General features: G+C 45.4%; 53 protein-coding genes and 3 tRNA genes (1 of these 56 running past the window's edge). 9 read left to right on the top strand and 47 right to left on the bottom strand.

Annotated features, from left to right (window positions below):
• The 35 genes from BT127_RS14490 to BT127_RS14320 all read right to left on the bottom strand — a co-directional run.
• Nucleotides 1-11, bottom strand: partial view of an aldose 1-epimerase gene (locus tag BT127_RS14490; RefSeq protein ID WP_075425687.1) — the beginning only. 1,000 nt of this gene lie to the left of the window's left edge; 11 of the gene's 1,011 nt are visible here — the first part of the coding sequence; its start codon is at nt 9-11; its stop codon lies beyond the left edge, outside the window.
• Nucleotides 12-40: 29 nt separating this feature from the next.
• On the bottom strand, nt 41-868 hold the full coding sequence (locus BT127_RS14485; RefSeq protein WP_075425686.1) for a DUF805 domain-containing protein: 828 nt from the start codon (nt 866-868) through the stop codon (nt 41-43).
• Nucleotides 869-923: 55 nt separating this feature from the next.
• Nucleotides 924-2,291, bottom strand: coding sequence for a citrate/2-methylcitrate synthase (locus BT127_RS14480; RefSeq protein ID WP_075425685.1), 1,368 nt, complete (start codon nt 2,289-2,291; stop codon nt 924-926).
• A gap of 254 nt (nt 2,292-2,545) precedes the next feature.
• The gene (locus BT127_RS14475) at nt 2,546-3,253 is read right to left on the bottom strand and encodes a hypothetical protein (protein ID WP_075425684.1); all 708 of its coding nucleotides are present in this window, start codon (nt 3,251-3,253) and stop codon (nt 2,546-2,548) included.
• 12 nt (nt 3,254-3,265) lie between these two features.
• Nucleotides 3,266-3,976 (bottom strand): hypothetical protein, encoded by a 711-nt coding sequence (locus BT127_RS14470; protein ID WP_075425683.1) that lies wholly within the window; start codon nt 3,974-3,976, stop codon nt 3,266-3,268.
• A gap of 15 nt (nt 3,977-3,991) precedes the next feature.
• Nucleotides 3,992-4,702: a leucine-rich repeat domain-containing protein gene (locus BT127_RS14465; RefSeq protein ID WP_075425682.1), complete on the bottom strand. Its 711-nt coding sequence runs from the start codon at nt 4,700-4,702 to the stop codon at nt 3,992-3,994.
• A 72-nt stretch (nt 4,703-4,774) separates the two neighbouring features.
• Entirely contained in the window at nt 4,775-6,595 is a 1,821-nt protein-coding gene (typA, locus tag BT127_RS14460) for a translational GTPase TypA (protein WP_075425681.1), read from the bottom strand.
• A 217-nt stretch (nt 6,596-6,812) separates the two neighbouring features.
• Complete coding sequence (locus tag BT127_RS14455) at nt 6,813-7,061, bottom strand: hypothetical protein (RefSeq protein ID WP_075425680.1); 249 nt, start codon at nt 7,059-7,061, stop codon at nt 6,813-6,815.
• Nucleotides 7,062-7,175: 114 nt separating this feature from the next.
• Nucleotides 7,176-7,261 (bottom strand) — tRNA-Tyr (locus BT127_RS14450).
• A gap of 41 nt (nt 7,262-7,302) precedes the next feature.
• Nucleotides 7,303-7,378, bottom strand: a tRNA-Thr gene (locus BT127_RS14445).
• Between the two features lie 93 nt (nt 7,379-7,471).
• A tRNA-Pro gene (locus tag BT127_RS14440) sits at nt 7,472-7,548 on the bottom strand.
• A gap of 162 nt (nt 7,549-7,710) precedes the next feature.
• Complete coding sequence (locus BT127_RS14435; protein WP_075425679.1) at nt 7,711-8,028, bottom strand: YtxH domain-containing protein; 318 nt, start codon at nt 8,026-8,028, stop codon at nt 7,711-7,713.
• Between the two features lie 114 nt (nt 8,029-8,142).
• Nucleotides 8,143-8,865 carry an RsmE family RNA methyltransferase gene (locus BT127_RS14430; protein ID WP_075425678.1) on the bottom strand — a complete coding sequence of 241 codons (723 nt, stop codon included), beginning with the start codon at nt 8,863-8,865 and terminating at the stop codon, nt 8,143-8,145.
• A 137-nt stretch (nt 8,866-9,002) separates the two neighbouring features.
• On the bottom strand, nt 9,003-11,705 hold the full coding sequence (locus tag BT127_RS14425; protein WP_075425677.1) for a glycoside hydrolase family 9 protein: 2,703 nt from the start codon (nt 11,703-11,705) through the stop codon (nt 9,003-9,005).
• Between the two features lie 347 nt (nt 11,706-12,052).
• Nucleotides 12,053-13,681: a hypothetical protein gene (locus BT127_RS14420; protein WP_075425676.1), complete on the bottom strand. Its 1,629-nt coding sequence runs from the start codon at nt 13,679-13,681 to the stop codon at nt 12,053-12,055.
• Nucleotides 13,682-13,990: 309 nt separating this feature from the next.
• On the bottom strand, nt 13,991-15,568 hold the full coding sequence (locus BT127_RS14415) for a glycoside hydrolase family 3 protein (RefSeq protein WP_075425675.1): 1,578 nt from the start codon (nt 15,566-15,568) through the stop codon (nt 13,991-13,993).
• Between the two features lie 153 nt (nt 15,569-15,721).
• Nucleotides 15,722-16,006 (bottom strand): hypothetical protein, encoded by a 285-nt coding sequence (locus BT127_RS14410; RefSeq protein ID WP_075425674.1) that lies wholly within the window; start codon nt 16,004-16,006, stop codon nt 15,722-15,724.
• 41 nt (nt 16,007-16,047) lie between these two features.
• On the bottom strand, nt 16,048-17,586 hold the full coding sequence (locus tag BT127_RS14405) for a DUF4340 domain-containing protein (RefSeq protein ID WP_075425673.1): 1,539 nt from the start codon (nt 17,584-17,586) through the stop codon (nt 16,048-16,050).
• On the bottom strand, nt 17,583-19,199 hold the full coding sequence (locus tag BT127_RS14400) for a GldG family protein (protein WP_075425672.1): 1,617 nt from the start codon (nt 19,197-19,199) through the stop codon (nt 17,583-17,585). Before BT127_RS14400 ends, BT127_RS14405 begins: the two co-directional genes overlap by 4 nt.
• Nucleotides 19,200-19,222: 23 nt before the next feature.
• Complete coding sequence (locus tag BT127_RS14395; RefSeq protein WP_075425671.1) at nt 19,223-19,927, bottom strand: ABC transporter permease subunit; 705 nt, start codon at nt 19,925-19,927, stop codon at nt 19,223-19,225.
• The gene (locus BT127_RS14390; protein WP_075425670.1) at nt 19,927-21,096 is read right to left on the bottom strand and encodes an ABC transporter ATP-binding protein; all 1,170 of its coding nucleotides are present in this window, start codon (nt 21,094-21,096) and stop codon (nt 19,927-19,929) included. Before BT127_RS14390 ends, BT127_RS14395 begins: the two co-directional genes overlap by 1 nt.
• A 138-nt stretch (nt 21,097-21,234) precedes the next feature.
• Nucleotides 21,235-22,104 carry a riboflavin biosynthesis protein RibF gene (ribF, locus tag BT127_RS14385; protein WP_075425669.1) on the bottom strand — a complete coding sequence of 290 codons (870 nt, stop codon included), beginning with the start codon at nt 22,102-22,104 and terminating at the stop codon, nt 21,235-21,237.
• Between the two features lie 4 nt (nt 22,105-22,108).
• Nucleotides 22,109-23,002 (bottom strand): tRNA pseudouridine(55) synthase TruB, encoded by an 894-nt coding sequence (gene truB / locus BT127_RS14380; RefSeq protein WP_075425668.1) that lies wholly within the window; start codon nt 23,000-23,002, stop codon nt 22,109-22,111.
• Nucleotides 22,999-23,952, bottom strand: a complete 954-nt coding sequence (locus BT127_RS14375; protein WP_075425667.1) for a DHH family phosphoesterase — start codon at nt 23,950-23,952, stop codon at nt 22,999-23,001. The genes truB and BT127_RS14375 overlap by 4 nt, the downstream gene beginning before the upstream one ends.
• A gap of 38 nt (nt 23,953-23,990) precedes the next feature.
• On the bottom strand, nt 23,991-24,329 hold the full coding sequence (rbfA, locus tag BT127_RS14370) for a 30S ribosome-binding factor RbfA (protein ID WP_075425666.1): 339 nt from the start codon (nt 24,327-24,329) through the stop codon (nt 23,991-23,993).
• 51 nt (nt 24,330-24,380) lie between these two features.
• On the bottom strand, nt 24,381-24,791 hold the full coding sequence (locus tag BT127_RS14365) for a hypothetical protein (protein ID WP_318257277.1): 411 nt from the start codon (nt 24,789-24,791) through the stop codon (nt 24,381-24,383).
• Between the two features lie 31 nt (nt 24,792-24,822).
• Nucleotides 24,823-27,465, bottom strand: a complete 2,643-nt coding sequence (gene infB / locus BT127_RS14360; protein WP_075425665.1) for a translation initiation factor IF-2 — start codon at nt 27,463-27,465, stop codon at nt 24,823-24,825.
• A gap of 91 nt (nt 27,466-27,556) precedes the next feature.
• Complete coding sequence (locus tag BT127_RS14355) at nt 27,557-27,871, bottom strand: L7Ae/L30e/S12e/Gadd45 family ribosomal protein (RefSeq protein WP_075425664.1); 315 nt, start codon at nt 27,869-27,871, stop codon at nt 27,557-27,559.
• Nucleotides 27,840-28,118 (bottom strand): RNase P modulator RnpM, encoded by a 279-nt coding sequence (rnpM, locus tag BT127_RS14350; protein ID WP_075425702.1) that lies wholly within the window; start codon nt 28,116-28,118, stop codon nt 27,840-27,842. The genes BT127_RS14355 and rnpM overlap by 32 nt, the downstream gene beginning before the upstream one ends.
• A gap of 2 nt (nt 28,119-28,120) precedes the next feature.
• Nucleotides 28,121-29,329, bottom strand: coding sequence for a transcription termination factor NusA (nusA, locus tag BT127_RS14345; protein WP_075425663.1), 1,209 nt, complete (start codon nt 29,327-29,329; stop codon nt 28,121-28,123).
• A 43-nt stretch (nt 29,330-29,372) separates the two neighbouring features.
• The gene (gene rimP / locus BT127_RS14340; protein ID WP_075425662.1) at nt 29,373-29,849 is read right to left on the bottom strand and encodes a ribosome maturation factor RimP; all 477 of its coding nucleotides are present in this window, start codon (nt 29,847-29,849) and stop codon (nt 29,373-29,375) included.
• 250 nt (nt 29,850-30,099) lie between these two features.
• Nucleotides 30,100-30,606, bottom strand: coding sequence for a hypothetical protein (locus BT127_RS14335; protein ID WP_075425661.1), 507 nt, complete (start codon nt 30,604-30,606; stop codon nt 30,100-30,102).
• A gap of 111 nt (nt 30,607-30,717) precedes the next feature.
• Nucleotides 30,718-31,398: an Ig-like domain-containing protein gene (locus BT127_RS14330; RefSeq protein ID WP_075425660.1), complete on the bottom strand. Its 681-nt coding sequence runs from the start codon at nt 31,396-31,398 to the stop codon at nt 30,718-30,720.
• A gap of 195 nt (nt 31,399-31,593) precedes the next feature.
• Nucleotides 31,594-33,699, bottom strand: coding sequence for a hypothetical protein (locus tag BT127_RS14325; protein ID WP_075425659.1), 2,106 nt, complete (start codon nt 33,697-33,699; stop codon nt 31,594-31,596).
• 84 nt (nt 33,700-33,783) lie between these two features.
• Entirely contained in the window at nt 33,784-35,166 is a 1,383-nt protein-coding gene (locus BT127_RS14320) for an ABC transporter substrate-binding protein (protein WP_075425658.1), read from the bottom strand.
• Between the two features lie 250 nt (nt 35,167-35,416).
• Between BT127_RS14320 and fdxA the strand changes: the two genes are divergently transcribed.
• Both fdxA and BT127_RS14310 read left to right on the top strand, forming a co-directional pair.
• Nucleotides 35,417-35,587: a 4Fe-4S ferredoxin gene (fdxA, locus tag BT127_RS14315; RefSeq protein WP_075425657.1), complete on the top strand. Its 171-nt coding sequence runs from the start codon at nt 35,417-35,419 to the stop codon at nt 35,585-35,587.
• Nucleotides 35,588-35,747: 160 nt separating this feature from the next.
• Nucleotides 35,748-36,335: a DUF4352 domain-containing protein gene (locus BT127_RS14310; protein WP_075425656.1), complete on the top strand. Its 588-nt coding sequence runs from the start codon at nt 35,748-35,750 to the stop codon at nt 36,333-36,335.
• Nucleotides 36,336-36,732: 397 nt separating this feature from the next.
• Here the strand turns inward: BT127_RS14310 and BT127_RS14305 are convergent, their stop codons facing one another.
• Both BT127_RS14305 and BT127_RS14300 read right to left on the bottom strand, forming a co-directional pair.
• Nucleotides 36,733-38,358 (bottom strand): oligosaccharide flippase family protein, encoded by a 1,626-nt coding sequence (locus BT127_RS14305; protein WP_075425655.1) that lies wholly within the window; start codon nt 38,356-38,358, stop codon nt 36,733-36,735.
• An 87-nt stretch (nt 38,359-38,445) separates the two neighbouring features.
• Entirely contained in the window at nt 38,446-40,104 is a 1,659-nt protein-coding gene (locus tag BT127_RS14300; protein ID WP_075425654.1) for a leucine-rich repeat protein, read from the bottom strand.
• Nucleotides 40,105-40,382: 278 nt separating this feature from the next.
• Between BT127_RS14300 and BT127_RS14295 the strand changes: the two genes are divergently transcribed.
• From BT127_RS14295 to BT127_RS14270, 6 genes are all read left to right on the top strand, one after another.
• Nucleotides 40,383-41,576, top strand: coding sequence for an aminotransferase-like domain-containing protein (locus BT127_RS14295; RefSeq protein WP_075425653.1), 1,194 nt, complete (start codon nt 40,383-40,385; stop codon nt 41,574-41,576).
• A 254-nt stretch (nt 41,577-41,830) separates the two neighbouring features.
• Nucleotides 41,831-42,346 carry a hypothetical protein gene (locus BT127_RS14290; protein WP_075425652.1) on the top strand — a complete coding sequence of 172 codons (516 nt, stop codon included), beginning with the start codon at nt 41,831-41,833 and terminating at the stop codon, nt 42,344-42,346.
• Between the two features lie 10 nt (nt 42,347-42,356).
• Entirely contained in the window at nt 42,357-43,355 is a 999-nt protein-coding gene (gene trpS, locus BT127_RS14285; RefSeq protein ID WP_075425651.1) for a tryptophan--tRNA ligase, read from the top strand.
• A gap of 160 nt (nt 43,356-43,515) precedes the next feature.
• Nucleotides 43,516-44,343 carry a nucleoside triphosphate pyrophosphohydrolase gene (mazG, locus tag BT127_RS14280; protein ID WP_075425650.1) on the top strand — a complete coding sequence of 276 codons (828 nt, stop codon included), beginning with the start codon at nt 43,516-43,518 and terminating at the stop codon, nt 44,341-44,343.
• The gene (locus tag BT127_RS14275; protein WP_075425649.1) at nt 44,330-44,605 is read left to right on the top strand and encodes an HU family DNA-binding protein; all 276 of its coding nucleotides are present in this window, start codon (nt 44,330-44,332) and stop codon (nt 44,603-44,605) included. The genes mazG and BT127_RS14275 overlap by 14 nt, the downstream gene beginning before the upstream one ends.
• 57 nt (nt 44,606-44,662) lie before the next feature.
• Entirely contained in the window at nt 44,663-44,905 is a 243-nt protein-coding gene (locus BT127_RS14270) for an RNA-binding S4 domain-containing protein (RefSeq protein ID WP_075425648.1), read from the top strand.
• 143 nt (nt 44,906-45,048) lie between these two features.
• Here BT127_RS14270 and BT127_RS14265 read toward each other — a convergent pair whose 3' ends face one another.
• The 7 genes from BT127_RS14265 to BT127_RS14235 form a co-directional block, all read right to left on the bottom strand.
• A complete protein-coding gene (locus tag BT127_RS14265; protein WP_075425647.1) occupies nt 45,049-46,053 on the bottom strand; it encodes an alpha/beta fold hydrolase in 1,005 nt (334 codons plus the stop codon).
• Between the two features lie 59 nt (nt 46,054-46,112).
• On the bottom strand, nt 46,113-47,066 hold the full coding sequence (locus BT127_RS14260; RefSeq protein ID WP_075425646.1) for an NAD-dependent epimerase/dehydratase family protein: 954 nt from the start codon (nt 47,064-47,066) through the stop codon (nt 46,113-46,115).
• A 99-nt stretch (nt 47,067-47,165) separates the two neighbouring features.
• Nucleotides 47,166-48,572, bottom strand: coding sequence for an ABC transporter substrate-binding protein (locus BT127_RS14255; RefSeq protein ID WP_075425645.1), 1,407 nt, complete (start codon nt 48,570-48,572; stop codon nt 47,166-47,168).
• Nucleotides 48,573-48,951: 379 nt separating this feature from the next.
• Nucleotides 48,952-49,623, bottom strand: coding sequence for a vitamin B12 dependent-methionine synthase activation domain-containing protein (locus BT127_RS14250; RefSeq protein WP_318257275.1), 672 nt, complete (start codon nt 49,621-49,623; stop codon nt 48,952-48,954).
• Complete coding sequence (gene metF, locus BT127_RS14245) at nt 49,610-50,479, bottom strand: methylenetetrahydrofolate reductase [NAD(P)H] (RefSeq protein WP_075425644.1); 870 nt, start codon at nt 50,477-50,479, stop codon at nt 49,610-49,612. Before metF ends, BT127_RS14250 begins: the two co-directional genes overlap by 14 nt.
• A gap of 15 nt (nt 50,480-50,494) precedes the next feature.
• Nucleotides 50,495-51,166 (bottom strand): uracil-DNA glycosylase, encoded by a 672-nt coding sequence (locus BT127_RS14240; RefSeq protein WP_075425643.1) that lies wholly within the window; start codon nt 51,164-51,166, stop codon nt 50,495-50,497.
• A gap of 75 nt (nt 51,167-51,241) precedes the next feature.
• Entirely contained in the window at nt 51,242-51,772 is a 531-nt protein-coding gene (locus BT127_RS14235; RefSeq protein ID WP_075425642.1) for a DUF2500 family protein, read from the bottom strand.
• A gap of 203 nt (nt 51,773-51,975) precedes the next feature.
• On the opposite strand from BT127_RS14235, the gene BT127_RS14230 reads away from it, so the two are divergent.
• A complete protein-coding gene (locus BT127_RS14230; RefSeq protein WP_075425641.1) occupies nt 51,976-52,725 on the top strand; it encodes a tRNA 2-thiocytidine biosynthesis TtcA family protein in 750 nt (249 codons plus the stop codon).
• An 86-nt stretch (nt 52,726-52,811) separates the two neighbouring features.
• On the opposite strand, the gene BT127_RS14225 is transcribed toward BT127_RS14230, so the two are convergent.
• From BT127_RS14225 to BT127_RS16960, 3 genes are all read right to left on the bottom strand, one after another.
• Entirely contained in the window at nt 52,812-53,903 is a 1,092-nt protein-coding gene (locus BT127_RS14225) for an NPXTG-anchored protein (protein WP_075425640.1), read from the bottom strand.
• Between the two features lie 90 nt (nt 53,904-53,993).
• Nucleotides 53,994-56,486 carry a cellulose-binding protein CttA-related protein gene (locus BT127_RS14220; RefSeq protein ID WP_075425639.1) on the bottom strand — a complete coding sequence of 831 codons (2,493 nt, stop codon included), beginning with the start codon at nt 56,484-56,486 and terminating at the stop codon, nt 53,994-53,996.
• A 405-nt stretch (nt 56,487-56,891) separates the two neighbouring features.
• On the bottom strand, nt 56,892-57,671 hold a 780-nt coding region (locus tag BT127_RS16960), incomplete at its 5' end, for a cellulose-binding protein CttA-related protein (RefSeq protein ID WP_175541980.1).

Genomic DNA, 57,671 nt, shown 5'->3' with positions numbered 1-57,671 from the left:
TTGTTTGACATAGTTTTTCTTTCCTTTCGATATTAAATCATCAATACGGAGCTCTGCCGTACTGGTTCTCTGTTGACTGACTCGGCTGGCAGAACAGAACGATAAGATATATTGCAAGTCCAAGCGGAATAAGTCCGAAGAAAAGCATGACTCCAAAGCTTGCACCAAAAGAGGATGGTGCCGAAGTTCCGTTCAGTGAATCAATCAGTGCAGCGCCAACGCTCACTAAAGTAATTATAGCCCAGATCACTGCAACTACATAACTTATTACGTAGATCTTGCCTGACTTGCCGATGTCATGAAGTCTTCTGAAAGCAATAGCCATACCCGGTATAAAGGAAGCCAGTCCCCACAGCAGACCGAACATACTCGTATCAAGCGCCTTGTCAAATCCGTTGCATATTGCATTGATTATAACTATAAAAAGATAAGCATACCAGTATTCGCTTCTTGTGGAACGTCCCTTGAAGTTGACATAGTTCTTGAAGAAGAGCTTGATAGCTCCCACAAAATCGGTATAAACAGGTGAATCATCCCTGTCAGCAGGAACATGGCTTATAGGTGCGCCGTAGGACACACCGCCGTAGGTCGTCTCTGTAGGTCTGAAAGCCGCAGGCTTCGGCTCAGGTCTTGCGCCTGTTCCCGAAGCTGTATCCGAACCGTATGGCTTAGGACCGCTTGCTGTAGGTTCGCCGAGGGACGGCATATCATCAGGCTGCTGTGAGACAGGATCGGGTGCATTGCCGATGTTCTGCTGTGGAACTATGTCCTCCAGTGAAGGCATATCAAAAACGCCCATGTCCGCTCCGCAGTTGGTGCAGTATTTTACTGTATCAGCTACCTCTGCTCCGCAATATTTACATTTCATAGTTTATTCTCCTCTATATCATTTATTTAACCCGTTTTTCGGGCCATTAACTTTATCAGTCGATACGGTTCTCCATATCGGTGTAGCTCCTCATGGGAGATATTGCCTTATACGCAGGACGTATTATCTTGTTCGAGTTGATAAGCTCCTCTATGCGGTGAGCCGACCAGCCTGATATTCTCGAAACTGCAAAAATAGGTGTAAACAGCTCATCGGGTATACCGAGCATACGATAAACAAAACCGCTGTAGAAGTCCACGTTAGCGCAAACGCCCTTGTATATTCGTCTTTCCTCTGCAATAACATCGGGAGCGAGACGCTCTACCAGTGAATACAGCATGAATTCATCATGGCGTCCCTTTTCCGAGCTGAGTTTCTCAACGAATCCCTTGAAGACCTTTGCCCTCGGATCGGACTGTGAATATACCGCATGTCCCATACCGTAGATGAGTCCTGCACGGTCAAACGCCTGCTTGTGGAGAAGCTTCTGTAGGTAGTTCCTTACCTCGTCCTCATCCGTCCAGTCGTTGACGTTCTTCTTCATATCGTCGAACATCATTGCGACCTTGATATTGGCACCGCCGTGCTTAGGTCCCTTAAGCGAGCCAAGTGCAGCAGCTATCGAGGAATAGGTATCCGTACCCGAAGAAGATACAACATGCACCGTAAAGGTGGAGTTGTTTCCGCCGCCGTGCTCTGCGTGAAGAACGAGTGCAAGGTCGAGTATACGAGCTTCCAGCTCTGTGAACTGCTTATCGGGACGAAGCATGTAAAGCAGATTCTCGGCAATAGAAAGGTCAGGTCTCGGATCGTGGATAAAGAGACTTCCTCCGTCGCGGGAATACTTATACGCATTGTATCCGTACACAGCCAGAACAGGGAAAAGTGTTATAAGCTCTATACACTGGCGGAGTACATTTGGTATCGATATATCATTTGCATTATCGTCGTATGAATATAATGCAAGAACGCTCTTTGCAAGGGTGTTCATCATGTTGTCGCTGGGAGCTTTCATGATAACGTCTCTTGTGAATGTAGAAGGAAGCGAGCGGAAATCTGCAAGAAGCTTCTTGAATTCCGCAAGCTCATGCTCTGTAGGCATGTTTCCGAAAAGGAGAAGGTATATAGTCTCTTCAAAGCCGAAGCGCTTTTCCTTGATGAAGCCCGAGACTATGTCCTCTACATCTATACCGCGGTAATACAGTTTACCGTCCCCGTGATTGGGCATATCATCACCCGTATCGAGGACCTTGATAGTGCTTATATTAGTCAGTCCTGCCACTACGCCGTTTCCGTTGATGTCACGCAGACCGCGTTTAACGTCATACTGTGTGTATAATTCAGGATCTATCCTGTAGCCGTCCATTGATTTTTCTGCAAGACGTGCTATTTCCGGTGTTACTGCTGAGAATCTGTAATCCATATTCCGCCTTCTTTCATTTTTATTACTCCGATGCGGTGTATTTGCGGCGATATGCCGCAGTCTGTAAGTATTATACAATACTGAGTGTACAATATCGGAACGATAATACTATTATAAATTATTTCACCAAAATTGTCAAGCATAAAGCATTGTTTGAATACAATTTAAACAAGTTTTTCCGGCACAGATGTTGAATATATCATTTGATCTGGAAAAAGAAAAAGGAGCAGTAAAAACTGCTCCCTGTGATCGTTTTATACAATATAATACTTTCCGTCTATTTTATACTCGTATAATGTCAGCGCATTTCCCGAACGGTTTGAAAAGAGAAGTGAATCGCCGTTATTGTTCTTGTATGTTGCATCGACCTCGAGCGCATATCGCTCTGTTATCTTGTCAATTACAGAAGGATCAAGCTCCTTAAGCTCATCGTCCTTGACATCGAAGCCGTACTCATTATTGCTTCCGTCAAATACAATGCACTTGTCTATCATTATGTAATCGAACTCGAAGTCCTCACCGATAGTATCCTTGAATATATCGTAATAATTTGCCATGAAAGCGTCGGAGGTGTCCGCATTCGCCTTGCTCAATATGTCCTTGAAAGAAGCAGGATAATAAGCCTTTTCCATAAGCTCTCCGCTCTTTTCGTTAACAGCTTCAAAATAGTCGTTCACAGGATAAACGGAAGGATAGGTACCGTCCTCTTCACGTTTAAGGTAACGGTTATCGAACTCTATCCACAGCTGGATATTGCTGTCTGTTTCAGGCTTGAGCTGTGTTACGCTTGCACCGTAAGGCATGTCCTCGGCCGCAACATTAGCACCCTCGGGGATATTGGCAGAAACCATGTTGTTGCGTGAACTGCTTGACGAATTCTTCCCGCTGCTGCATCCTGCACATGCTGCAAGGATAGTACCGGACAGTATAACTGCCGCAGTTCTTATCAGACCTTTGTTCATTTTACTTCCTCCTTAGCCGAAAGTATAATAATTTCCGTTCTTTTCGGCAAAAACTATCTCATAGTCGCTTATACTGAGGTTTTCCTCTTCACCTGCTTTGGTCATGACGGAAAACAGAAGTATATCCATTGAATCGCACTCTTTTTTCACTGCTTCATAGTAATCGGTCTCGAAAATATTGTCGAGCGACTCGAAAAATCCTGCAAACGGATCATAGTTTTCATCCGTTGTGGGCTCAGCAGTTCCTTTTTCCTCAGCTTCGTCCTCGAGAGAGGTGACACGAATACGTGTTATGGTATAGTCATCGCCTTTTGCAAGCTCTTTCAGGTTTTTGCACTGGCTCTCGAAGGAATGTTCAAGGCCATAGTTATAGTTTTCCTGAAGGTAAGCTTCCATTTTCTCTGCATATGAAGGCAGAAGCATACTCTTATACGTATCAAAATCGCCGTGTTCAAAGCTCAGAAAATACTTTTCAAGTGCAAGGATCACGTCATCGCTGTATTTCTGATCGTCATAATACAGCTTTATACCGCTGTCACTTATCCTGTAGTTTCCGAGGCTTGCTTCTTCGGAATCCTCAGCAGGTACTACCAGTTCGCCTACACCTGAAGTGGGTATGGCATCAGTATCCACCGAGATATCCGTCTGACGCAGACCGCATCCGCCTGTTACAACAAGACACGCAGATACGAGCAGTGCTGATATTAAACTATTTCCTTTCATAGGTGTTTCCTCCGATCAAGAAAGCTCCTGTGCAGCAAGACCTTTAGCGGTGATCCAGTTATATGCCGCAGATCCTGCAGGAGCGTATACTGTAAGCTGAGGGAGTTCTTCGAGTCCCCAGTTCTCATACGCAAGGTCGGGATTTTCTATATAAAGCTCTGTAAGAGCCTCGCAAGCGGTAAACGCTTCTTCATGAACATATTTCACTGTTGCCGGAAGTCTTACAGAAGTAAGCGATGTACACGAAACAAATGCGCCGCGGTCCACTCCTTCAAGAGCAGTCGGTATATTGATCGATGCCATAGAACCGCAGTCCATAAAAGCGCCTTCACCGATGATCTTTACAGACTCGGGAAGCGTTACGGAAGTTATGTCATACTTTGCCTCGAAAGCATAATAGCCTATTTCCGTAACAGGAGCACCGCCAAGAGTATCAGGTACGGTAACATCTGTAAGCTCGCCTGTATATCCTGTTACCACAGCACCGCCGTCAATGATCTCATAGGAGAAATCGGCAGTCTGTTCGATATCTCTTTCACGCTCGGTAGGCTTTTCCAAAAGGATATTGCCCTCGGGATCTATTATAAGCGGTTCTGTTTCGGGCTCTGTTGCTTCTTCGCTAATATCGGCAGAGCTTTCGGAGACGGGTTCACTTGCCTTTTCTCCGCAGCTCCATGCAGCCGAAAATATCATAGCAGCCATAGCCGCAAGAATGATCTTCTTCATTATATATTATCTCCATTATCTGCAAGCAATATGTTATGAATGTGTTGATTTTATGAAATCTCAGTATATTTATCAGGATTTCGCCCTTGTTTTTGCTCTCTGACTGTTGCTGAGTATTCTCTTGCGTATTCTGAGGCTCTCGGGAGTTACTTCAAGAAGCTCGTCATCAGCAAGGAATTCAAGGCAGTCTTCAAGGCTGAGTATGCGGTGAGGTACAAGACGGAGAGCGTCATCGCTTCCGCTTGCACGGGTGTTTGTAAGGTGCTTTCTCTTGCACACGTTAACTACAAGGTCATCTGTCTTAGGTGAAGCGCCTACTACCATTCCCTCGTATACGGGAGTACCTGCAGGTATAAAGAGCTGACCTCTTTCCTGTGCATTGAACAGACCGTAAGTTACAGCCTCGCCTGTTTCAAATGATACGAGTGAACCTGTGCTTCTGCGGTCGATATCGCCCTTATAAGGCTGATAGCCGTCGAATACGTGACTCATGATGCCTTCGCCCTTTGTATCTGTAAGGAATTCGCTCTTGTATCCGAAAAGTCCTCTTGCAGGTACAAGGAACTCGATACGCATACGGCTTCCCTGCGGGTGCATAGTAACGAGTTCGCCCTTACGTGTACCCATTTTCTCCATTACAGAACCTACGCAATCCTCCGGAACGTCGATAACGAGTCTCTCGATAGGTTCAAGCTTTCTGCCGTTCTCGTCCTCTTTGTAAAGAACACGGGGAGTTGATACTGCAAGCTCATAGCCCTCACGACGCATATTCTCGATGAGAATTGAAAGATGCATCTCGCCTCGTCCTGCAACACGGAAGGAGTCTGTAGACTCGGTCTCGGTTACACGGAGGGAAACGTCTTTGAGGAGTTCCTTGAAGAGTCTCTCACGAAGCTGACGGGAAGTTACGAACTTACCCTCTCTTCCTGCGAAAGGACTGTCATTTACAGAGAATGTCATCTCTACGGTTGGTTCGCTTATCTTTACGAAAGGAAGCGGCTCGGGAGCGTCAACTGCACAGATAGTATCGCCGATAGTGATATTCTCGATACCCGATATCCATACGATATCGCCTACATGTGCCTCCTGTACGGGAACACGGTTGAGTCCCTGTATCTGGAGAAGTGAAACGATCTTGGAGTTGTAATTCTTCTTGCTTCCTGTATAGTCGCAGACAGTTACCTGCTGATTCACCTTGATACCGCCTCTTACGATACGTCCGATACCGATACGTCCGACATACTCGTTGTAGTCAATGGAAGAAATGAGCATCTGGAGAGGATCGTTCTCTTCACCGTGAGGAGGTTCGATATAGTTGATGATAGTATCGAACAGCGGCTTAAGGTCTGTACCTGCCTCATACTGGCTGAGTGAAGCTGTACCGCTTCTTCCAGAGCAGAAGAGGAGCGGACTTTCAAGCTGTTCCTCGCTTGCATCAAGGTCAAGGAGAAGTTCCAGCACCTCATCGCCGATCTCGTCAAGACGAGCATCTGGACGGTCTATCTTGTTAACAACGATAATTATCTTATGTCCCATTTCAAGAGCCTTTGAAAGAACGAATCTTGTCTGAGGCATAGGACCTTCAGCAGCGTCTACCAGAAGAAGAACGCCGTCGACCATTTCCAGAACTCGCTCTACCTCGCCGCCGAAGTCAGCATGTCCGGGAGTATCGATGATGTTTATCTTTATGTCATTGTACATTACAGAGGTATTCTTCGCAAGGATTGTGATACCTCTTTCGCGCTCGATGTCGTTAGAGTCCATAACACGCTCTGCAACTGCCTGATTCTCACGGAAAACTCCGCCCTGCTTGAGCATCTCGTCAACGAGGGTAGTTTTACCGTGGTCAACGTGGGCAATAATAGCAATGTTTCTCAAATCGTTTCTGATCATACTTATCTCTCCTGTATATTAATTCTTTATTTACCTTACGAATATCAAGTTTATCCCCTTTTTTCCAGCAATTCCTTGTGACCTCATATACTTTTCTGCACAATATCAGCCGATTTCCGTGCAAAAGCACTTTTCCTCCTAACATAAAAAAGTCCCTGCTCGTGAGCAAGGGAACTTTTTCGGGACTGCATCCGCAGCCATTTTCGTCAGCTTAGTCTTACTTGTCAGATGACTTATCGCCTGTTCTGATAGCGTAAACATTCTCAGAGATCTCAGCAAGTACGAGAAGTGCGCCGATTCTGATGATATAACCGCAGATCTCCTTAACAAGGCTGATGAGTGTTGAGAGAATGCTGCCGCTGCCGTGATAGCGGATAAGGCTGATGATGTCGCTGATAAGAGCGAGAGCTGCAAGAACAAGCAGTAATAAAATTGCAAAATCCTTGACTGTTTTTGTCCAGTTCATAACTCAAAACCTCCATAAAAAAAGTATAACTCAATTATACCACATCAAAACGGCAATGTCAACACAAAAAAGCCGTAATGACACAAGAAAACCCCGATAAGATCGGGGTCTTGCTGGTGGGAGAGGGTGGATTCGGACCACCGAAGCTGAAAAGCAACAGATTTACAGTCTGCCCCCTTTGGCCACTCGGGAACTCTCCCATATTGTTTCAAAAAAATTTACCGACTGATATCGGTAAAATTGGAGCTGGTGGACGGACTCGAACCCCCGACCTGCTGATTACAAATCAGCTGCTCTACCAACTGAGCTACACCAGCTTAACTGACTTAATTATTATACCACAAATCAAACCGTTTGTCAAGCACTTTTTTGAATTTTTTCAAAAAAGTTTTTTCTGTCGGAAATGATGATGGTCGAGGCGACAGGACTCGAACCTGCGGCATCTTGGTCCCAAACCAAGCACTCTACCAAACTGAGTTACGCCTCGTTATCGACCGTTTGAATCAGACAGCTTTTATATTATACCAGAGTCAGCACGGTTTGTCAATAGAAAACCACAGATTTGTAAATTGTTACAATTCCCGTCAACATTTGTGCCAATTGTTGTGATTAAAATAGCTGCCGTATGTCCACGGCAGCTATATTCAACTTAGAATTTCTTCTTTATATCGTCGATCTTGTCCTCGACAGCATCCTTTACATCATCGATCTTGTCTGCTGCTTCGTCAACAGCATCCTCAACTGCATCCTTTACATCCTCAGCTGCGTCTTTAACGTCGTCAGCAAGATCCTTAGCTGAATCACTGATATCGAAGTCTACAGACTCGTCCTCATCGTAAGGATCCGGATAATCATAGACATCGTCCTCATAATCCGAGTCGCCGTTATCGCTCATCATCTTTGATACAACATATCCAACAGCTGCACCTGCAGTTGCTGCAAGTAATCCTAATAAAAGCTTATTCATTTTAATCCTCTTTTCTTCGCAAGTTATAATAGAAATTTGAGATGCCGAGCCGCTTGCGATCGGTTAAGATCAGCTAAATATATTATATCACACTATTTTACAAATTTCAACTGATCACATATTATTTGTTAAAAACATCAAAATTGAAAGGGCTGTTATTGGTGCAGTTTCACAACGAAGGATCCTTTTACCAAGCCAGACCTGTATCGCTCCTATGTCAACGGCAGCCTTTGCTTCTTCCGCATCAAAACCGCCTTCGCTTCCGATGACCAGTCCCACTGTTTTTGCACCTTCAAGGTCGGCATTTCCGAAGGAACAGCCTCCCTGTTCCTCATACAGGAGAATGGTTCTGTCCAGTTCGCTCATCATGGCGAGAGCCTGTTTATACGTCACCAGTGGCTTCACCTCGGGTATCATCCCTCTTCCAGACTGCTTTGCGGCTTCTTCGGCTATCTTATTCAGTCTAACCAGCTTTTTGGAGAAGTCCTTCTCGTCGGGACGGGATATACAGCGCCTTGTAAGCACGGGCACTATGCGATGAACTCCGAGCTCCACGCTTTTCTGGATTATATGCTCCAGCTTGTCGAGCTTAGGAACAGCCTGAAACAGCGTCACCTGAACACTCGGCTCAGCAGCACAGCGTTCCTTGTTTATCAGTTCGAGATAGACTGTATCAGAGGTTATCTGAGATATGCGGCAATTGTAGTCCACTCCGCAGCAGCACACGGTTATCTCCTCACCTGTACGCATCCTCAAGGAACGTCCGATATGGTGAGCATTATCGCCGATAAGGGTTATATTCTCCTCATTAATCTCATCAACAAAAAATCTGGGCATTGCATGCTGCTCCTCTCATGATAATTCTTTTCCGAGTCTTTTGCTCATCAATATTATATCAGAATGTCACATCCAAGTCAAGGCGCACAAAAAGCCCTGCGGCGAACCGCAGGGCTTGGTGATCAGCAATTACTCAATTACTGTATAGGTGCTGCAACAGGAAGGTTATTCTTGTTGATTCTTCCTGCATCGATCTGCTGGATAACGAGAGCATCATTTGCTGTGATACCATCGCCGTTTCCGCAGCAATCAGCATTTGCTATAGCCTGATCGTTAAGGTCATACTTGCGAGAATTTGCAATATACTGGAGTATAGCAAGTGCGTCTGCAAGTGTTACGTTGCCGTCGAGGTTAGCATCACCGTAAACTGTAGCCTTTACCTGATTCTGCTGTGGCTGAGTTGCAGGCGGCTGTGTTACAGGTGGCTGAGTAACAACTGCCTTAGTTGTTGTAACTACAGGCTTTGTTGTAACAGGAGCCTGTGTTGCAGCAGGTGTATTTGAAGATGAGCCGTCCATGTGGAGAACTACCTTCTCGATTGTAACATCGTCACCGTGCGGCCAGAATACCATTGCCTTAACTGTTGAACCAACATCCGAAGGGATTTTGTAGTCTACAGAAACTGTCTTGTCAGAGTTAACCTTTACTCCCTTGAAGTCTTCCTGTACCCACTCGCCGTTCCATGTACCGAATGCACCTGAAACCTCTGTGTCGTTTGAATTTACCTTGAGGTAAAGTGTTGCAGACTTAGCGCCCTGTGGCTTGAACTCTGCATAGTTATTGATTTCATTGTCCTCGCCCTTTTCTGTCTTGACTGTCATGTCAGAAGGAGTAAGAACCTTATCATTTCCATTGCTTGAAGGAGTTGGTGTTACAGCCTTTGTTGTTGTAGGTGTAACAGAAGGTGTAGGAGCATTTGTTCTTGCAGGTGTTACAGTTGAAGAACCGCTCTTGTGGAGAACGACCTTCTCGATAGTAACATCATCACCATGTGGCCAGAATACCATTGCCTTGACTGTTGAACCAACATCTGAAGGAATTGTGTAGTCTACAGAAACTGTCTTGTCAGAGTTAACCTTTACTCCCTTGAAGTCTTCCTGTACCCACTCGCCGTTCCATGTACCGAACGCACCTGAAACCTCTGTGTCGTTTGAATTAACCTTGAGGTAAAGTGTTGCAGACTTAGCGCCCTGTGGCTTGAATTCTGCATAGTTATTGATTCCACCGTCATCGCCCTTTTCTGTCTTGACTGTCATGTCAGAAGGAGTAAGAACGATATCACCATCATTTGTTGAAGGTGTAGGAGTTACAGCCTTTGTTGTTGTAGGTGTAACAGATGGTGTAGGAGCGGTTGTCTGTACAGGCTGCTGAGGAGCATTTGTTGCAGGCTGAGGTGTAGGTGTTGAAGATGCGCTTCCGCTGTAGATCTTTGTTACACCGGGGATAGAAGACTCTGTAGAACCTGTCTTCTTGAAGTGGTAAAGACCTGCTGCTGCGCCTACGAGACCAGCGTTATAGTCGATAGCAACCTCGTTGCAGACATAGTCAGCCATATTATCGTGGTATGAACCTGCTGCGTCGCAAGGACCGCCGACAAGAGCACCGATGAGTGGCTTTGCGTCAGGACCGTAAGCAGCGAATGGACTCATGTGGTCTCCGCCTGCATCCCAGCCGTTCATATTGAACTGGTCATAGCTTGTGTAGCCTGAAGCTGCTCTGTGGTGAGCATTCTTAGCGCTGTTGCTTGCGAAACCTGTTACGAAACATGTATTTGCAGGGTTGCTGCCGAGGATATAATTCATCTGGCCCTGTGCCCAGTCAGTATAGTTTCCGCCGCCTTCCTTAGTAGCAACGAGTGCTGTGAACTGCATTGAGCAGTTAAGTCTTGCACTGCCCCACTTATCAAGGAAGAGATAGTTGCTGCCTGTGCACTTGCTGCTGAGATATCCGTTTGCAGCAGACCAGTCTTTGTTAACGATACCGTTCATTACAGCTGCACCGAGGTTTGCATCGTTCCAGCCGTATGCCCACCAAACGCCGATATCAGCAACGCCTGATGAAAGTGCGTTCTTGTAGCTTGAATCGCCTGTTGCAAGTGCGAGAGCACCTGCTGCCATTGTCTGCTCATCCTTGCACTTTGATGATGCATAGAATGTATCAGGACCAACTGTTGCACACTGATTGTACTGTGTTGAGAAATTGTAAAGAGCCTTTGCATACTTAAGGTCATCAGCATTACCGAAGTTCTTGTAGTTGATAGCAAGAGCTGCTGCATAGTTTGCAGCGATATCACTTGCGCCGTTGCTTGTCCAGTACATCTTACGGCCTGATCCCTGTGTCTCCGGAGGTCCCCAGTAGCCGTGGTCAGCGTTACCCTCACCCTTCTGGTAGAGGAAATTGCTTACGCTGTCGCCGCTGAGCTTTGTGGAATTACGGAAGAATGTACAGAAATGATCGAGGATAACCTTGATGTGATCTGCCTGACCTGTTGCTTCATAAGCGTCCTTGAACTCATAGTAGCTGAGTCCGAGTGCTGCTGCGGTGTAACCCTGTGGAAGACCGAACATAACGTGGTCGCCGGCATCGTGGAAACCGCCGGGAACTTCATCATCCATATGGCAGTTGCTTCTCCAGCTGAGTCCGCCCTTAGAATTATCACCACACATATTTGCGTCATAAAAATACAGTGAATACTGTAAGAGCTTGGCATAATTATCGCTGTCTGCTGCACCTGCTGAGAGAGAGGGGGCTGATACAGTAGAAAGTGAACTTGCCACAGAAACTGCTGCGATCATACCGCTGAGGATAGCGGACTTGATCTTCTTAAGATTTGTATGCATGTTTTCACACTTCTTTCTTCAATAAAATGATATTTTGCCTATAATACGTCTGCCATTTCTATTATACATGTTTTTCCACAGCAATAGGTTACGCAATGGTTACTAAAAGGTTACAATAAGATTAATTTTAACTCTTATTTCATATTTTCTCCAATATATCCAAATATCAGTGGTCTCTTTGTACACATATCACAAAGTGATCGCTTAAACGATAATTTAAGCGATTATATTTATTTTATCCTATTCACAAAATATATGTTTAAAATTATTTTTCTCAAAAAGAGAACCGCCGCACCCGAAAGTGCGGCAGTAAAGAAAAGGTGTATAATTTAATCTGGAAAGCATTATTAAAGCTGACTGCTCTTTACGGGAAGTGCTGAGATGCTAAGCACCTTAGCATCTATCTTCTGTATCGCAAGAGCGTCCTGAGGAGTTACTCCCTCTCCGCGGTCAACTATGTCCGCATTAAGGAGCATCTGTCCGGTAAGTCCGTACTTGTTCTCGTTTGCAAGATGCTGGAGTATTGCCAGTGAATCCGCAAGAGTAATATCGTTATCGTTGTTCACATCGCCCATCATTTTGGAAACTGTATCAGCAGGATTTGTTTCGCCAACAGTTCCGCTGAATGCCGTTGTATCAACGCAGGCATCTGTAGGATGAGTTCTTCTATATTCCTCTTCTGCCTCCTCTGCAGCATGAGAGGTCACAATGATCCACATTTCCCATTTTATACCATTTTTATCGATAAAATAAATAAATTCGCAACCCGGTTCAAGCGCTTTTATTTTATAAACGCCCTTTTTGTCTGTAGGCTCAATTGACGCAACAGGTACCGGATTTTTTTTCATTTTTAAAATATTTGTATATGCTACTGATTCTACTGATACTATATCATCAATATCACGATGATACATTTCGCCCTTTTCATCGTGATCAATAAAATAATCAGCAAGATCATATATTAATGTTTTTTCATCATCTGTTCCATCTGAATACAAATGGGGTAAACCAAAATTACCTGAAAGACTCGCCTGGCTGACATCAATATTAACGTATCTTTTTTTGTCAGCGCCAATCCACATAATTGTATGACCTTCTGCCTTTGCAGTTAGTTCAAACTTTCCTCCGCCCAGACTCTTGACGTCTATATATCTGGATGTATCCGATTCCGCAGTTGCCCCATCGAACTTATTGATCGTATCTTCAAATGTGAACGTAAGATCAACAGACGGATCCTTCACTTCAAAAGGCAATGTCTGGCCAACACAATATGACCATACATCAGGTAAGCCGACTTCTTCACGATAATCATATGGATAATAATACTCTTCTGCAGGATCACCCTGAGCTGACTGCTCATCCCCGTCCTTAGCACCAATGGCAGTTGTCGGCTGTACAGTCGGATAAGGCCTGTCTAAATCCTCAAGATATGCCTCATATTCAGCCTTTTCCATAGCATCAACATGTAAAAATGTGTTGTAGGGATAAAGCTCATTTCCGTCATATCCATTTTCTTCTCCCCAGCCTATAAGGCAGTCTGTCATACCCTTTTTAAGTACAGTTACGACTGCAACGGAGCTGTCCTTTTCAACAGTGAATTCAATGAAATTACCCTTCCACTTTCTTTTTCCGTTATCAAGCTTTTCAGCTTTTACTTCCCTGACTTCGCCGTCCTCAACGAATGTCATATTATCAGGAAACATTACACCCGGTGCACTATTTGTTTCCAATTCAATAGTTGAACCTACAAGTGCAGTATCCGATACACTGTAATAGCTCTTGAACAGATCACTGTTATACACTGATGCCGGAAGTGTAGTTGTAGTAACTGTAGACTGTGTAATAACAGGAAGTTCGGATGGTTCGTCTGCCTTTACGGTAATATTTGCATATAACGCTGTTGGAAGTGCAACTGCCATTGTTACAGCTCCAACAAATGCTGCTGCAGCTTTTTTGATCTCAGATCTGCTTAACATAATAATTCTCCTTTCGTATCTGTAAAAATGTCGTAGCCAATTCCTTTCCGTGGCGGGGACTGTTCCCCCTATGTCTTAATTATACAAACCCCACAGAACACAAATGTTAACCTTTTGTGAACATTCGGCGTTTTTGCCTGTATTTCGGCGCTTGCGCCAAATCAAAATATCAAAAATCGTAAAAAATACCAGTGAGAAAAATCGACACCATTTTCGTATAGCCAAAAAAGCGGTTATTATTTTTATATTTCTTGTTGATAAAAAGGGTGAGAAAAAAGGCGGAGTTTTACGTCCGCCTTTTACCATTATTCAGAATAATCCGAGCTCATACTTCTGTCTGAGTATCCTGTATACGCTCTCGTTGATACGTTCCTCGGATATCTCTCCGCTCCTTACTGCATTGCATATCGCATTTGCAGCTTCTTCTATGTCAGCAGGCATGAGTATAACGTCCATTCCTGCTTTTACCGACATTACTGCCGCAGTTCCCGATCCGTATACGTTAGCTATGGTATTCATCATCTGTGAATCCGTAACCGCAATGCCGTCGAAGCCGAGTTCACCTCTGAGCATTTCCGTTACCGCCGTATAGGAAAGGTCCGCAGGAAGATCATCTCCGAAGCCCGAGGTTATCTGATGTCCAACCATTACGAAATCAGCACCCGCATCTATCGCCGCACCGAATGGCACGAACTCGCTCTCCCTGAGCTGATCGATGGTCCTGTCTATTACAACGAATGAATCGGTGTGAGTATTTCCGCTTTCCGCACCGAGTCCAGGGAAGTGCTTCAGAGTTGCACATACACCTGCATCCTGAAGTCCCTCTGTAACACGGCTTACCATATTTGCGACAACTTCGGGATCGCTGCTGAAAATACGGCTTCCAAGCTCGTTGCCGGGATTTATGTTAACATCCGCTACAGGTGCGAAATCAACATTGAAGCCGAGACTGCTGAGGTCATTTCCAAGAGTCTGACCTATATAATAAGCCGTATCGCCGTCGTTGTCCTTACCGTATACAGCCATATTGCTGAAAGCGGTGGTACCGAGCTTCTTTGCGCATCTTGCAACAAGTCCGCCCTCTTCATCGACTGCGATGAACATGCCAACGCCGCAATCCGACTTTGCATATTCCTGAGTCCGGCTTATCATGTTCCTTGTCTGGGACTGCGAAGTAAGGTTCTGAGCAAAGTAGATAATACCGCCTACGGGATATTTTTTCAGTGCCGCAGACAGTTCGCTTCTTGCCTCTGTTGAGCACCTGCTGCCGCCAAGCTGTTCGGGAGTTACTATGAACATCTGGTATACCTTCTGTTCAAGGCTGAGGAAATCAAGCATCTCGTCAGGATCGGCATCCTTCGGAAATGCGATAGTTGTAGCCGTAGGTTTTACGGGAGTTGTCCTGTATGTAGTCTGTGCAGTATTTCTGTTTGATGCAGCGTTTGTTCTGTAAACATACTCTGTCTGATCGTAGTCGGAGTTATCGTTACTGTTACTGCTGTTGCCGGTGTTTCCGCTGCTGCCGCTGTAATGATACCCTGTATCGTCATAGTCCGTGTTATCATCAGAGGAAGTATCTGCCGTAGCTGTTTTATTGTGTCCTCCGGAAATATCCGCTGTTGCTGTGGGAGCTTCTGTACGGGCTTCCGTTGCAGCTTCTGTTGCGGAAGTTTTTTTCTTTTTCTTCTCTTTTTTACTGCTTGATGCAACAGTTTTATCCTCTTCCGAAGGCTTAGTTTTCACGGGTTCTGTCTCCTCTGAAGCTGCCTCGGTTGCTTCTGCCGAAACAGCCGAACTGTTATCGTATTCCGGCACCTGAGATGTCTGTCCGCAGCCCGTAAGCAGCATGCCGCACATAAGTAGTGCCGATATTTTACGTAGATCCATTATGTCATTTTCCTTTCAAACATTTCCTGTGAAGGTATTATAACACATTCTGCGGAATATTTCAAGATATGTGTCGAAAACAGTAAAGTAATGGCACTAATTATATCTATGACATAAAAACAGGGATGCATTATCATGCATCCCTGTAAAAGATCATTTTTCTGCAAGTGCCTTTCTGAGCCATACATCAGCGAAGTCAAGCGCTTCATACAGTCCGCATTCACGCTCTGCTGTCTTGACGAAGGACTTGAAAAGATCCGCCTCATTGTTATCAACAAGGGTTATTCTTACGTTTGTTGTGAACTTTTCACCGTCTTCTTCCTTGGCATCAAGTATTCTTATCCATATCTTATATGGATCGGACATATATCCGTAATATATCTCATCTCCGCATCTTACAAGCGGAAACCCCTTATATGTGCTGAATTTTTCACTCATATTCCTGATCCTCCTTAGTATGGTTTAGGTGTGGTAAATGATCATCTCCATGTAGTTACATAGTCCTCGCCTGTCTCGATCCTTTTAGCGTTGTCTATCATGGTCTCGACATATGACTTTGTAACGAAATATCTGCTCTGACCGTCAACAACAACGAGTGCGGTCATATTGGAATAATCATAGAATTCAAGTTTTTTCGTCTTATTGCTGTAGGACTCGGTGTATTCCAGAACAGCCATAGGTTCTGCATCGGGTTTATCCACATTGACAGCAAACTCCTCGGCATTCGCGCTTATAAGGAAGCTGTAGAACAATCTGTATCTCTCGCTGTCGAATTCTTTTCCGTTGAGTGTGGTGATATAGTTTTCAGAAGTACGTGTATCAACTTCCTCATTCGGCTCCTTAGCCTTGATGATGAACTTGTCATCAACTCCGTCGCACTTTATGCTGAGCTCGCTGATATTCCATACGTATTCGCCTATGAATATCTTTGAAGCGATGTCTATCGGCATTACGCTTACCCACTTTGCATCATCCGCATTGACGATATAGATTATCTTACCGTCCTTCATCATTGCATAGCAGCTTTTTCCGTCGCCGTCAGTGAATGGTTCGCTGAGGTAAAGAACGTAGTCTCCGCCGTCATCGGTCTTCATTTCAACGGTACAGAAAGGATCTTTGAGTCCTGCCTCTGCGATATCCGATTCCTTGCATCTGAGGCTGTAAATGCCGCTTGCATAGAGTCCGAACATACCGTTTGTTATTTCTGTGGAACGCTCAACTGCGAGATTTGCTTCAACAGGTTCAAGCATCAGCTGTGTTGATATCGTACCGCTCTGATAATCGGGATCATCCGTCTTTTCATTATGTGCGATATAGATATCATAGTCAAGATCCTCACGCTGTATCCTGAGACTTGATATTCCCGGATATTCGTCCTGTGAAGGCTCTGCAAGGATAGTCTTGTCAGCAAAATCGAAGAGTGTCTTGCTGTAATTTGCTAATCTTGAACTTGTTACGGTATATACCGTATTGCTGCCTTCAACAGCTACGTAGTTCTCTGCGCCCTTTGGAGTTTCATTTCCTATAAGGAGCTTGCTTTCATAACCTGTTTCAAATTTAACATCAACTGTTATTGCAGGAGGATCGAGTCCGAATTTGGACATATCCGTGCAGTTTTCCTCGATCACATCATTGGATGTAAGACCGTTCGCGTTGTTTGCAAGAGTGCCTATAACAGCGTAATCCATAGGAACATTCTCGTAACCGCTGAACACATATCTCGGAGCAGTGGAATCGGGGATAGTACCGGAATGTACAACGTGAAGAGTCTCGGTAGCATTAACTACGTCGACCGATTCAACAACGCCCATTTCTTCCGAACCTGTCTCGGGATTTGTAGCTGTTACATTTACATCCTTGATGAGGACAACTTCTTTTTTTGTGGCTTCAGTACTCGTTTCCGAGCTGTTCACAATATTTTCACCCGTCGGCTCACTCAGTCTCAGAGCGGCATATCCGCCGCCCAGCGCCGCAAGCAGTGCGGTAAGACCGAGAATGCCTTTAACTGCTTTTTTCATTTATTTCTTCTCCTTAACAGTACGATAGTTCCTGCAAGCGCAACAATAAGCGGTATAACTGCAATAACTATCCATCTTATTACCTTGCCCTCTGTACCTGTTACAGCGATATTGGACTGCTGGAGTGCTTTTTCAGCTATCACAACGCCGTTCTCCTTGCCTGTCATATTGTTGACCATGCTGATAAGAACATTTGCATTGTTATATGTGTTTGAATAAGTGAGAAGTGCATTGTCTGCGAAGAATGTGCTTCCGAGAACAAGCAGATTACTTGTGTTTACATCAAGTCCGTCAGCCTTGCTTCTTGATGAAAGAAGTGCAGCATTGAATGAACCTGTTTCGCCCTTTTCACCTGTTGAAAGGTCTGTAAGGTAGCTTGTAGGAGAAGACTTAAGGACCTCTTTAACAACTCTCTCGTTATTCTTGCTTATAACGGTAAGTGCCTTTGTGTAAGGTGCAGCTATAGGAAGTGTCTCATTTGCAAGGGTTCCTACGCTTTCAGCGTCTGAAACAGACATAACAGGGGATGCATCATTCATTCCGAGTGTCTCTAAAGGAGCGGATATCATATTATCATCAAGGATGATAGAAGGCTCTACCTTTATGCTCCAGTCAGCAAGGAATTCGTCTATATTAGGAAGATTTGTTGCTGTAAGGCTCGGGATGTAGAGAAGGTTCTTCTGATAGTTTCCTTCGTTGTAGAGGAAATCGCTGAGCTTTGTGATGATATCAGCAGAGAAATCCACATTCGGCATCTGAACTACAAGCAGATCATAGTCAGCGGGACTGATCTCATCAGTAGCTATATCTACATCAACGCAGTCGTATCCGTTCTTTGAAAGGAACGATTCGAGAGATGTGGAAAGCGGTTCAAGTCTTGTCTCATAAAGAGCGTTGCCGTTCATAGTCTTTACAATTGCAACCTTCATCGGGTTAGTGTCTGTTACGGACATGATAGCAGAAGTAATAACGCTCTCACCTGCAAAATTCATGCTTGTAGGCACCTGTCCGCCGCCTGTCTGAGGGGAACGGATCATGTTGACTACTTCGTCGCTTGCTATGACTTTTACACGCTCGTTGCAGTAAACAACTATGCTTCCTTCCTTTATCTCACCGTTGTAGTACTTGCTATAGCGGCTTATGATATCAGGATCGCGGTTCATATCAACATACTTGATGTCGATGCCGCCCTTACTGCTTTCAGCATAGAGCTTATACTTATCAAGTATCTCAGGTATCATTTCGTAAGGCATCTCAAGATTTACGCCGTACTGCTGATACATCTGCTCGAAATATGCGCTCATGCTTGCAAAAGTATCACGGGTATTCGTAACAGTTATCTCTACATTTTTATCGAGATTCTGAAGTACCTCTATGGACTCATCGGAAAGCTCGTATCTCTTATCGGGAGTAAGATCGACTTTAAGAGGATAGCGCTTGCTGAGAAGTCCTGCCATAAGGTTTATAACGATAACGATAGCGATAACGAGTATAAGCACGATAACAGACATCGAGCCGAATTTCAGCTTCTTGAAGTTGTGCTTCTTTTTCTCGGGAGCTTCTGCGGCAGTTTCAGCAGCAGGATTCAGCCCGTTTTTTTCTTTATTGCTCATCTGAACTATACCTTCCTTTCACATTAACCCCAGCGTCTCTTATCCAGAACTCTTACAGTCAGGAAGTTGAAGAGGAATGCTGTGCTGAGGAAGAATAATACGCTTGACAGGCTGAATACGCCTCGTGTGAACTCGATAAACTTTGTATAGAACGAAAGCGAGAGCATAGCCTTGCTGATATATTCATTCGATACAGTCTGTGCGATGTTATCGATAAGGTAAAGCATGAAGAGTGCCAGCATACTTGCGATAGCCGCAGCCATCTGGTTCTCTGTAAGTGAGGAAATGAAAAGTCCCACCGCAATGAAAGCTGCTCCGAGGAAGAGCATTGCGAAATAGTTGCCGAGAAGAGTTGTCCATACAACGCTTCCGAGGTAGCTGAGTATTATCGCATAGACGAACACTATGCTCTCAGCAATGATGAAAAGTGTAAGAGCTGCAAAATACTTTCCCAGGACTATCGACCATAATCCAACGGGAGCTGTAAGCAGTCCCTGATCGGTGCGGTTTTTCTTCTCCTCGCTGAGGAGCTTCATGGTGAGTATCGGTATCAGGAACAGTACGATCATAAACATCGAGCCGAACATAGGCGATGTATCTGATGTTCCTGAAGTTATTACACCGTTATAGAAGAATATTCCCGAAAGAAGGAAAAATACGGTCAGAAATACGTATGCTACTCCTGATATAAAGAAGGCATGCATCTCTCTTCTGTAAATAGCGCCCATTAAAGCTCGCCTCCTTTATTATCTTTTTCCGATCCTTTCTTGGATCCTGATTTTTTCTTGTTTTTATTATTTGTTTCGCTTTTTGAAGCGGAAGTCTCTGTTTTCGTATCAGATTCCGCAGCTTTCTGCTCTTTTGCTTCGCCTGTGGAAGCGATAAGTTCGCCGTCCTTGACGGAAAGCTCTATCTTCGGAGCTGATTCAGGCTTTTTCTGATCAACTCCGTCGCCCATAGTTATCTTAAGGAAGATATCCTCAAGGGTGAGGTTCGAGAGCTGGAGCATAAGGATATTCCATCCCTTCTGACGGCAGATGTCGTTGATAGCACGGCGTACATCTGTCTTTTCGTCAGCCTCTACGTCGTAATCGTATATGCCTCTTTCTCTCTCCATGTCTGCACGGACGTACTTTATACCGCCGATGGACTTTATAGCGTCCACTATCTCCTGCTTATCGGCAGCAGTATGAGTAGAGCCCTCTATACGGAGAGTCATCTTGTGCTCGTTTGTAATATTTCTTGCGATCTCGTCCGCAGTTCCGTCCGCTGCAACTACGCCCTTGTTGATAATGATGATCCTGTCACAGACAGCCTGTATCTCGGGGAGTATGTGAGAAGAAAGAATAACTGTGTGGCTCTTGCCGAGCTTCTTGATAAGAGTTCTTATCTCGATTATCTGGTTCGGATCGAGTCCGACAGTAGGCTCATCGAGAATGAGTACGGGCGGATTGTTGATAAGTGCCTGTGCGAGACCTACTCTCTGTCTGTAACCTTTTGAAAGGTTGCGTATGATACGTCCCCTTACAGCAGTTATCTTGCAAAGGTCACATACGTCCTTAAGGTGAGCTTTTCTCGGGAGCTTGCACTTTTTCAGATCGTACATGAAGCTGAGATAAGCATCTACAGTCATATCCATGTAAAGCGGAGGTATCTCAGGGAGATAACCTATGTTGGATTTTGCCTTTATCGGATCCTCGAGTATATCCGTACCGTTTATGAGTATCTGACCCGAGGTAGATGAGATATAGCCTGTAAGCATATTCATCGTAGTTGATTTTCCTGCTCCGTTAGGTCCGAGGAAGCCGAGTATCTCGCCCTTTTCGACCTTGAAGCTGATATCGTTTACGGCTTGTTTGTCGCCGTATCTTTTAGTAAGGTTCCTGACCTCTATCATTTGCTCTCCTCCTGATATCAATATAGGAACATCCTTCAGCCCGTGCGGCAACACAGCGCATCAGGATAAAACGCCAATAATAATGGTACTTCTTTAATGTGATAATGCAGTGAAAGTACTGCGAATATTATTTGATTTTCACGGCATATTTTCTGCCGCAGCAATGTCCCTGATTATCTGCTGTTTAAGTTCTTCGACCGAACCGAACCGCCTTTCGGGACGTATATAGCCGGTAAGCTCCGACTGTATATCCCTGCCGTAGAGATCGCCCGAAAAACCGAGTATGTGAGTTTCGGCAAGGGGCGAACGTTCACCTGCTATGGTCGGCTTTACACCTATGTTGGTGACTGTGCGGTAAACTATGCCGTCTATGCAAGTCCTTCCGGAGTATACACCGTAAGCAGGTACCAGCTGACCGCTTCCGAAGTTCTGATTTATTGTAGGGAAGTCTATAGTCCTGCCGATGTGGTTGCCGTCGGCAACAGTTCCCGATATGATATAGCTTCTTCCAAGCAGTTCATTTGCCTTTTCGATGCTGCCCTCACTGAGCAGACGCCTTATGCTGCTTGATGATATCACATCGCCGTTCTGCTTTACGGCTTCCACTACCTGCACCTTGAATCCGTATCTTTCACCGAATTCTCGCAGTTCATCCACTCCGCAGGAAGCATCCTTTCCGAAGCGGAAATCACTTCCGCAGCAGACAAAAGCGGCATTCATGCGTTCGCAGAGTATCCTTTCAGCGAATTCCTCACCGGACATTCCTCTGACGAGTGTGAACGTCAGAAGTTCTGTCTGCTTTATACCGCATTCGCCTATAAGTCTCAGCTTTGTCTTAGTGCCGTAGATGTAGCCGCCGCTTTTATAGCTTGCGGTCTCGGGCACAAATGTGAAAGCCGAAGCTGTAAGTCCGTTTTTGCTCTGCTCGTATGCAGCCGAAAGAACGGCACGGTGTCCCAGATGAACTCCGTCAAAGAGTCCCAGAGCAACAGCCTTTTTGTTATCCATACTGTCACCCCATATTCTTACCGACACGGAGAACACCGTTTTCGCGGTCGGCTGATGCAGTACCGATAAACTGTCTGTCCCAGCCGTACACAGCATATTCATCCGTATCGGGCTTTACGTCATGTATCCTTGAAAGGTCCAGCTTAACTCCGTTGCGGTACATCCTTGTCTGTGCTTCGTTAAGGCGCAGTCTGTTCATGGAAGCGAATACTCTTTCTATAGGAAGTATCAGTTCTTCCAGACGCCCCTCATCCTTGGCAAGCTGTATCTCCTCCAATGTGTGACACTCATCAAGAGTGAATCCGCAGGAAGAAGTTCTTACCAGTGAAGTCATTATACCGCCGCAGCCGAGTTTTTCACCGATATCGTTGATAACAGTGCGAATGTAAGTACCCTTTCCGCAGGCTATATCAAGGATTCCGCAGCGTGAAGCAGTATCATACTCAACAAGGCTGATGCTGCTTACCTCTATCTCACGGGGCTGACGCTCTACCTCTATTCCCTTTCTTGCAAGGTCATAAAGGCGCTGACCGTTTACCTGTACTGCCGAGTACATAGGAGGCAGCTGCATTATCTTACCCGTAAAGAGCGGAAGCACATCCGAAAGCTCTTCACCGCTGACAGCCATATCCGACTTTTCGCTGACTTCGCCCCAGACGTCCTGAGTATCGGAAACAGCGCCAAGCCTGAAACCTGCACGATAGCTCTTTGTATCGTCAGGCATTATGTCACATGCTTTCGTGGCATTTCCGACGAACACAGGGAGAACTCCCGTAGCCATAGGATCGAGAGTTCCGCCGTGACCGAGGCGCTTCATCTGAAGTATGCCCCTCAGCTTTGCCACTACGTCAAAGGATGTGAAATCCTGCGGTTTGTTCACACAGAGTATGCCGTTCATGAGCCGATAGCCTTTCTTACTGCTTCGGTAATTGTATCCTTTATGTCGCTTACGCTGCCTTCAACCGTGCAGCCTGCGGCTTTGGCGTGACCGCCTCCGCCGAGAGTCTGACATATCTCGGATACGTTTACTTCGTCAGCCGAGCGGAACGAGCACTTGAACACGCCGTCCTCACGCTCACGCATAAGAACGCCAACTTCGGTATTCTCCAGCTGTATAGTCAGCGGTGCGAAGCCTTCAAGCTCCTCCATAGCGACTCCGAGCTGCTTCATCATATCCTGAGTTACAGCAAGCAGCACCAGCTTTCCGCCGAGGCGCTCCTCCATAAGCTCAGTCACCTTAGCTTCGAGCTTCATGCGTCCCATAGACTTGACATCGAACATATACCTGTTTATCCTTGCGAAGTTTATATCATAGCTTCGCTTCATCTCTGCTGCTATCTCGTGAGCACGGGGAGTAGTGCAATCGTACTTGAAACAGCCCGAATCGGTAGCTATGCCTGTATAAAGGCATGTAGCGCAGTGCTTTGTTATCCTTACGCCCATATACTGTGCAAGATCATAAATGATCTCGCAGGCAGCAGTGGCGTTTCCGCGGAGAAGTGTTTTCTCCGCATAGTTCTTGTTGGAGATATGGTGGTCGATGCAGAGCTGCACCTTTCCGCCGTATATCGCCTCGTATCTTCCCATAAGTTTTTCATCGGCTATATCGACTGCGATAATGGTCTCAGGCTCGAAATCCTCACCTGCGCCGCACGAAGTCATGAAATCATAGCGCTTCGGGAAGGGATCGCTGCAAACTACCCTGCTTCTAATGCCGAGTTCTGCGAGAATGTCCTTAAGACCGAAGCCTGCGCCGATACAGTCACCGTCAGGCGACTGATGTGTGATTATGACAGCGTCTCTGCAATTGCGGAGAAAGCTTTCTGCCTCGCTGAATCCAATAAACATATCACACCTCTTTCATATCTATCCGACCTGTTTTCCGATCAAAGCAGGTCATTGAGTTTCTTGCTTATCTCTGCGCTTCGTTCAATGGAATTATCCGCAATGAAGCTGAGTTCGGGAGACTTTCTCATCTCAAGGCGGTGAAAAAGCTCTCTGCGGATAAATCCCGAAGCATTTTTGAGTCCCTTGACCGATTCCTTTGTGCGCTCCATACCTTCAAGGCTCGATACGTAAACTTTGCAGTTTGACATATCTCCCGAAAGGTCTGCTCTTACGATAGTGAGCATCTTGTCGATCCTCGGATCCTTGAGCTCACGCAGGATAGCGGTAAGTTCTCTTTTAATATCTTCTGCCATACGGCTGTTCTTGAAATTCGGCATTATATTCCTTTCTGTCCGTTTCGGACAAATGCGAACGGGGCGGCAGGGGTATCAGTCTACCTCTACCTTGAATCCCTCGTCTTTTTCTTCAGTCTCTTCCTCATTGGTGCCGTATGCCACTTTTTCATTCGATCCGAAGAAGCCCTCTCCGAACACCTCAGCAGGGAAATTCTCCTTTATCTTTATGGTGCTGTAGTCGGGAAGATCGTCGTCGCCCTCGCCGTAGTAGATATCAGCATAGTTGCAGTATTCGGGTTCCAGCTCGGTATCACGTACAGGTCTTTCCAGTCCCATAAGATCATCGGGTTCGTAATCGGGTTCTTCTATCGGGCTGCACTGACCAAGGAGTATCTTTTTTACGGACTCAAAGAACAATATATCAATAGGTCCGAAATCTTCCCACGCCAGTGCTTCGTCACAGTATTGCAGCATATCAGCATTGCTCATTCTGCTGTTGTCCATAATACATTCCTCCTGTCAGATAAGTTTATTATCAGTCCTCGCGGTACTCCTCGACTGTGTAAGCCTCGAAGATATCGCCTTCCTTAACGTCGCTGAACTTCTCGAGGCTGATTCCGCACTCAAAGCTCTCTGCAACTTCCTTTGCATCGTCCTTGAAACGCTTCAGACCTGCGATCTTATCGTCAGCGATTATGATACCGTCACGTACTATACGCACCTGACAGCCTCGTGTTACCTTACCGCTGAGTACGTAGCTTCCTGCTACCATACCAACGTTGGATATCTTGTATACCTGTCTTACTTCTGCGCGTCCGAGTTCAACATCGCGGAACTTAGGAGCGAGCATACCCTTCATAGCAGTTGATATCTCTTCGATAGCATCATAGATGATACGGTAGAGACGGATATCAACACCGTCACGGGCAGCATTCTCTGCGGCAACAGGATCGGGACGAACGTTGAAGCCTACTATGATAGCGTTGGAAGCGCTTGCAAGCATAACGTCGCTTTCCTTTACGGCACCGACTGCACCGTGGATGACTCTTACTCTTACTTCATTGTTGGAGAGCTTTTCGAGAGACTGCTTTACAGCCTCAACAGAACCCTGAACGTCAGCCTTTACGATGATAGGAAGTTCTTTGATCTCGCCCTCTGCGATCTGGCTGAACAGGTTATCAAGAGTTACCTTGCGGTAAGCGTTGAACTGCTCCTGCTTCTGCTCATGCTTTCTCTGGTCAACGAGTTCACGAGCAAGACGCTCATCCTCAACAGCGTTGAAAGTATCACCTGCGCTCGGAACTTCTGCAAGACCTGTTATCTCAACAGGTACGGAAGGACCTGCGGACTTTACTGTTCTGCCCTTGTCGTTTGTCATTACACGAACTCTTCCCACAGCAGTACCTGCGATGATTATATCACCCTGCTTAAGTGTACCGTTCTGTACGAGAAGTGTAGCGATAGGACCTCTGCCCTTGTCAAGACGAGCTTCGATAACAGTACCCTTTGCAAGACGGTCCGGGTTAGCCTTAAGCTCCTGTACCTCAGCAACGAGAAGAACGTTTTCAAGGAGTTCTTCGATGCCTTCGCCTGTCTTTGCGGATACGGGAACACAGATAACGTCTCCGCCCCAGTCCTCGCAAACGAGGTCGTACTTTGTGAGTTCTTCCTTGATGCGGTCGGGGTTAGCGCCTTCCTTATCCATCTTGTTGATAGCAACGATTATCTGAACGCCTGCGGACTTCGCATGGTTGATAGACTCTACTGTCTGCGGCATGATACCGTCATCAGCGGCAACAACGAGTATAGCGATATCAGTGATATTCGCACCTCTTGCACGCATGGAAGTGAAAGCTTCGTGTCCGGGAGTATCAAGGAAAGTGATATCCTGTCCGTTGACGTTTACCTGATAAGCACCGATATGCTGTGTGATACCGCCTGCTTCTCCTGCGGCAACGTGAGCGTTTCTGATACGGTCGAGGATAGAAGTCTTACCGTGGTCAACGTGTCCCATAACAACAACTACAGGGCAGCGTGGCTCGAGGTTTGTATCGTCATCGTCTGTATCGTCGATAAGACGCTCCTCGATAGTAACGATAACTTCCTTCTCTACCTTTGCACCGAGTTCCTCAGCAACAAGTGAAGCTGTATCGAAGTCGATCTCCTGATTGATAGAAGCCATAACACCGAGTCCCATGAGCTTCTTGATAACGTCTGTAGCTGTAGCCTTAAGACGTGTAGCAAGCTCACCGACTGTTATGCTGTCGGGGATCATTACCTTGAGCTGCTGCTTTCTTGCGCGCTCGAGTTCGAGTCTCTTGAGCTTCTCAGCCTCGCTCTCCTTCTTAGAGAACTGCTGACGGTTTCTCTGAGCAGACTTCTGGTTGATCTTCTGCTTCTTTGATGAGTAGTTATCGTTCTTGTGCTTATTTGCAGGAGCTATCTGCTCATAGCGCTCGTTATACTTATCAAGGTCAACGTAGCTTCCGCGGGTATCAACAGTTCTTCTCTGACCGGAGGTCTGAGCTGTTTCGGAACTGAATGAAGCATTGAACTTTGTACGTTCGCCGCGGTCCTGAGCCTTCGCCTGCTCCTTCTTCTTGTTTTTCTTGTCCTGCTTATGGTTCTCAGCAGGCTTTGTCTCCTGTGCTTCAGCCTTGGGAGCTTCCTGCTTTGCAGGTTCTGCCTTAGGCTCGGCCTTAGCTTCAGTCTTCGGCTCTTCCTTCTTCTCGGGCTCAGCCTTTGCCTCGGGCTTAGGAGCTTCTTTCTTTTCGGGTTCAGCCTTTACCTCAGGCTTCTTTTCGGGAGCTTCGCTCTTTTCCACGGGCTTTTCCTCCTTCTTCGGAGCAGCCTCCTTCTTAGGCTCTGCAGCTTTTTCCTTTGCAGGTGCAGGCTTCTTCTTTTCGGCAGGCTTTTTCTCCTTTTTCGGTTCAGCCTTCGGAGTTTCTTCCTTCGCAGGCTCTGGACGCGGATCGTCCTTTGATGCGAAGTATTCATCCAGCGACTTTACCTCATGTTCTTTTGTATAGTGCTCGAGCACCAGATTCATTTCTTCCTCCGTAAGGCTTGTAGCTGCCTTTTTCTTGGTGTCACCCTTCTCGGCGAAGAAATCAATAAGCTTCTGTGACGGGATATTGAGATCCTTTGCTGCATCGCTTAATTTTATTTTTTTTGCCATAGGTTTGTAGTACCTCCATTCACAATGCCGTTTCTGTCACGGCAGGACTATTCAATTTGTATGCCGCCGCATGGCAGCGAAGATGTATATTTTATTCTGAAACTATAACGGCGAATCTGTCCGCAAAGCCCTTGTCGCAGACTGCGATAACGGCAGTCTCTTTACGGCAGAGTTTTGCGATATCAGCCTTTGCAAGTCCCGTCCTTATAACAGGTACGCTGTACTTGCCGCAGATGAAATCTGCTTCTTTGGCTGTTTTTGCCGATGCATCCGAAGCAAGCAGAACGCAGAACGCATTTCCGTTTTTAACTGCATCCGCAGCGCTGTCGAAACCCTTTACTGCCTTTCCTGCTTTGAAGCATATGGAAAGCAGGTCAGCTGTTTTCTGTTTCGGATCTGAGTTCATCTGCCATCACCTCATAAACGCTTTCTTCTATCTTGCATGAGAACGTCTTTTCAAAACGTCTTGACTTGCGCGCCTTTTCGTAGCACTCTGTACTGCGGCAGATATAAGCGCCTCTGCCGTTTTTCTTGCCTACAAAATCGAGACTTATCTCGCCCTCGGGAGACTTCACAACACGGAGAAGTTCCTTTTTGGGTTTCATCTCGCTGCATCCGAGGCACATTCTCATGGGTATTTTTTTAGGCTTCATATTCATTCTTCTGCAGGAGCCTCTGTCTCCTCAGCAGGAGTCTCCTCAGCGGGAGCTGCTGCCTCAGCAGTTTCCTCAACAGGAGCAGTTTCTGTCTCCTCCTCAGCTATGGGAGCAGCAGTCTCGGGAGCCTTGAAATCAGGACTCAGCTCGGGAGCTTCCTCGTTTGTAACTGTATCGAACTGCGGCTTGATGTCGATCTTGTAGCCTGTGAGCTTAGCAGCAAGCTTTGCGTTCTGTCCCTTGTTGCCGATAGCAAGTGAGAGCTGATTGTTTGGAACCACGACTGTACATGTCTTTTCCTCTTCGGAAGTGATAACAGTCTTGAGAACTTCTGCGGGAGCGAGTGCTCTTGCCACGAATTCCTCGGGCTTTTCGCTCCACGGGATAATGTCTATCTTCTCGCCGTTCAGTTCATTCACAACAGCTGTGATACGTGAACGCTTTGCACCGATACATGCACCTACTGCATCAACATCGGGATCGTTGCTCCATACAGCTATCTTTGTACGAGAGCCTGCCTCACGGGAGATCGACTTCACTTCAACCGTGCCGTCGTAAATCTCGGGTACCTCTATCTCAAAGAGACGCTTTACAAGGTCCTTGTGAGTACGTGAGATCTTAACGATAGGCTTCTTTGTCTTGCCGATGATACCTGTGATATAGACCTTTACAGACTTGCCTTCTGTGAGGTTCTCGCCGGGGATCTGCTCGTTTCTGAAAAGGTAAAGCTCTGTGCCGTCATACTCAACGGTAACAGTACCTCTTCCGGGATCTACCTGAGATACCTTTGCAACGATGCAGTCATGCTCCTTCGACTCGAACTTTGCAAGCATCTGCTCACGGTTGATCTCTCTGAGGTCGCCCTTTATGGACTGCTTTGCAGAGAGTGCAGCCATTCTGCCCAGCTTTGAGATGTCGATCTCCTTGAGCATCTTTCCGCCGACGTAAGCATTCGGATCCTTGGTCTTTGCAACGTCGATATTGATCTCGTTATCATCGAAAGGCTGGTCGTCGATGATATCCTGCTCGATATACATAGCGAACTTCTTTGTTGCAGGGTCTATCTCGACTCTGAGTCTTTCCTCGCTGTGGGGATAGGCTCTTTTAGCTGCCTTGAGCATTGCAGACTTGACTTTCTCTATAAGGAGACCTGTCTCAACGCTGTTTTCCTCTCCGAGCATTTCAAGCGCTTCGAAAAAGTTATCCATTGTTTTTTCCTCCAGTAATAATTATTCTATATTGATATTTTTATCATTCAAAATCGAACCAGAGCTTCACGAACGCAATATCCGCAAGCTTGTATACCTTTTCTTCATCCTCATCATCAATCACCGTAACGGTCTCTTTGTCCGCACATTTCAGCACGGCAGATATCTCTTTTTCGCCGTCTGTTTCCCTGATAAAGCGGATCCTTACCCTGTCGCCCTGACAAACCTCAAAGTGTTCTTCCTTAAGAAGTTCTCTTTCAAGACCTGCCGAACCGACCTCCAGCACATACTGCTGCTGTATGGGATCGGCCTCGTCGAGTATCCTGTTGACGGGCTCTGTGACCTTTTCGCAGTCATCGATGGATATTCCCTCGTCCTGATCTATGAATATGCGAAGGTACCACATAGCGCCTTCCTTTTCATAGCATACATCCCAGAGGAAGTATCCCAGCTCGTCGGTAACAGGCTTAACGAGGTCATAGACCTTCTGTTCTGTCCCTCCGAATTTCTTCAGCTTCATTAAGACTCTCCTTTCCTTGTCTGATACTGAATAGCCTTTGGGGAGCAAATTCCCCATTACAAACGAAAGACCGGAAGCTTCCGGTCTTTAGTCTAACTATCATCATGTTATATTATATCACGCTTATATCCGAAAAGTCAAGTGTTTTCGGGAATTTTTTCAAAAAATCTTCTTTATTATAAAGGGAATGTCCGAATGGTGATCTGACCATTCTGATCATAACACCTTTCAGCAATAAGAAATGCCAGATTTACTCACTGTATTTTCTTGCCAGATCAATCAATTTTATGGCAACACTTGTCATATTTGCTTCTGTATTAATTTCTGAACCATTATCATATTTTAAAACCGATCGAAAGCAAACTGCATCTACAATATTTTTCTGATAGTCCGCATCATATTCAGCAATAAATTTATTGTAATCTGCATCCATTATTGTTTTATATTCCTGTTCTGTTATTTCAAATTCGCCATCTAAAGGCAATCCAAAATCATGTGACAAAGGCTGACAGTTAGAGCCTGAATATGAAAGAAAATATTTGCCGTTTTCAGAATAAACTCTCCATTCAATATTCCTGCCATCTTCTCCTCCTGTCTCATGTATAAAAACTTCTCTGACGACTTCATCCGTATGCGAAACAGACATGGATAACTCATCATCTTCATCTTTTTTATTCTGATCGCATCCATTAATAAGAATTGCAAAAATTACTGCAAGCATCAGAATTGTTATATTTTTCCACTTAAAGCATTTCATGATCAAATCTCCTAAAAACAGAAAAGCCACAGTACTTCCGACTGTCTGTACGGAATACCATGGCTTATAGTTTCTGTATCAACACTGCTGCATTGCAGCGATAAACAATTGTCAGTTTCTGAGGTCGTTTGATACGAGGACGTTATTCTCGTAAGCAAGTGAGCTGTCAGTGCTTCCGCTGAATCTCTGTCCCTCAGCAGCCTCATCAGTAGCGCTCTCTGTAGACTTAGGGAGTGCTGTAACACCGTTATCTGCGACAGAGACCTTTATCTCTATCTCGATATCAGGCTGATTGCTGAAGCTGAGTATAATGTAGCATGAACCCGGTGCAACAGCAGTTACATAGCCCTGCTTATCGACAGTTGCGATAGAAGTATCGCTGGACTTCCACTGCTCGTTGGCTTCGGTAGAACCCTCGGGGTATGCACGGATAATCGAAACGTCTGTATCACCAACATCAAGGAACATCTCGCGCTTTGAAAGCTGTACCTTTGAAGCCGCAGGATTTGCGGTAGTAGGTTCTGCTTCAACGGCTGTAGTTTCTGTAGGAGGCATAGTGAATGTCACATCGTCCTGCTGTACTGTGATAGTTGTAACTACAGCAGTCTGATTATTTTTGTTGTCCTTTTTATTTTTTCCGCTGTTTTCGCTCTTGTGGCAGCCTTTTGAAGCAAGCACCACGATAAGAAGTATGATAAACGAGATAACAGCAAGCGCCGAGAACTGGCGGCGTCTCAGTACCTTTCGCGAGACTCTTTTCCGCGGTCTCTGCGGATTATAGTTGTTCTCCATTTTAAGCCATCCTTTTGTTCATATATTTATTTATTTTTTGAGGAAAAATTTCCTATTAACCATTATATCACAACACCTTTAAAAAGTCACGTACTTTTTTAAAATTTTACCCCTTTAACATATAATAAGGTACTTTTTTGTTGCTTTTTGCCAAATCAGTCCTTTGATTTTTGGCGGTTCACATAAAGAAAACTGTCAATGCCATAGCTCCATGTGTCTGCGGAGCAATTCTGTAAACTGAGGGTAATCGGCTTTTCCGAAGGCGTAATTGTATATCTGCATACCGCTTATGAGCACCGCCCAGAGTCCCGACAGCATCATGAACCTTCCGAGCCTTACACGCTGAAGTTCACTTCCTTTTCTGCCGAAGACCTCGAACAGTATAAGGATTCCGCCTATAGTTATCTCCCACGAAAAATCCGTTGTGTATCGTAGTGCATATCCGCTCTCCCACGATGAAAAGATTATCGCAAGAGGTGCTGCAACGCAGAACACGAACAGCAGTGCATACTCAGCAAAAGCTTTTGATTTTCTGCAGTATCTAAGCAGCCGTCCGCCGAACAGATATCCGAACACAGGAAGCGCAAGGAAAAGAATTCCCGAGGTATTACCGTCATCCTTGTAGTAATAGCCGTTGACTCCGAGCTGTGAAAAGGGAGTTGTTATGTAAGGATAGTCGGGGATGAACGCAGGAGGTGCAAACAGGAAGTTATACAGTCCGATAAGAACGAAATGGATGTGGAACTGAGAATGAGTGAAGTCATTTATCGTCAGGGAGTACTTTATACCGAAATCGAATACGGAACCGAATCTGACATAGTTGTACCACATCTGGAAAACTCCGAGGATAACAATGGGCAGGAACAGACATGCCGCAGTTATGAGCTTTGAGTTCTTTTTCGCCTTATTATCGGACGTGAGACTTCTTGCGTAAAACATAGCTCCTGCAATTGCATAGACTGCCATTGTCGGTCTGCTGAGTACTGAAAGTCCCAGCATAAGTGATGAAAGAAAGCTGAGCAGATACTTTACCGACTTTTTCTCCGCTCTGCACGAAACAGTAAAGCAGCATGCCGCAGCAGTAAGGCAGAAGAATGCGGATGAAACTGCCGTTTCATAGAACATGGGACGGGATACACAGAACCACGCTCCGCAGGTCATAAGAAGTATCACAAGTCCCGATATATAGGCTCCGAAGGATATCATCCCGTAACGTTTTCTTACTGTTGAACAGTACAGGAAAGCAAGCGCAGCCATGCCAAGCGAAGAAAACAGCAATACCGCTATATCCGTAGGGAAGAAATGTCCCGTTATCAGATGATAAGGCAGGAAAAGTATCAGCGGAGCGACTCCGTAATAAGAGTAGTAACGTCCGTTGTAGAGCAGATGATCCCACCTGTAAGGTATCTCATCGTAGTGACGTTTTCCCCAGTCATAGGGATCCTCCATAGCAAGGAGTTCGGGTTCGGGTTCGGCATCCAGCCAGACGTGTCCCTTTTCAAAGGCAGTTACCAGTTCTTCCGTTATCTGATCGCCGTTTTCAAGCGAGAACCTTCCAGCAAGTCCGCCCTCGGGCATTTTTGCAGCCGTTATCAGCGCCATGCAACAGACCGCCGCAGCTGTAACTGCCACAGCCGACCACCTGCACAGCTTCGGTACTTCCTCAGCTTTTCTCGAAGCGGTAAAGGACCTGAACGCCGCATAGACAAACGCCGCAATAAGAGTTATAGCAAGCGTCCTGAGCGGCAGGATATCAAAGGGTATGGGTGTATTCAGCTCTATGCTCTCTACCGTAAAACTGTCCTCTTCGTTCCCACCCTGAAATCTGAAACGTGCCGAACCTGCATTGCCCGAAAGCAATACCATAGAGTCTGCGGACCTCGGACAGTCCCTAACTATTTCCGTGCTGACTATGCTCATCCTGTAGTAATAGCCTGTATCATCGGTCATATCGGCATTCATCACTACTGTTTTGAGTTCGCCGCTGTCAAATCGGATATTTGCCCTGACAGTTCCCACAGGGATGTTTATATCCCTGTATGTCAGCGAAGCTTCCTTGCCACCGCTTACCGTAAACTCCTCAGAAACCGTTTCCGCCGCATCACGGGGATAAAGAGTCTGACGGGGATAACTGCCAAAGGCAAGGCGATATGAAGGGAACTGGAAAACGGTCAGTTCAAGAATAACAGCAACAGCAAAAACTGCGCCTGCAAATTTCAGTGTGCCGAGTCTTTTCCGTCGGCAGACCGAAGCTGTTATCAGCAGTACTGCCGCCGAAAGCAGAAGATATATCAGTATCATTAACGGACCTCCTGAAGCGGAATGTTCCGCTCACGTATTTTTCGTCCTGTTTATGCACACAGGGCGCAGGTACTTAACGTCATTCTATTTGTTGTATTCCTTAAGAGCTGAATCGATATCTCCCTTGACAGCGTCCCTGAGTTTTTCCCAGTTCTCAGCCTTGTCGGGATAATCAAGAAGTGCGGATTCAAGCTTATTCATGACACCCATCGTATCATAGGAACGGCTCTCAGCAGTGAACATCTTTCCGCTCATTCCGAATCCGAGGTCGCACACAGGCATCACATCGGAAAGATAGGACTGTATAGCATCATACTGCTCCTCAGTCAGCTTTGAACGGACACTGCCCTTAAGCGCCTCCTCCTTTGCCTTTGCAGTGTACTCAGGCTGTGTTGCCGCCATTCTCTCGCACTTTATGAAAGCAGCAACAGCTTCGGGATGTTCCGAACCCTTTACAAGCATCCTTGCGCCTATATTGCAGGGCAGTGCGTAGTCTTCTGCAAGGGGAGACTTCGGGAAAGGTACTGCCATAAGGTCCGCATCGGGAGTTACAAGGTTCGATTCGCCCAGTGCCCAGTCAGCCGCTGCAAAAAACAGTATGGTATTGTCCTTTGCGTAATGTCCTAACCAGTCACGATAATAGAGTCCGCTGTCACGTATTTCCTGCATGAGCTTTTCAGCCTTCTCTATCTCGGGAGAGGCAAGGTTGCTGACCAGCTTGCCGTTATCGCTGCTTATGACCGTCTTGCCCGAGGAATTGAGCACCGACTGTCCGAACCAGCCGTTTATTCCGTAACGTGTAACGCCTTCGGGAGCTTTTTCCTTGAACTTCTTCATCATTCCCATGAAGGCGTCCCAGTCCCACTTGTTCTCTGCGTAAAGCTTCGCAGGATCGTCGAGTCCCTCAGACTGAATGAGCTTTCGGCTGTATATCAGAAGCTGCGGAGATGAAAGGCTGTATGGGATAACGTAATGCTCTCCGTTGTATGCAAGGGAATCGGTAAGCTCCGACATTCCCTCCCACATTTCGGAATCCATGTCAAGCACATCGTAGTACTCGTCAAGAGGGGCAAATAGTTCCTTTGCAGTTCCATACGGTATAGCCTGCTGATCGTAGGGGAACATATCAACAGTTTTTCCCGAGAGCAGCATTTTTGAAAGTGTCTCGTACTTTTCGCCTGCCTCACAGCGCTCGAACTTCACCGAAGCTCCGTAGACGTCCTCAAACAGGGAAAGCGCTACGGAACGGTCCTGTCCCTTTACGGCAGGATTTATATCATAATCAGCAAGCCATGTTATGGTCTGACCGCTGATATCAGTCTCTTTGACCTCTTCCGTAGGTTCTTCTGTTGCCGACTCCGCGGAAGTTACCGATTCGGATGACGAACCGCCCGAAGAACATGATACCGCAGATGCCAGAAATAATACAGCAGCCATTGCAGAGAGAGACTTTTTTAAAAGATCCATATAGTATACTCCTTTCGCCGCCGAACCTCACGGCGGACTTATGTCAGAACTATTATACTATATCATACAAGCAATTGTCAAGGCTGATAAAACTCTAAAATCCGCGTAAAAAAGGCAAATGCAAGAGATTAGCCTACTGCCGTCAAAAAGTAAGCACAGGCTAACAAAAATCTCTTGATTTTTTCTGCATTTATGTTAAAATGTATCTAAGGGATACACTTCCCGAAAATAACCTACGGAGGTGCTTTTTATGGCATATATTATTTCAGACGATTGTGTTAGCTGCGGTGCTTGTGCAGGCGAATGTCCTGTTAGCGCTATCTCAGAAGGCGACGGAAAGTATACTATTGACGCTGACGCTTGCGTAGAGTGCGGTGCTTGTGCAGGTGTATGTCCTGTTGGCGCTCCTTCTGCTGAGTAATAACACACATAAATTGCAGCTGCCGTTCATCGGCAGCTTTTTTTATGCCGATATCGTATCTATAACGCCCTTGACAAGTTCATCGGCATTGTGATATACTTATTATACATTAAGATCATTCGATCCATAAAATATATAAACGATCTTTCGGAGGAAAACAATGAGAAAATTAAAAACAGCAGCCATTGCTCTTGCCGCAGCTGCGTTATTATCAGTATTTACAGCATGTACACCAAAGGCATCATCAAGCAGTTCGGACAGCCGTTCAAACAAATCCAACCAGGAAGGCCTTGCTTCAAGCGAGATTCAGGTAAGCATGGCTCAGGAAGCCAACGAAAACAAGACAGGTTTCACACTGAATTCTGTAATAGATTCGGGCAACAAGACCGACGATAACAAGCACTTCGTATATCTTAACGCAACTATCACAAATAACACAAACGAGGATTTCCACCTCAGTATGCTCAACAACTTCTATATCCTTTTCCCCGACAGCACCGAAGCTCACTACGATATAAGAACACAGATATACGCTCAGAACAACTTCTCGAACTATACTTCAAGTCCTATGGATATCCCTGCAAACAGCACATTTACAGGATATATCGGAGGCTTCCTCGTACCCGAGAGCGCTACAGATTTCACAGTATGCTTCTTCCCGACACTTAATGACAATAACAAAGATGTAGTTATCAAGTGTCCCGTTAAGGCAGTTGATATGATAGCTCCGCCTTCGGACCTTAAATAAGGGCGTCCCGAAAACAGATTTTTCAGGCCATAGTCTCTCTGATACGATCTCAGGGATACTATGGCTTTTCTGTTGACATTTATTTATTTCGGAAGTATAATATCACTAAGATAAATCGGAATTTAACACCGAAGGTATTAAATTCCGAAGCCCTTAGCCTTTAGCTTTTAGCCATTAGGAAGCGGCTTCGCCGCTTTATTATCGGGCGGCGGAACGCCGCCCCTACATCAGGCTAACGGCTAATGGCTATGGGCTAACGGCTTAAATCAGAATTTAGCTCCGCTAAATTCTGATTTATGATAATAGTTCATTTAGCGAAAGCAGCTCTACACTTCCGTGCAGAATAACCGAGTATAAAACATTACCCGAAGCGGTCCGCAGATCACTTCGGGTATTTTTAATGTATACCGTGACCTCCTGCGCCTTTCAGTACACCAAGTCCGGTTCTTCCCGATGAGAGCCATAGTGAGAGAAAGTACGCTCCTCCGCCGAAAAATGCAGCGGCAAGTATTACAGCGATACTTCCGAGACCTGCCCTGCGGCATATATCAGCCGTCAGCCACGCTGCACCTGCACACATCGTCCCCGAGTAGACAAGGGACACAAACGGTCTGTAGTCCACGGATATACCTGACGTCCTGAAATAGGCAAATGCTGCCGCCGCAAGTATAACTCCGTAGCATACGGAAGTAGATACCGCCGCCCCTTCAACTCCCATGACAGGGATGAGCAGCATATTCCCTGCAAGCTTCACAATAGTACCTGCGGACATTATTTTCAGCGGAGTTCCTGCACGTCCTATTGCCTGAAGCATGCTGAAAAGCGGAAAACTCACGCACAGAAAAACCATTCCCGGCATCATGCACCTGAAAGCTCCCACGCATATTTCAACCTCGTCGGACTGCCGCGGAAAAAGAACTCCCAGTACCTCACCCGAAAGGACTCCCATTCCGCAGGCAGCAGGTACAGCTATTACCGCCGCAGTATAAAGTGCCTGTTCGCTCCGTGCGGCAAGGGATGCGAAGTTCTTTGAAGTCCAGGCTTCCGCAACACAGGGAAGTATGCCTTTGCCGAGCATATTCGTGACCGAAGGCACAAGGTTGAACACCGTTATCGCTATACCGGCGAACGAACCGTATACGAACTGCGGAACATCCGATGCATCCGTCCCCACAGGTGCTTCGTACCCGCCAAACCGGGATATGCACCATATCACAGTCCACATATCGATAACTGCGGTGAGGTTCGTAACTACCGCACCTAAACCCGTAGGCAGCGCCGTAGACAGCAATTCCCTTGCAATATCACCCGTAGACTGTGCGCACTCTCCCCCTGTTTTGTCCCTGACGGCAAACAATCTCGCCAACGCAAAAAACAGCGCCGCCGCAGCGGAAGAAAGTGTAACTCCCAGCATACCTGCTGCCGCAGCAAGTGCTCTTTCGTCCACTGCAAAGGGAAGATACTCCGCAAGTGCATCACTGTGGCCGAGTGCATAGCTGCAAAGCCACAGTCCAGCGCCGACACGCACTGCGCCCTCGATTACCTGTGAAACAGCGGTAGGATACATGTCATTGAGTCCCTCATAGCAGCCACGTTCAACTGCCGTTATGCAGCCGAAAAAAACAGACGGAGCTATAACTGCGATAGCAGGTGCAGCCTCCGTACCGCCTGCCGAGAATACACTGAACGGACGTGCAAGAAGAAATACAAGTCCGCTTCCGACCGCTCCAACAGCCGAGAAAATAGCAAGTGCCACTCGTCGGATGCGCTTCACATCGCCGTACAGACCAAGTGCCGATGCCTGAGCCGTAAGACGTGCCGCAGCCGAAGAAATGCCTGTTACCGTAAGGGCATAAACAGGCAGGAACAGACTGTAGGCGCAGCTGAAATAGCTCATCCCCACTCCCCCGAGCATATTCGTGAGAGGTATCTTGAAAACCGCTCCCAGTACCTTTGCTGCGGCTGCGGACAGCATGAGTATCAGCGAGCCTTTGAGAAAATCCTGCTTTCTTATCTTTATCACCGCATTTCGTCATTTATTTCAAACAATAATATGCCGACCTGTGCGGAAATATGCAAAAGCGGAACCCTCTGAGTTCCGCCTTGTGTTTTATTTTTGTGAAGCCATAAAGTCCGCAAAGGAGTACTTACCGCCTGTTGAGAGGTAGGAGTAGTATTGCAGTATAGTTGTAGCATCGGAGGAATCTATCTTTCCGTCGCCGTTTACGTCTGCGGCTTTCTGCTGACTCTCTGTAAGCTGAATCTTTTCACCTGTTGACAGCAGCGAGTAGTTAACGAGGACAAGTGTAGCATCGTTTGCATCTATTTTGCCGTCATCGTTAAGGTCGCCTGACTCTGTTGCATTATCTTCTGGAGCAGCGCCGAGGGACTCGAATCTGCGATTATATTTCTCTGCATAGGCTTGTGCTGTGGAATTATCATAGCCTTTTATTACACCAACGTATGTATCACCAATACCGTTTACATAACCATTGGATATGGTACTTGGGGTATCATAAATTTCACAGTCATGATTAAAAATAACTATTGATTCAAGTGAAAAACAAGCCGAAAACGCACCAATTCCAATACTTGTAACAGAATTAGGGATACTTATTGATTCAATTGAATCGCAAGACTCAAACGCATCTTTTCCGATAATTGTAACAGAGTCAGGGATGGTTATTGATTTGAGATTCGTACACTGATAAAATGCTCTTTCCCCGATACTTTTAACTGAATCGGGAATTACTACATCATCTGAGCATTTTCTTCCGTCGATAAGTATACCATTGACAACAAATAATGGCGTTTTATCAGTGTTCTCTTCAAGCCATTTTGTTCCACTAAACGCTAAACCTCCGATATTTGTAACAGCATCAGAGATAGTTATTGATTCAAGGGATGAACAACCAAAAAACGCATAACTCCCAATACTTGTAACAGTATCAGGAATAGTTATTGATTCAAGTTTTGAACACGAGCGAAACGCAGAATCTCCGATACTTGTGACAGAATCAGGAATAGCTACTGATTCAATCGAATCACAAGACTCAAACGCAGCAGCTCCTATGCTTATAACAGAATCAGGAATAGTTATTGATTTGAGATTCGTACAATGATAAAACGCACTTTCTCCAATACTTGTAACCGAATCGGGAATTACTACATCATCTGAGCATTTTCTTCCGTCGATAAGTATACCATTGACAATAAACAATGGGGTTTTATCCGTATTTTCTTTAAGCCAGTTTGTTCCACTAAACGCCCAACCTCCGATATTTGTAACAGAGTCAGGGATGGTTATTGATTCAAGTTTTGAGCACGATTTAAACGAATAATCACCGATGCTTGTAACAGAATCAGGGATGATTATTGATTCAAGTTTCACGCACGAGTCAAACGCAGAATCTCCGATACTTGTGACAGAGTCAGGGATGGTTATTGATTCAAGTGAATAACATTTATAAAACGCCCCACTTCCTATGTTTGTAATATCGTTTCCGATAGTAACAGATTTTATCTTATTTCTATTAGAAAATGGGCTTTTATAATAAAGATTAGCCGCCATATCCCCCGTACCGCTGATTGTAAGTTTTCCCTCACTGTCAAGCGTATATGTAATATCATCGCCAAGCTTTCCTGTTTCAACAACATCCGCCGCATTAACCGTCAGTGAAATTTCAGGCATTTCTGCCGCAAAGGGAGCAGTTCCTCCGCTGACAACAGCAAACGCAATAGCCACCGCTAATATTTTCTTCATTCTCATTTCTCATCCTCCTAAATAAAAATATGGTACTTATATTATATCACATCCGAAAAACAGCTCTCAATAACGTTCGGGGATAATCTCTGTTTTGAACAATAACAGCGCCCTCTTATTATGCACATTCCACATCAGTTAAAATTTACAATGCGGAGTTGATTTTTTCAAAACTTTATGGTATAATGTTAGATGGTTTATTATACTCTAAGGCAATGACGTGCAAAGACGTAAGGCGGTCTTTGTGCGGTGTTGCCATAAGACTATTGAAAGGTTGGTCAGACATGGAATATAAATTTTCCGATAAGGTCAGCGGTCTTAAGGCTTCCGCTATAAGAGAGATACTTAAGTTCACCGCAGACCCCGAAGTTATATCATTCGCCGCAGGAAATCCTGCTCCCGAAGCTTTCCCGAAGGAAAAGATCGCCGAGATATCCGCAGAACTGCTCCGTGATGATCCTATCCTTGCGCTCCAGTACAGCGTAACAGAGGGATACACTCCCCTCCGCGAATTCCTTAAGGACTGGATGAAGAGCAAGGGATGCTTCCACCCAGAATTCGATGATCTCATCATCACATCAGGCGGTCAGCAGGCTAACGAGCTTTCCTGCAAGGTGCTTCTCAACGAGGGCGATACACTTCTCTGCGAGTCGCCAAGCTTCATCGGTTCGCTCAATGCTTTCCGTTCCTACAACGTAAACCTTGTTGGCGTTGAAATGGAAGATGACGGTATAAACCTCGAAAAGCTCGAGGATGCGCTGAAAACTCAGCCAAACGTAAAGATACTCTATCTCATCCCGAATTTCCAGAACCCGACAGGACGCACTATGTCATTTGCAAAGCGCAAGGCTGTTTACGAGCTTGCCTGCAAATACGATTTCATCATCCTTGAGGACGATCCATACGGCGAGCTGAGATTCGCAGGCGAAAACATCCCGACTATCAAAAGCCTTGATACAGAGGGCAGAGTTATCTACTCAAGCACCTTCTCAAAGCTGATATCATCGGGCTTCCGTACAGGATATGTTTCAGCTCCTGCACCTATCATACAGAAAATAGTTGTCTGCAAGCAGGTATCCGACGTTCACTCAAATATCTGGGCGCAAGTCGTTTCACACCGCTTCATGACTACTGTTGACCGCGAAGCTCACTTCAACAAGCTCCGCGATATATACAGAAAGAAGTGCGGTCTTATGTGCGACCACATAGACAACGGCTTCTCTGACAAGATCACATACATCAGACCTGAAGGCGGACTCTTCATCTGGTGTACTCTCCCAGAAAGCTGCGATATGAACGCATTCTGCACTAAGGCTGTTCAGGACTATAAGATCGCAGTAGTTCCGGGAAATTCATTCAGCATCGACGAAAATGAGGTAAGCCACTCATTCCGCCTCAACTATTCTACTCCTACAAACGAGCAGATAGACAAGGGTATGGAGATACTTGCCCGCATGACAAGGGAAATGCTCGACTGAAAAAACTCTCCCCTCTGATAAAATCAGAAGCGGGATCTTTACAGGAATCTCATCCTGTAACATCTGATATACCTGCCTCTATCGCAAAATGTACATTGTACCTTTTGAAGGCTGCTATGCGGCTTTGAAGATGCAGTATAAACGGAGCGTGCACGGTGCAATGCGCCGTCCGCCGCCAAAATCGGCGTATCGCAAAATATCATAATTGATATTTTGCAACAGCGCAGAGTATAAATGAAAGGAAAAGATCAATTATGCCAACTACAGACAGATATCCCGTCACTCAGAAATACCTGATGACAAGAGCTCAGGCTCTCAGCTTCCCCGTTAAGTTCTTTGACGGAAACTTCAAGAAAAACGATGTTTACGGTGTTGTTATAGACATGCCTATGACATCTAATATACTCACAACTATGGTATGTTTCATCAACGGTGCAGCAAACCTCTATTTCAACAACGGCGGCGAGTATTCAGGTGCTTCACAGAAGTACAGAAACCTCGTTCAGGCAACACATAACCTCGTTGCAAACGCAGGCGTTGTTTTACCAAAGGCTGAAAAGCTCAATGCTTTCGACCTTCCAAGAGGAAGAGCTCACTATGTACACCTCCTTACAAAGGGCGGCGTTTACAGAGTTGTGTTCAATCCAGGCCTTATCCCCGAGGATCAGCCTGAGATGCGTACATTATACGTTCTCTATCAGCGCGTTCTCAACGAACTGAGAAGCTGCCAGCTCAAGGACGATGCAGGTCTCACTCCTGAGATCAAGTGAGGCTCACAATATGGATGATAAGAAACTTATTTTCAGCGCTATCCAGCCAACAGGCACATTCACTCTCGGCAACTACATCGGTGCAGTAAGGAACTGGTCGCCGCTTCAGGACGAGTATAACTGCATCTACTGCGTTGCAGATATGCACGCTATCACAGTAAAGCAGGAACCTGCAAAGCTCCGCCAGAATTCTCTTGCGGCTTACGCTCTGCTCATGGCTTGCGGCATCGATCCCCAGAAGTCGATACTCTTCATACAGAGTCATGCTCCTACTCATGCCCTTCTTAACTGGGTACTCTGCTGCAACACTCAGTTCGGCGAGCTTTCACGTATGACTCAGTTCAAGGACAAGAGCCAGAAGCACCCCGACGATGTAAATGCAGGTCTGTTCACCTATCCTTCACTTATGGCTGCGGACATCCTTGCTTATAATGCGGATTTCGTACCCGTGGGCGTTGACCAGAAACAGCACCTCGAGCTTGCAAGAAACATCGCTCAGCGTTTCAATCAGAGATACGGCGATTTCTTCACGCTTCCCGAGCCTTACATAATCGAAGTCGGAGCTAAGGTAATGTCCCTTCAGGATCCGACAAAGAAGATGTCCAAATCGGACGAGAACCCCAATGCATGTATCCTCATCCTTGATGACAAGGATACCATTATCCGTAAATTCAAGCGCGCAGTTACCGACAGCGAAGCTGTCATCGCTTACCGCGAGGGCAAGGACGGCATAAACAACCTTATGTCCATCTACTCCGCTGTTACAGGCAAGGACTACGCTTCTATCGAATCAGAATTCGCAGGCAAGGGCTACGGCGACTTCAAGATCGCTGTTGGTGAAGCTGTTGCAGATCACCTTGAGCCTATCCGCACAGAATTCGACCGTCTCATTTCAGACAAGGCATACCTCAAGCAGTGCTACACAGAGGGTGCAGAAAAGGCTTTACGTTATTCACAGCGTATAGTATCAAAGGTTTACCACAAGGTGGGCTTCGTTGACAGAACATGATACACTCAGCTCTCTCCGTTGACCTTACGGAGAGAGTATTCTATGCAATATAACTAAATACGCCGACCACAGTATAATAGTTTGTACACAACCGCCAAAAATGTAAAAAATTGTTGCTTTTTGGTGTAATTTAATGTATCATAGAAGGAGTGCTTTTCCTATGGTTGAATATCAGCAGAAAGATCATTATTCTATCGACGATCTGCTTGACATCGTGAGACTTCTCCGCGGTGAAGGCGGCTGTCCCTGGGACAGAGAACAGACTCACGAATCTATTAAAAGTGATTTTATCGAAGAGACCTGCGAGGCTATCGAGGCTATAGACCTTAAGGATACCGAGCTTCTCCGCGAAGAACTCGGCGACGTTCTTCTCCAGGTCGTATTTCATTGCAGAATAGAGGAAGAAACAGGTTCCTTCACATTTGATGACATCTGTGACGGCATCTGCAAAAAGCTTATAATACGTCATCCCCATGTCTTCGGCGACGTCCTTGCTGAAAACACCGATCAGGTGCTTAAAAACTGGGACGCTATCAAAATGGAGACTAAGGGACAGGAATCATATACAGAAACCCTTAAAAGCGTTGCTAAATCACTTCCTGCCCTCATGCGGGCACAGAAGGTCGGCAAACGTGCCATGCGCGCAGGCATGGACTTCCGCTGCGCCGACGACGCTATCGCTTGTATATCAAACGAAAAAGCCGAGCTGGATTCTGCTGTTGCTGAAGGCGATAAACAGCATATCTATGAGGAAATGGGCGACCTGCTCTTCTCATGCGTGAATGCTGCACGTCACCTCGGTATCGATGCAGAACAGGCTCTTAAAGACTCTACAGAGAAATTCATAAAACGCTTTTCGATCACAGAAGAAATGACTAAGGCGGATAATATCGATATGAAAACACTTCCTATCGAAAAGCTTGATGTTTACTGGGATAAAGCCAAAGAAAAAATAAATATGGAGGAAAATAACAATGACAAAGACTGAATTAATCAATTCTATCGCTGATAAAGCAAATTGCACAAAGAAGGACGCAGGTGCAGCTCTCGAGGCTACACTCGCTGCTATCCAGGAAGCTCTCGTAAAGGGCGATAAGGTTTCCATCACAGGCTTCGGTACATTCGAGGTTCGTGAGAGAGGCGAAAAGACTTGCATCAACCCCCAGACTAAGAAGAAGATGGTTTGCCCTCCTTGCAAGGCACCTGCTTTCAAGGCTGGCAGAGGTCTTAAGGAAGCTGTTAACAAGTAATAGCAAAAAATGTGGGGGACGGTCCGAAGCCGTCCCCTTTTTGTGAAAGGAGATATCATGAGACTTGATAAATACCTTAAAGTTACACGTCTCATAAAGCGCAGAACTGTTGCTAACGAGGCTTGTGACGCCGAAAAGATATCCGTAAACGGAAAAGTCGCAAGAGCTTCATACGACGTGAAGGTCGGCGATATAATCGAGATCAATATGGGAATGCGTCCTCTTAAGGTCAAGGTGCTGAACGTAACCGAACACGCCACAAAGGAAAACGCTGCGGATAATTACACTGTAATAGAATAAATGTAAACAGCCGTAAAGAACTCTCTTTACGGCTGCTTTTTCTATTTGCGATATTATGTTATCAGGGAACGCTCTCTCGTGCAGGGCGCTGCCTCCGGACTTCGCTAAAGGTCCCCATTTAGAATCCAAGAGTGGTAATATCCTTAATACTTCCACTCCATTATAATTTCTAAAAGTTCCTTAAGATTGGTAAAGTGTACATAATGCTGTCCCTCAACGACAGTAACCACGCTTTCGGGAGAAGTCACAATATCCTTATGATAGCCCTCCCACTCAGGCATCATGTCGCAGTTATCCTTCGCAAGTACATAAAGCACAGGTACAGACTCGGGGAACTTCATATCATAGCATTTCTCAATATTGCGTCCAAGAAGCTTCATTTCGTTCATCTGAGTGTCGCCGAACTGCTTTGAACAGTACATTGCAAGAACCTTATCCTTGTCCGCTTCCGTAAGCGTAGGTATATTCGCCATTTCTTCATCAATAGAAAGCTCATAGAGAACACGGCTTATTCCTGTCCTGAAATAGAGCCACCGCATAACTTCATACATATGGTATACGTTATCAGGCTTCGCAGACCAGTCATCCCTGTCTATCTGATGCGGAACAGATGAATCTATGCCTATGAAAGATTCAACTTCATCAGTGTATGTATTTGCATAGTAAAGGGAATAAAGTCCGGCTATAGAGTGACCTATAAGCGTGTATCTGTCATACCCGAGATACTCCATAAGGCTGTGAAGCTCCTCGCAGTAGTTCTCAACTGTACGGGGACTGTCGGTCTCATCGCTTAGTCCGTAGCCGAGAGGTTCAACGATAACTATCTTATACTTGTCCTTCAGTCCGTTTACAACGGCATCGAATTCATAGTGAACTGTAGGACTGCCATAGCCGGGGAGTATAACCGCTACCTTATCCGAAGTGCTGTCACATAAAGTATAGTTCATCCGAGCGCTGTTTGATGTTGTGAAGTATTCTCCGTATGCATCTTTTACAAGTTCGTTGTCCCTTTTGCAGAGAATGAGGTTACGCACCGACAGAATTGCAATTATAATAAGTATGACCGCAAGTATGATGCCGATAACCTTGAGTATTTTTCTGAATATCCTGCGTGGTTTCTTTGGTTTAACTGTTGCTGAATCGTTCATTGTAACATTTCCCTTCAATTTAATTTAAAATACCTCCGACAGATATCGGAGGTATTTTATTACTTTGTGTTGTGGATGTCCCAGCGGAAGTTTACAAGCTTTGCAGCCTTTGTTCCGTCGAGAAGGTTATTGTTTTCAAGCTTGCTGAGGTCAAGATAGCGATAATTCGTTTTCTCTTCCTTGCTGCCCTTGAAGAGTCCCTTTAACTTGGATATCGCTCCTCCGGGAGACTTCTGAAGAACAGGTCCCAGGTGGTGATTTTCTCTCATAAAGGTTATTATCTCGGCAGCTGTTGTAAGGTCCTTATCGCTTACGTTGTAAACACCTGCTGATTTGATATCATCTGCGTTTTTAGCAAAGCACAGGATAAAATCTACAAGATTATGAACGCAGCAGAGCTGGAAGCCATACTGTCCCTTTCCGTATACGAACTTTGTACCGTCCTTCGGATCTGTCAGCTTAGCGACGAGATTATCGGTATAGTTCTTGGTATACACGGGAGCATAACGTATAACGCAGCATATAGTATTAGGATGATGCTGCATCTCGTTTATGAGTGCTTTTTCGGAAGCAAGCTTCATCTGAGCGTAGTTCGTGGACGGCTTAAGCTCGCTGTCCTCACGGATAGGCTCTCTGGTTTTCGGGAATTCATACACCTGATCGGTGCTGAGAAGGATTATCTTCTCTACATTTGCTTCCATAGCGTAGCGATAAATGAACTTATCGCATTCCTTTGAATCGCTCATAACCTTTTCGGTTATGATAGGATCGAGGTCATTATCAACTGTACAAGCTGCATGGATCAATATATTTATCTCTTTTTTCTCGAAAATATCGCCCATCTCATTTTTATCTCTCGGGTCAGCCTGTATGAACTCGTAGTTCAGTTTTCCCACATTATAGTCGTTTTCACGGGTATCAACACATATAACGGCAAAACCTTTTTTGAGAAGACCTGAACAAATATGCTGACCGATAAGTCCATTACCGCCAGTAACAAGAGCAGTTAACATATTTCATACCCTCCTTCATCTTTCCTTTTCAATTAGATTATTATAACACAAAACTCAGAATAATGCAATAATAATTATGTTTGTTAGCCATTTGCAACGTTATTCGGCAGTATTCTGTATAGGATCGGCATTGATCTCATTTATGAAGGTATCCACTGTATTGTATATAGCGTCATAGGTCTCATTCCAGGGCGTACCGCGTGCAGCAGCTCTGAGCTGATTATCGAGTATCTCCGCACAGTCGGTTGAAACGCCCGTAGACATATCAAAGAAAGGATTAGCATCGGCAAGCTCCTGCATAGAGTGCTGCATCTCGACCATTTCATCGGTCCAGCCGTAATCATCACGGAACTGCTGATCCGCAATACTCTTTGTAGCCTCATCGAGGATAGCGAAGCGCTTGCAGTCCAGGAACTTAGCAACGCCTTCGGGGTTCTGTCCGCCCTTTACGAAGACATAAGACTCCATTCCCACAGGGATGTAGTAGTCGTCAGCCTCGGGATCACGGGGCATAGGTACGAAGAAGGCATCTTCGCCGTAGACTTTCTTCCAGTCGGCCTCACTCTTATACAGCTCGTAGAGTCCCACAGGGTAGAAAAGGACCTTGCCTTCACCCACGTATTCGGGATGAGAATCCCAGCCGTAGTCTGCACTTCCGATAGCTATACAGCCCGAAGTATTAAGATCATAGAGCCAGTTCTGTACACGCTCTATAGCGGGATCCGAAAGATTGTTTACAAGTTTGCAGTTTTCAAGTCCCACAGCAGGAACGCCGGTAGTATTCATAAGTGCGAACTCAAACCACCAGCCCTCTATACCGTAGTGCTGATTTGCGGGATCAACAAAGCTTTTCAGCATACTTTCAAAAGCGTCCCAATCCCATTCGCCTCTTGCGTACAGGTCGGCAGGATCTTCAAGGCCTGCCTCTGACATAGTTTTGCGGTTATAGATGCAGGCGACCTTATCGCCTGTAGCCTGAAGGACAGTACAATAATGGCTGTCGTTCCACATCAGGCTGTCATTGATATCCTTAACGTCCTCCCAGAGGGGAGAAGAAAAGTCGATATAGTCGTCAACAGGTACGAACATACCTCTTACAGCGCCCTTAGGGAAAGCGTCCATATCGTTTGCAGGGAAGAAGTCAACTCCTTCACCGTTTGCGATCATTTCCGCAAGCTTTTCGTAGCGTTTTTCCCATGTAACGTTGATCCATTCGATCTTTCCGCCGTATTTTTCCTCAAAGGCGACAAGCTCGGTAGGTTTGTTCTTGCCTGTTACATCGGGATTGATATCCCAGTGTGAAAGCCATTTTATAGTTTTATTTTCCAATTCACCCTTTAGCAGATCCGTATTCTGCACATTTTCCCTTACTTCATTTCTGACCTCGGAATCAACATCTCTGTCATATGTTTCTGAAGAGCTTGTTTTTCCGCTTCCGCAGCCAGTCATCGACACAGTAATCGCAGTAAGCAGAAGTGCAGTTTTAAACAATTTCATGTTTCTCATTCTCAAAACTCCTTCTTATTGCTCCACTGATTAAACTTTACCAAAAAGGCGAAGTCAGAAAGGAAATTAATCAAGGAAGGAAAACGCAGTAATGCATTCGCATTTCAAGTTTTTTCTGACGCAGAGAAATTTTCTTTATGACTAAAATTGCTTGGCAAGGTTTAGTTTGGAGAGCAATTTATTTTTCCGTATCGATCTTCACACCATTGATCTTGTTTTTATTATAATTAATTATAACATTAATTCACACACACTGTCAATATCCATTTTATATATAAATATAGTTAAAATGTAGTCACAATGCTAAATTAAAAGAGTTTTTTTGGATAAAATGTAAATAAAAAGCATAGTTTTTACTATTGAAATGGTAACTGAATAATTAATTGCTGCATCCGCCTTTTTTCGAGAATGCACAACGATCCCTCATTCCGCATGAATCACATCCGCTGCCTGTTGTTTTGTGCATGGGCACGTCCGAAACGCCTATTATCGCAGTTACGGATTTAGTAGGAAGCAGGAGACAGCTATCGGTTACTGTAAGCCCTATCCTGCGCTGAGCGTTGAGACTCCGCAGGAAGTCTCCCTGTACGTCTATTGGCAGATCCCCGTATCCGGGACTGAACCGCCATGTTCTGTACTCGGCAGCAACTTCTGAGAATATTTCCTCCTCCGCCTTATCACAGACCTGTTCTATGGCTGCACTGCAAAGGCAGTCCACCGCAAGGGCAGCAGCTACATCCGTTACTGCGGTCTGACGTATGAGCTTATCCGCCTCGGAGGAAAGAGTCGCCGCAAATATAACAGCTTTCCTGCATCCACTGAGGTGACGGCGGATATCCTCCCCCTTAAGCCGCAGACCTGCATCCTTAAGAAAGACATCCTCTCCGCTCGTATCTATTTCCGATTCACGGTATACGTAATTCGGTCTTACACGTCTGCGGACCTCTGCCTCGCACTTTTCTATAAGTGCAAGAGTATTGCTGTCAGGTTCTCCCCTGACGCCCATGTAACGTGCAGCTTCGCGTATATCGATGGGATCAAGCTTTATCATGCTTCAATATGCCCGAAACAGCTTCACTTATCTTACGTGCAACATAGGCGTTGTTCATGGTGTAGAGGTGAATTCCGTCCACACCGCTTGCAGCAAGGTCAACTATCTGATTGATAGCGTAGGCAATTCCTGCGTCACGGAGAGCTTCGGGATCGTGCTCGTATCTCTGCATTATCTTTACGAACTTCTGCGGAAGACTTGCACCGCATGTAGTTACCATACGTTCGATCATATTCTTGTTGACAACAGGCATTATTCCCGCCTCGATAGGTACATTTATGCCCTTTGCACGTACCTTCTCAACGAAGGAATAGAAACTTTCGTTATCAAAGAACAGCTGCGAGATCAGGTGGTCCGCACCTGCCTCGACCTTTATTTTAAGGTTATCGATATCCTCATCGATAGTGTCCGAATCGGGATGACATTCGGGATAGCATGCACCTGAAATGTCAAAATCTCCCTTTGTTTTCAGATAGGTTATAAGGTCACTTGCGTGAAGAAACTCACGCTTAGGCGGTATATCGGGGTTGATATCACCTCTCAGGGCAAGTATATTTTCGATACCGCGCTTTTTGACCTCGTCCAGTGTAGCGTCTATCTCTTCGTGAGTGTAGTTTATACAGGGCAGATGCAGGACGGGTATTATCCCCATTTCCTTTATCTTCGATGCGATATCACAGGCATAACCGCCGTTTCCGCTGCCGCCAGCACTGAATGTTACGCTGATAAAATCAGGCTTAAGGTCACTGAGTTCATCAAGTGTATTGTAAATTACATCAATTGAGCTTGTTTTCTTTGGCGGGAAAACCTCAAAAGAGAAAACAGTCTTATCCCTGAACAGATCCTTTATCTTCATAATAACCTCCGAAAATTAATCAATATGCCAGTCGATCTCGTCAAGTCCGTTCTGTCTTAAAAACTCGTTTGCCTTTGAAAAATGTCTGCATCCGAAAAAGCCGTTATATGCCGAAAGCGGACTTGGATGTGCCGCTTTGAGTACAAGGTGGTTCGGGTTTGTAATAAACTGCTGCTTGGTCTTTGCGTCACCGCCCCAGAGCATGAAAACCATCGGCTTCTGACGGGTGTTCAGCAGCTTTATAACGTCCGTAGTGAACTGCTCCCAACCGATACCGTGATGGCTTCTTGCCTGATTTGCACGGACGGTCAGTACGGAATTAAGAAGCAGAACTCCGCTCTCAGCCCACTTTGTAAGCTCTCCGTGCTTGCCAAGATTATCCACGCCTACGTCGTCCCTTATCTCCTTGAAAATATTCACCAGAGAGGGCGGCGGAGCTATACCCTTCCTTACGGAAAAGCTCAGACCGTGAGCCTGTCCCTCGCCGTGATAGGGATCCTGACCGATTATAACGCACTTCACATCGTTGTAGGAAGTGAGCTTCATTGCGTTGAAAATATCATACATTCCGGGGAAGATGCGCTGTGTTTTATACTCGTTAATGAGAGTCTGTCTGAGTCGGAGATAATACTCCTTAGTGAACTCATCCTTCAGCAGCTCGTCCCAATCATTGCCGAAATTAACCATAATTACTCCTTGCATATATGTAAGATATGTTTTTTAAAAAATGAAAATAACGGGCGGCAAAAGCCGCCCATTTAGTTAGCTGTTAAATACTGTATCCTCGTAATATTTGAATTTTACAAGTGTATTTCTCTTATATGTAAGTGAACCTTCCTGATTGAAGGGCACCTTTTCATAAGCATCCCTTGAACACTGTATCTTGAGCTTCTGTCCTTTTCTCGTCACGAACATAAGCTCGTAATACTCGTCGATGAGCTTTACCTGTCCGCTGCTTTCGATAACACGAAGACGGTCATCACACTTACGGATAAGCGTAGCCATAACGACAACGGGTTCGGATGTTTTTTTCTGTACAGGTTCAGCGGGCTCACTGCTTCTCATTTCTGTATAGTTATCGCCCATTGAACGGCTTACAGCGCCTGATGACGGTGAAGAAGTCCTTACAGTTCTTACGGCGCTTCCCCGTCCGTTATTAACATCAGTCTCTTCAAGGAAGAGGTTGATAAAGCGTCTGATCGGACTCCTACCACCAAAGAGCAGAATGATCAGCACAAGAATTATTGCGATCACACCAAGTATGATCAGCAGATTTTTAAGCTGAGGTGTCATCAGATTATTGTCCTTTCTCTATCATAAGGAAATATAGCATATTAACCGCATAAAATCGATACTATTATTATATTATATTTTTCAGGATTTTGCAAGATATAATTGAAAATTTCCTATAAATATGATATAATAATGACTGAAAAATCACTATTATTCGTTATTTCGACAGTAAAATGCTGTAAAAATGGCTCAGGAGGGCACAAATGCAGAAGATTCTCGGTTATATGCGTAAGGCAGTTAATGAATTTGATATGATACATGACGGCGACAGGATATGTGTCGGCGTATCGGGAGGCAAGGACAGTCTCGCACTTCTATACGGTCTGATATGGCTCAGACGCTTCATAGGTATCGACTATACCGTTGTAGGATTGACACTTGATCCCGGATTTAACGGTAAGAGAGGCGACTACAGCAGTGTGCGTAAGTTCTGTGAGGAAAACGATACCGAATACCATGTTGTTGATACGCAGATCGGCGAGATAGTTTTCGATGTCAGGAAGGAATCCAATCCATGCAGTCTGTGCGCCCATATGCGCCGTGGTGCACTCCACAATGAAGCTGTTCGGCTCGGCTGCAATAAGATCGCACTGGGACATAATTACGATGATGCGGTTGAGACCTTCATTATGAACCTGTTCAGCGAAGGACGTATCGGCTGTTTTTCGCCCGTTACGAAGCTAACACGCAAGAACCTTATCATGATACGTCCTCTTATACTTGCACCCGAAAAGGACATAAAACGAGGTGTAAGGCGAAGCAATATACAGATTGTGAAGTCCGCCTGTCCTGCGGACGGTCACACAAACCGACAGCGCACAAAAGAATTCCTTGCGGAAATGGAGCGGAACGATCACGGGTTCAAGGACAGGATATTCGGTGCCATGCGCCGAGCCAATATCGACGGCTGGGGCGGAGTAAACTACGTACCGCCTGTACGGGAAGATGACTAAAGGGGAGCAAGCGCTCCCCTTTTTAATAACAAAAAGGACCTCCGAAGAGGTCCTCTTTTATATCCGTTAGAACACTGACTAATTAATTAGTCTTCCTTCTTTCTAAGAACGAATGCTGTAGCAACTGCTGCTGCAAGACCTGCTGCTGCAACGCCTACACCAGCAACACCTGTCTTAGGTGAGTTGTTGTTCTTAGCTGTTGTCTTAGCTGTAGTCTTAGCTGTTGTCTTAGCTGTTGTCTTAGCTGTTGTCTTAGCTGTTGTCTTTGTGCCAGAAGCATTAGCATCTGTAGCAGAAGCTGTTGCTGTAGCTGTAGCTGTAACTGTTGTAACAGGAGCCTGTGTTGCAGATGTTGTAGCAGGAGCCTTTGTAGCTGTTGTAGTTACAGCCTTAGTTGTTGTAGTTACAGGAGCCTGAGTTGTTGTTGTAACAGGAGCCTGTGTTGTTGTTGTTACAACAGGAGTGCCGCCCTCGATAGCGATATAGCCGTCAGCATCCTTGCTGATATCAGCAAGAGCAGAAACCTTAGCTACATCCTCAGCTGGAGCTGAGAAAGGATTTGTCTGTGCATTGTAGATACCCTTTGTGAAGAAGTAACCCTGCATAGCACCCTTTGCACGCTGAGCATCAAGGAACATATCCTCTGCATTCTCGTTTGACTTGTAGAAAATGTCGATCGGGAATACATCGCCTTCCTTAACATCAGCAGGAAGTGTTAATGTAAATGTAGCGTAAACACCGTCGAGACCGAAGTCACCAGTACCAGCTGTTGCTACGAAGAATCCCTTCATGTTCTGCTCTGAAGCAGTAGGATCAGCCTTAACGTTCATGCTGAGGTACTTTGTAGCTGTACCGCTCTCAACGTCAGGTGTACCAACAGGTGTATTAGCGAGTGTTAATCTTGAATCGTAGTAAACGTGCATACCGGATGATGCCCACTTCTGGTCTGTACCACCGCTGATTGTGATGTTTACTGTTCTGCCTGGGTTAGCCTTAGCCTCGTCAAGTGTGATAACTTCCTTAGTTACAGTAGCAACTGGACGAACATCAGATGCAGCGATAGCGTCATCAGAATAACCGTTATTAGCTTCTGCAAATGCGTTAACAGAAGATGCAGTAACTGCTACAGCTGACATTGCGAGCGCTGCAGCTATCTTCTTTAATGAACTCTTCTTCATTTCAATTTAATTCCTTTCAGATAATTTAGTTTTTATTATGTAGTCTGCCGCCTGTCCGACGGCAGACTAAACATGCTTGTTAATTATTGATTACTGGATACCCATTACGAGGTTCCAAGTAGGTCTGCCTTTTTCAGCCTTGATTGAAAGCTCTGAGTAGTAAGAGAGAATGAATGTAGCATCGTCTGCCATGATCTTTCTCTCAGGCTTCATAAGCTTCCAGTTGTTCTCATCCTTCATAGGCTCATTTGTTGTATCGCAAAGGAATGCAGCGAAATGATCGAGAATGTCTTCAGCGTTTGCAACGAGTGCGCTGTTTGAGAACTGTGTTTCAGCAGCCTTCTGGCCTGTTGAAAGTGCTGAGTAGTAGATAAGTGTTGTTGTAGCGTCACCGGCATCAACCTTGTGGTCGAGGTTAGCATCGCCCTTAACACCGATGTAAACTGTTACAGATACATCTGAACCGTCAGGGTTCTTAAGTGTGCTGCCTGCTGTTGCAATAACAGTACCGTCAGCAGCTGTGATATCTTCTGTAGCAATAAGAGCTACCTGATGAGCGAACTCTGAGCTTCCCTCAACATATGTGTTTACAGGAGTAGCTGTACCGAAGCTTACCTTATCAAGGATATCAACCTGCTCGCCCTTTTTAAGTGACTCATAGCCAACTACAACGTCATCCTCGTCGATGTACTGACGAACGAGATCTACTGAATACTTAAGGCTGTTGATCTGCTCATCATTGAACTTCTCATCAATGTCGAGGTAGAAACCAACTGTTGTATCAGCCTTGATTACAGGAGCAACAACGTCTACAGTTCTTGTAGTTGAAACTGTTGGGTTAACAGGAGCTGTTGGAGTTGTGTCTGTATCTATAGGTGTTGTACCTGTGTCTGTAGGAGTAGTATTTGTATCAACAGGTGTTGTATCTGTATCTACAGGAGTTGTATCTGTATCAACAGGTGTTGTATCTGTATCAACAGGTGTTGTATCTGTATCAACAGGTGTAGTATTGGTATCTACAGGTGTAGTATTTGTATCAACAGGTGTTGTATCTGTATCAACAGGTGTAGTATTTGTATCTACAGGTGTTGTGTCCGTACCAGGTGTTACTGGTGTTGTATCTGTTGGAGTTGTATCAACAGGACCTGAAGGAGTTGTGTCTGTGTCAGATGTAACAACTGTTGTTGAAGATGTTGTTGATGGAGTTGTGCTTGAAGTTGTAGTAACTATTGGCTCAACCTTAACAACTCTCTGGAACTTAACGTCAACAGACTCACGTGTTGAAGTATCCTTGATACCGTCAAACTTAGCTGTTATTTCGATTTCCTTCCATGTATCAACTACCTTGTACTGCTGAAGTGCAGGTGTAGCAGCGAAGTAAGCCTTTACAGCTTCCTGCTCGTCATCTCTGTACTTAGCTGTACCGTGTGCATAGCCGCCCTTTGCATCAGCCTTGATATCGTAAATTGTATCAGCCTCTGCACCGAGCTCTGAAGCAGCGATGTTAAGAGTATAAGATGTAGCGTTGTTGAAGCGCTCTACAGCCTTGTTATAAGCCTTAGCAACCTGCGAGTTTGCAGCGATTGCAGAACCTGTAGCAGGTATCTGACGCTTATAGCCTCTCTTTGTTATCTGCTTGTTAACAGCTGCGATGAGTTCAGAAATGTTATCAGCTTCCTTAGTTCTTTCCTTGAACTTAAGTGATCTGTCAACATAGTTCTGAGCCTTCTTAGCTCTGTTGATGTAATTCTTGTTCATCCAATCAGTAAGATCCTTGATATCAGCTTCCTTCTCAGCAGCTGTAAGGACAGTACTTGCATTGATTCTTGCTACAGCTTCAGCTGTAAGAGTTTCAAGAAGGTCTACTGTGAACTCAGGGAGCTGACCAAGGTCAAGCTCATTGCCGAGCTTCTTGTTTGTTGGAACATACTTGAACTCAACAGGTATCTCTGTAGAAGTTTCAAGGTATTCTGTATGGATAGTGATTGTGAAATCACCGGATCCGTCAACCTTGTCAGCGTATGAACCGGAAACGAGACTCATATCTCCTGATCTTCTTGCGATCTCCCACATTTTAGCGCCAAGAGTCTTCTTAACGTCACCGTTGAAGTTAGCATTAGAAATGTGGCCCTTTACTATGATAGTGTCATCAACGATCTCGTATGTGCAATCCTCGAGCTTTTCAGAAGTCTTTTCAGCAGCAGCCTTATAGCCGCGAGCCTTCTTGAGAACGAAGTTAACGATCTCTGTAGGATCAATCTTTCCGGACTGCTTTGCAGCCTTAAGATAACCGTATGCTGTCTGATTCCAAAGTGAATCCTTGATGAATGTGTCTGCAGCGATCTGCTGGTACTTATCCTCTTTTTCGTTGCCGACTTCCTTAGGTTCGATATAGAGAAGACTGTTCTCACTGCCTTTAAGAGTAATTGTCTTGCTCTCACTTGCTGTGATTGCTGTGTCTTTTGCTAAGGAAGGTGCAGCGTCTGTTACAGATGCAGCATTTGCGACTGTCAGGCACTGTGTGAGCGCAAGCGGTACAGCAGCTGCTGCGGCTATTGCTCTCTTGAATAATGAATTCTTCATTGTTCTATACCTCTCTAACATTTTTATTTGACCCCGTCCAAGCGGCATCCAAGACGCCTTGCAGGGCGAATTTCAGGCATTGATGCGTGGTTAGGCTACACCTCACCTGGAAATTCATACTTACATTTTAGCACACAAATCTCAATAAGTCAAGAAAAACGGGACATTTTCTTCAAAAATAATTGACGATTAATTCTATCCATTTTTGTATGTATTTCACAATATATAAAGATAAGTAGTGTAACTTTTTCAATTTTTGAAACTAATGTTATTTTTCTTCATTATTTCGCTTTATTTCAGCTTTCAATAAGATTATACCACTGTGTTTTATACAAATCAATCCACAAATAATGGAAAAAAGCCGGACCCTAAGGTCCGGCTGAAACTCTATAACTTAATTGTTACTTAGTTTTTTCCGCCCTGAGCAAGAGCCTTTGCTACTTCTGCAGCTGTGAGAGAATTATTCATGTTCTCTTCACGGCCTGCAAGAGATGAATTCCATCCCTTATAGCGGTTTGTCTCGCCTGTGGACATTGTGCTGTAGAATACAAGGATTGTCGTAGCGTCATCAGCAAGAAGCTTTCTTCCGCTCTTCTTTGTATTCCAGTTGCCTTCTGAGTAAACATCGAGGTCTACGTCAGCAAGGAATGCTGCCAGGTTATCCAGTTCAGGATTTGCCTTTACAGCCTCGCAACTCTCGCCGGCAAGGATAGTCTTTTCAGGATCTCCGCCAGTTGAAAGTGCTGAGTAGTAAACGAGAACGTTTGTAGCGTCACCAGCGTCTACCTTGTTATCGAGGTTAGCGTCACCCTTGACACCAATGAATACCTTGAAGCTGATTGCGTTGCCGTCCTTATCGAGGAGTGGCTTGCCCTCATAAAGTACATTGATTGTGTAAGTGTGATCTACCTGATCCTCTCTGTAAGTATCCATTGGTACGTCTGAACCGTTTACAGAATCGCTGAATGTGATCTTGCTCATATCGAGCGGAACATCACTCTCAGTACCGTCTTCATTTACGACCTTGAGGCTGAGTGACTTAATGTGGTTAGTTACTGAGTAAGCTCTTGGATCGTGGTTGAAGTAGTAACCGTCATTTACCTCTGCTACAGCATAAACTGATGTAGTTGAAGGTGTAACCGGACCTGTAGGTGTAGTATCTGTTGTACCAGGTGTTGTAGGTGT

The sequence above is a fragment of the Ruminococcus sp. XPD3002 genome (assembly GCA_900119535.1).
In the GTDB taxonomy this organism is placed as follows: Bacteria; Bacillota; Clostridia; order Oscillospirales; family Ruminococcaceae; genus Ruminococcus; species Ruminococcus flavefaciens_H.
The sequence above is the reverse complement of the archived record's forward strand: the minus strand, read 5'-3'. Positions and strand labels throughout refer to the sequence as shown.

Bases quoted from the DNA above. Each gene is read 5' to 3' on its own strand.
- BT127_RS14485 (WP_075425686.1), bottom strand. From the start codon at position 868: ATGAAATGTAAATATTGCGGAGCAGAGGTAGCTGATACAGTAAAATAC.
- BT127_RS14480 (WP_075425685.1), bottom strand. From the start codon at position 2,291: ATGGATTACAGATTCTCAGCAGTAACACCGGAAATAGCACGTCTTGCA.
- BT127_RS14475 (WP_075425684.1), bottom strand. From the start codon at position 3,253: ATGAACAAAGGTCTGATAAGAACTGCGGCAGTTATACTGTCCGGTACT.
- BT127_RS14470 (WP_075425683.1), bottom strand. From the start codon at position 3,976: ATGAAAGGAAATAGTTTAATATCAGCACTGCTCGTATCTGCGTGTCTT.
- BT127_RS14465 (WP_075425682.1), bottom strand. From the start codon at position 4,702: ATGAAGAAGATCATTCTTGCGGCTATGGCTGCTATGATATTTTCGGCT.
- typA (WP_075425681.1), bottom strand. From the start codon at position 6,595: ATGATCAGAAACGATTTGAGAAACATTGCTATTATTGCCCACGTTGAC.
- BT127_RS14455 (WP_075425680.1), bottom strand. From the start codon at position 7,061: ATGAACTGGACAAAAACAGTCAAGGATTTTGCAATTTTATTACTGCTT.
- BT127_RS14435 (WP_075425679.1), bottom strand. From the start codon at position 8,028: ATGAATAAGCTTTTATTAGGATTACTTGCAGCAACTGCAGGTGCAGCT.
- BT127_RS14430 (WP_075425678.1), bottom strand. From the start codon at position 8,865: ATGCCCAGATTTTTTGTTGATGAGATTAATGAGGAGAATATAACCCTT.
- BT127_RS14425 (WP_075425677.1), bottom strand. From the start codon at position 11,705: ATGCATACAAATCTTAAGAAGATCAAGTCCGCTATCCTCAGCGGTATG.
- BT127_RS14420 (WP_075425676.1), bottom strand. From the start codon at position 13,681: ATGTTAAGCAGATCTGAGATCAAAAAAGCTGCAGCAGCATTTGTTGGA.
- BT127_RS14415 (WP_075425675.1), bottom strand. From the start codon at position 15,568: ATGGATCTACGTAAAATATCGGCACTACTTATGTGCGGCATGCTGCTT.
- BT127_RS14410 (WP_075425674.1), bottom strand. From the start codon at position 16,006: ATGAGTGAAAAATTCAGCACATATAAGGGGTTTCCGCTTGTAAGATGC.
- BT127_RS14405 (WP_075425673.1), bottom strand. From the start codon at position 17,586: ATGAAAAAAGCAGTTAAAGGCATTCTCGGTCTTACCGCACTGCTTGCG.
- BT127_RS14400 (WP_075425672.1), bottom strand. From the start codon at position 19,199: ATGAGCAATAAAGAAAAAAACGGGCTGAATCCTGCTGCTGAAACTGCC.
- BT127_RS14395 (WP_075425671.1), bottom strand. From the start codon at position 19,927: ATGGGCGCTATTTACAGAAGAGAGATGCATGCCTTCTTTATATCAGGA.
- BT127_RS14390 (WP_075425670.1), bottom strand. From the start codon at position 21,096: ATGATAGAGGTCAGGAACCTTACTAAAAGATACGGCGACAAACAAGCC.
- ribF (WP_075425669.1), bottom strand. From the start codon at position 22,104: ATGGATAACAAAAAGGCTGTTGCTCTGGGACTCTTTGACGGAGTTCAT.
- truB (WP_075425668.1), bottom strand. From the start codon at position 23,002: ATGAACGGCATACTCTGTGTGAACAAACCGCAGGATTTCACATCCTTT.
- BT127_RS14375 (WP_075425667.1), bottom strand. From the start codon at position 23,952: ATGTTTATTGGATTCAGCGAGGCAGAAAGCTTTCTCCGCAATTGCAGA.
- rbfA (WP_075425666.1), bottom strand. From the start codon at position 24,329: ATGCCGAATTTCAAGAACAGCCGTATGGCAGAAGATATTAAAAGAGAA.
- BT127_RS14365 (WP_318257277.1), bottom strand. From the start codon at position 24,791: ATGGACAACAGCAGAATGAGCAATGCTGATATGCTGCAATACTGTGAC.
- infB (WP_075425665.1), bottom strand. From the start codon at position 27,465: ATGGCAAAAAAAATAAAATTAAGCGATGCAGCAAAGGATCTCAATATC.
- BT127_RS14355 (WP_075425664.1), bottom strand. From the start codon at position 27,871: ATGAACTCAGATCCGAAACAGAAAACAGCTGACCTGCTTTCCATATGC.
- rnpM (WP_075425702.1), bottom strand. From the start codon at position 28,118: ATGAAGCCTAAAAAAATACCCATGAGAATGTGCCTCGGATGCAGCGAG.
- nusA (WP_075425663.1), bottom strand. From the start codon at position 29,329: ATGGATAACTTTTTCGAAGCGCTTGAAATGCTCGGAGAGGAAAACAGC.
- rimP (WP_075425662.1), bottom strand. From the start codon at position 29,849: ATGAAGCTGAAGAAATTCGGAGGGACAGAACAGAAGGTCTATGACCTC.
- BT127_RS14335 (WP_075425661.1), bottom strand. From the start codon at position 30,606: ATGAAATGCTTTAAGTGGAAAAATATAACAATTCTGATGCTTGCAGTA.
- BT127_RS14330 (WP_075425660.1), bottom strand. From the start codon at position 31,398: ATGGAGAACAACTATAATCCGCAGAGACCGCGGAAAAGAGTCTCGCGA.
- BT127_RS14325 (WP_075425659.1), bottom strand. From the start codon at position 33,699: ATGATACTGATATATCTTCTGCTTTCGGCGGCAGTACTGCTGATAACA.
- BT127_RS14320 (WP_075425658.1), bottom strand. From the start codon at position 35,166: ATGGATCTTTTAAAAAAGTCTCTCTCTGCAATGGCTGCTGTATTATTT.
- fdxA (WP_075425657.1), top strand. From the start codon at position 35,417: ATGGCATATATTATTTCAGACGATTGTGTTAGCTGCGGTGCTTGTGCA.
- BT127_RS14310 (WP_075425656.1), top strand. From the start codon at position 35,748: ATGAGAAAATTAAAAACAGCAGCCATTGCTCTTGCCGCAGCTGCGTTA.
- BT127_RS14300 (WP_075425654.1), bottom strand. From the start codon at position 40,104: ATGAGAATGAAGAAAATATTAGCGGTGGCTATTGCGTTTGCTGTTGTC.
- BT127_RS14295 (WP_075425653.1), top strand. From the start codon at position 40,383: ATGGAATATAAATTTTCCGATAAGGTCAGCGGTCTTAAGGCTTCCGCT.
- BT127_RS14290 (WP_075425652.1), top strand. From the start codon at position 41,831: ATGCCAACTACAGACAGATATCCCGTCACTCAGAAATACCTGATGACA.
- trpS (WP_075425651.1), top strand. From the start codon at position 42,357: ATGGATGATAAGAAACTTATTTTCAGCGCTATCCAGCCAACAGGCACA.
- mazG (WP_075425650.1), top strand. From the start codon at position 43,516: ATGGTTGAATATCAGCAGAAAGATCATTATTCTATCGACGATCTGCTT.
- BT127_RS14275 (WP_075425649.1), top strand. From the start codon at position 44,330: ATGACAAAGACTGAATTAATCAATTCTATCGCTGATAAAGCAAATTGC.
- BT127_RS14270 (WP_075425648.1), top strand. From the start codon at position 44,663: ATGAGACTTGATAAATACCTTAAAGTTACACGTCTCATAAAGCGCAGA.
- BT127_RS14265 (WP_075425647.1), bottom strand. From the start codon at position 46,053: ATGAACGATTCAGCAACAGTTAAACCAAAGAAACCACGCAGGATATTC.
- BT127_RS14260 (WP_075425646.1), bottom strand. From the start codon at position 47,066: ATGTTAACTGCTCTTGTTACTGGCGGTAATGGACTTATCGGTCAGCAT.
- BT127_RS14255 (WP_075425645.1), bottom strand. From the start codon at position 48,572: ATGAGAAACATGAAATTGTTTAAAACTGCACTTCTGCTTACTGCGATT.
- BT127_RS14250 (WP_318257275.1), bottom strand. From the start codon at position 49,623: ATGATAAAGCTTGATCCCATCGATATACGCGAAGCTGCACGTTACATG.
- metF (WP_075425644.1), bottom strand. From the start codon at position 50,479: ATGAAGATAAAGGATCTGTTCAGGGATAAGACTGTTTTCTCTTTTGAG.
- BT127_RS14240 (WP_075425643.1), bottom strand. From the start codon at position 51,166: ATGGTTAATTTCGGCAATGATTGGGACGAGCTGCTGAAGGATGAGTTC.
- BT127_RS14235 (WP_075425642.1), bottom strand. From the start codon at position 51,772: ATGACACCTCAGCTTAAAAATCTGCTGATCATACTTGGTGTGATCGCA.
- BT127_RS14230 (WP_075425641.1), top strand. From the start codon at position 51,976: ATGCAGAAGATTCTCGGTTATATGCGTAAGGCAGTTAATGAATTTGAT.
- BT127_RS14225 (WP_075425640.1), bottom strand. From the start codon at position 53,903: ATGAAGAAGAGTTCATTAAAGAAGATAGCTGCAGCGCTCGCAATGTCA.
- BT127_RS14220 (WP_075425639.1), bottom strand. From the start codon at position 56,486: ATGAAGAATTCATTATTCAAGAGAGCAATAGCCGCAGCAGCTGCTGTA.